General features: G+C 56.4%; 57 protein-coding genes and 3 tRNA genes. 16 read left to right on the top strand and 44 right to left on the bottom strand.

Annotated elements, in window-relative coordinates; translation table 11 throughout:
* Positions 1-393: 393 nt before the first annotated feature.
* The 9 genes from BLW97_RS02955 (at position 394) to BLW97_RS02915 (ending at position 11531) form a co-directional block, all read left to right on the top strand.
* The gene (locus tag BLW97_RS02955) at positions 394-633 is read left to right on the top strand and encodes a helix-turn-helix domain-containing protein (RefSeq protein WP_075322250.1); all 240 of its coding nucleotides are present in this window, start codon (positions 394-396) and stop codon (positions 631-633) included.
* 273 nt (positions 634-906) lie between these two features.
* Positions 907-1488, top strand: a complete 582-nt coding sequence (locus BLW97_RS02950) for a BrxR family transcriptional regulator (RefSeq protein WP_075322248.1) — start codon at positions 907-909, stop codon at positions 1486-1488.
* Complete coding sequence (locus BLW97_RS02945; RefSeq protein ID WP_075322243.1) at positions 1485-3572, top strand: sigma-70 family RNA polymerase sigma factor; 2088 nt, start codon at positions 1485-1487, stop codon at positions 3570-3572. Before BLW97_RS02950 ends, BLW97_RS02945 begins: the two co-directional genes overlap by 4 nt.
* Before the next feature lie 10 nt (positions 3573-3582).
* Positions 3583-3909, top strand: coding sequence for a hypothetical protein (locus BLW97_RS02940; protein ID WP_075322241.1), 327 nt, complete (start codon positions 3583-3585; stop codon positions 3907-3909).
* Between the two features lie 38 nt (positions 3910-3947).
* Entirely contained in the window at positions 3948-5411 is a 1464-nt protein-coding gene (locus BLW97_RS02935) for an ATP-binding protein (RefSeq protein WP_075323543.1), read from the top strand.
* 21 nt (positions 5412-5432) lie between these two features.
* Positions 5433-8297 (top strand): Z1 domain-containing protein, encoded by a 2865-nt coding sequence (locus BLW97_RS02930; RefSeq protein WP_075322240.1) that lies wholly within the window; start codon positions 5433-5435, stop codon positions 8295-8297.
* Positions 8281-9285 carry a PD-(D/E)XK motif protein gene (locus tag BLW97_RS02925; protein WP_075322238.1) on the top strand — a complete coding sequence of 335 codons (1005 nt, stop codon included), beginning with the start codon at positions 8281-8283 and terminating at the stop codon, positions 9283-9285. Before BLW97_RS02930 ends, BLW97_RS02925 begins: the two co-directional genes overlap by 17 nt.
* Positions 9282-11060, top strand: coding sequence for an AIPR family protein (locus BLW97_RS02920; protein ID WP_075322235.1), 1779 nt, complete (start codon positions 9282-9284; stop codon positions 11058-11060). The genes BLW97_RS02925 and BLW97_RS02920 overlap by 4 nt, the downstream gene beginning before the upstream one ends.
* Positions 11061-11069: 9 nt before the next feature.
* Positions 11070-11531 carry a very short patch repair endonuclease gene (locus BLW97_RS02915; protein ID WP_075322234.1) on the top strand — a complete coding sequence of 154 codons (462 nt, stop codon included), beginning with the start codon at positions 11070-11072 and terminating at the stop codon, positions 11529-11531.
* 4 nt (positions 11532-11535) lie between these two features.
* Here the strand turns inward: BLW97_RS02915 and BLW97_RS02910 are convergent, their stop codons facing one another.
* From BLW97_RS02910 to BLW97_RS02865, 10 genes are all read right to left on the bottom strand, one after another.
* Entirely contained in the window at positions 11536-12753 is a 1218-nt protein-coding gene (locus BLW97_RS02910) for a restriction endonuclease (RefSeq protein WP_207650541.1), read from the bottom strand.
* A complete protein-coding gene (locus tag BLW97_RS02905) occupies positions 12690-13691 on the bottom strand; it encodes a DNA cytosine methyltransferase (protein WP_075322232.1) in 1002 nt (333 codons plus the stop codon). The genes BLW97_RS02910 and BLW97_RS02905 overlap by 64 nt, the downstream gene beginning before the upstream one ends.
* A 215-nt stretch (positions 13692-13906) precedes the next feature.
* Positions 13907-14692: an IS21-like element helper ATPase IstB gene (gene istB / locus BLW97_RS02900; protein ID WP_169829322.1), complete on the bottom strand. Its 786-nt coding sequence runs from the start codon at positions 14690-14692 to the stop codon at positions 13907-13909.
* A gap of 11 nt (positions 14693-14703) precedes the next feature.
* Entirely contained in the window at positions 14704-15060 is a 357-nt protein-coding gene (locus BLW97_RS20365; RefSeq protein WP_423230359.1) for a hypothetical protein, read from the bottom strand.
* 154 nt (positions 15061-15214) lie between these two features.
* Positions 15215-15709, bottom strand: coding sequence for a single-stranded DNA-binding protein (ssb, locus tag BLW97_RS02890; RefSeq protein ID WP_075322231.1), 495 nt, complete (start codon positions 15707-15709; stop codon positions 15215-15217).
* Between the two features lie 62 nt (positions 15710-15771).
* Complete coding sequence (locus BLW97_RS02885) at positions 15772-16662, bottom strand: DNA adenine methylase (RefSeq protein WP_075322230.1); 891 nt, start codon at positions 16660-16662, stop codon at positions 15772-15774.
* Positions 16659-17855: a hypothetical protein gene (locus tag BLW97_RS02880; protein WP_075322229.1), complete on the bottom strand. Its 1197-nt coding sequence runs from the start codon at positions 17853-17855 to the stop codon at positions 16659-16661. The genes BLW97_RS02885 and BLW97_RS02880 overlap by 4 nt, the downstream gene beginning before the upstream one ends.
* A complete protein-coding gene (locus BLW97_RS02875) occupies positions 17852-18706 on the bottom strand; it encodes an ATP-binding protein (protein ID WP_075322228.1) in 855 nt (284 codons plus the stop codon). The genes BLW97_RS02880 and BLW97_RS02875 overlap by 4 nt, the downstream gene beginning before the upstream one ends.
* 10 nt (positions 18707-18716) lie before the next feature.
* The gene (locus BLW97_RS02870) at positions 18717-19712 is read right to left on the bottom strand and encodes a YdaU family protein (RefSeq protein ID WP_242947662.1); all 996 of its coding nucleotides are present in this window, start codon (positions 19710-19712) and stop codon (positions 18717-18719) included.
* Between the two features lie 117 nt (positions 19713-19829).
* Positions 19830-20054, bottom strand: coding sequence for a transcriptional regulator (locus BLW97_RS02865; RefSeq protein ID WP_075323541.1), 225 nt, complete (start codon positions 20052-20054; stop codon positions 19830-19832).
* An 81-nt stretch (positions 20055-20135) separates the two neighbouring features.
* On the opposite strand from BLW97_RS02865, the gene BLW97_RS02860 reads away from it, so the two are divergent.
* From BLW97_RS02860 to BLW97_RS02840, 5 genes are all read left to right on the top strand, one after another.
* Complete coding sequence (locus BLW97_RS02860) at positions 20136-20900, top strand: S24 family peptidase (protein WP_075322226.1); 765 nt, start codon at positions 20136-20138, stop codon at positions 20898-20900.
* Between the two features lie 113 nt (positions 20901-21013).
* Entirely contained in the window at positions 21014-21247 is a 234-nt protein-coding gene (locus BLW97_RS02855) for a hypothetical protein (protein WP_075322225.1), read from the top strand.
* Between the two features lie 200 nt (positions 21248-21447).
* Entirely contained in the window at positions 21448-21708 is a 261-nt protein-coding gene (locus BLW97_RS02850; RefSeq protein WP_075323540.1) for a hypothetical protein, read from the top strand.
* A 92-nt stretch (positions 21709-21800) separates the two neighbouring features.
* On the top strand, positions 21801-22040 hold the full coding sequence (locus BLW97_RS20360; RefSeq protein ID WP_075322224.1) for a DUF4224 domain-containing protein: 240 nt from the start codon (positions 21801-21803) through the stop codon (positions 22038-22040).
* Positions 22027-23058 carry a tyrosine-type recombinase/integrase gene (locus tag BLW97_RS02840; RefSeq protein WP_075322223.1) on the top strand — a complete coding sequence of 344 codons (1032 nt, stop codon included), beginning with the start codon at positions 22027-22029 and terminating at the stop codon, positions 23056-23058. Before BLW97_RS20360 ends, BLW97_RS02840 begins: the two co-directional genes overlap by 14 nt.
* A 13-nt stretch (positions 23059-23071) precedes the next feature.
* On the opposite strand, the gene BLW97_RS02835 is transcribed toward BLW97_RS02840, so the two are convergent.
* The 32 genes from BLW97_RS02835 to tldD all read right to left on the bottom strand — a co-directional run bounded on the left by BLW97_RS02835 (position 23072) and on the right by tldD (position 52322).
* A tRNA-Pro gene (locus BLW97_RS02835) sits at positions 23072-23148 on the bottom strand.
* Between the two features lie 36 nt (positions 23149-23184).
* Positions 23185-23637, bottom strand: coding sequence for a MerR family transcriptional regulator (locus tag BLW97_RS02830; RefSeq protein ID WP_010641744.1), 453 nt, complete (start codon positions 23635-23637; stop codon positions 23185-23187).
* A complete protein-coding gene (locus BLW97_RS02825) occupies positions 23612-23911 on the bottom strand; it encodes an integration host factor subunit alpha (RefSeq protein WP_024893611.1) in 300 nt (99 codons plus the stop codon). The genes BLW97_RS02830 and BLW97_RS02825 overlap by 26 nt, the downstream gene beginning before the upstream one ends.
* 12 nt (positions 23912-23923) lie before the next feature.
* Positions 23924-26317, bottom strand: coding sequence for a phenylalanine--tRNA ligase subunit beta (pheT, locus tag BLW97_RS02820; protein ID WP_075322222.1), 2394 nt, complete (start codon positions 26315-26317; stop codon positions 23924-23926).
* A gap of 12 nt (positions 26318-26329) precedes the next feature.
* Complete coding sequence (gene pheS / locus BLW97_RS02815) at positions 26330-27352, bottom strand: phenylalanine--tRNA ligase subunit alpha (protein WP_075322221.1); 1023 nt, start codon at positions 27350-27352, stop codon at positions 26330-26332.
* Between the two features lie 20 nt (positions 27353-27372).
* Positions 27373-27732, bottom strand: coding sequence for a 50S ribosomal protein L20 (rplT, locus tag BLW97_RS02810; protein WP_010641740.1), 360 nt, complete (start codon positions 27730-27732; stop codon positions 27373-27375).
* Between the two features lie 18 nt (positions 27733-27750).
* Complete coding sequence (rpmI, locus tag BLW97_RS02805; protein ID WP_010641739.1) at positions 27751-27948, bottom strand: 50S ribosomal protein L35; 198 nt, start codon at positions 27946-27948, stop codon at positions 27751-27753.
* A gap of 9 nt (positions 27949-27957) precedes the next feature.
* A complete protein-coding gene (gene infC, locus BLW97_RS02800) occupies positions 27958-28476 on the bottom strand; it encodes a translation initiation factor IF-3 (protein ID WP_075323539.1) in 519 nt (172 codons plus the stop codon).
* Positions 28477-28492: 16 nt separating this feature from the next.
* Entirely contained in the window at positions 28493-30427 is a 1935-nt protein-coding gene (thrS, locus tag BLW97_RS02795; protein ID WP_075322220.1) for a threonine--tRNA ligase, read from the bottom strand.
* A gap of 54 nt (positions 30428-30481) precedes the next feature.
* A tRNA-Val gene (locus BLW97_RS02790) sits at positions 30482-30556 on the bottom strand.
* A gap of 35 nt (positions 30557-30591) precedes the next feature.
* Positions 30592-30906 carry a DUF2818 family protein gene (locus tag BLW97_RS02785; protein ID WP_075322219.1) on the bottom strand — a complete coding sequence of 105 codons (315 nt, stop codon included), beginning with the start codon at positions 30904-30906 and terminating at the stop codon, positions 30592-30594.
* Entirely contained in the window at positions 30906-32351 is a 1446-nt protein-coding gene (gene nuoN / locus BLW97_RS02780) for an NADH-quinone oxidoreductase subunit NuoN (protein ID WP_010641735.1), read from the bottom strand. The genes BLW97_RS02785 and nuoN overlap by 1 nt, the downstream gene beginning before the upstream one ends.
* 13 nt (positions 32352-32364) lie before the next feature.
* Positions 32365-33846: an NADH-quinone oxidoreductase subunit M gene (locus BLW97_RS02775; protein WP_010641734.1), complete on the bottom strand. Its 1482-nt coding sequence runs from the start codon at positions 33844-33846 to the stop codon at positions 32365-32367.
* 6 nt (positions 33847-33852) lie between these two features.
* Entirely contained in the window at positions 33853-35835 is a 1983-nt protein-coding gene (gene nuoL, locus BLW97_RS02770) for an NADH-quinone oxidoreductase subunit L (protein WP_075322218.1), read from the bottom strand.
* A gap of 1 nt (position 35836) precedes the next feature.
* Positions 35837-36154 (bottom strand): NADH-quinone oxidoreductase subunit NuoK, encoded by a 318-nt coding sequence (gene nuoK / locus BLW97_RS02765; protein WP_029316355.1) that lies wholly within the window; start codon positions 36152-36154, stop codon positions 35837-35839.
* A complete protein-coding gene (locus BLW97_RS02760) occupies positions 36154-36750 on the bottom strand; it encodes an NADH-quinone oxidoreductase subunit J (RefSeq protein ID WP_024893602.1) in 597 nt (198 codons plus the stop codon). The genes nuoK and BLW97_RS02760 overlap by 1 nt, the downstream gene beginning before the upstream one ends.
* A 16-nt stretch (positions 36751-36766) precedes the next feature.
* Positions 36767-37258, bottom strand: a complete 492-nt coding sequence (gene nuoI / locus BLW97_RS02755) for an NADH-quinone oxidoreductase subunit NuoI (RefSeq protein ID WP_010641710.1) — start codon at positions 37256-37258, stop codon at positions 36767-36769.
* 10 nt (positions 37259-37268) lie between these two features.
* Entirely contained in the window at positions 37269-38294 is a 1026-nt protein-coding gene (nuoH, locus tag BLW97_RS02750) for an NADH-quinone oxidoreductase subunit NuoH (RefSeq protein ID WP_024893600.1), read from the bottom strand.
* Positions 38294-40642, bottom strand: a complete 2349-nt coding sequence (nuoG, locus tag BLW97_RS02745; protein WP_075322217.1) for an NADH-quinone oxidoreductase subunit NuoG — start codon at positions 40640-40642, stop codon at positions 38294-38296. The genes nuoH and nuoG overlap by 1 nt, the downstream gene beginning before the upstream one ends.
* On the bottom strand, positions 40642-41925 hold the full coding sequence (nuoF, locus tag BLW97_RS02740; RefSeq protein ID WP_010641703.1) for an NADH-quinone oxidoreductase subunit NuoF: 1284 nt from the start codon (positions 41923-41925) through the stop codon (positions 40642-40644). The genes nuoG and nuoF overlap by 1 nt, the downstream gene beginning before the upstream one ends.
* Positions 41915-42406, bottom strand: a complete 492-nt coding sequence (gene nuoE, locus BLW97_RS02735) for an NADH-quinone oxidoreductase subunit NuoE (protein WP_075322216.1) — start codon at positions 42404-42406, stop codon at positions 41915-41917. Before nuoE ends, nuoF begins: the two co-directional genes overlap by 11 nt.
* 3 nt (positions 42407-42409) lie before the next feature.
* Positions 42410-43663 (bottom strand): NADH-quinone oxidoreductase subunit D, encoded by a 1254-nt coding sequence (locus BLW97_RS02730; protein ID WP_024893595.1) that lies wholly within the window; start codon positions 43661-43663, stop codon positions 42410-42412.
* Complete coding sequence (locus BLW97_RS02725) at positions 43647-44255, bottom strand: NADH-quinone oxidoreductase subunit C (protein ID WP_024893594.1); 609 nt, start codon at positions 44253-44255, stop codon at positions 43647-43649. The genes BLW97_RS02730 and BLW97_RS02725 overlap by 17 nt, the downstream gene beginning before the upstream one ends.
* A 3-nt stretch (positions 44256-44258) precedes the next feature.
* On the bottom strand, positions 44259-44735 hold the full coding sequence (locus BLW97_RS02720; RefSeq protein ID WP_010641695.1) for a NuoB/complex I 20 kDa subunit family protein: 477 nt from the start codon (positions 44733-44735) through the stop codon (positions 44259-44261).
* Entirely contained in the window at positions 44726-45082 is a 357-nt protein-coding gene (locus BLW97_RS02715) for an NADH-quinone oxidoreductase subunit A (RefSeq protein WP_024893593.1), read from the bottom strand. The genes BLW97_RS02720 and BLW97_RS02715 overlap by 10 nt, the downstream gene beginning before the upstream one ends.
* A gap of 134 nt (positions 45083-45216) precedes the next feature.
* A tRNA-Leu gene (locus tag BLW97_RS02710) sits at positions 45217-45301 on the bottom strand.
* 37 nt (positions 45302-45338) lie between these two features.
* Positions 45339-45776 (bottom strand): preprotein translocase subunit SecG, encoded by a 438-nt coding sequence (secG, locus tag BLW97_RS02705; protein ID WP_010641686.1) that lies wholly within the window; start codon positions 45774-45776, stop codon positions 45339-45341.
* 4 nt (positions 45777-45780) lie between these two features.
* Positions 45781-46554: a triose-phosphate isomerase gene (gene tpiA, locus BLW97_RS02700; RefSeq protein ID WP_010641685.1), complete on the bottom strand. Its 774-nt coding sequence runs from the start codon at positions 46552-46554 to the stop codon at positions 45781-45783.
* A gap of 97 nt (positions 46555-46651) precedes the next feature.
* Positions 46652-47992 (bottom strand): phosphoglucosamine mutase, encoded by a 1341-nt coding sequence (gene glmM / locus BLW97_RS02695; RefSeq protein ID WP_010641679.1) that lies wholly within the window; start codon positions 47990-47992, stop codon positions 46652-46654.
* Entirely contained in the window at positions 47989-48801 is an 813-nt protein-coding gene (folP, locus tag BLW97_RS02690) for a dihydropteroate synthase (protein ID WP_075322215.1), read from the bottom strand. Before folP ends, glmM begins: the two co-directional genes overlap by 4 nt.
* A 53-nt stretch (positions 48802-48854) precedes the next feature.
* Complete coding sequence (gene ftsH / locus BLW97_RS02685) at positions 48855-50780, bottom strand: ATP-dependent zinc metalloprotease FtsH (RefSeq protein WP_010641671.1); 1926 nt, start codon at positions 50778-50780, stop codon at positions 48855-48857.
* Between the two features lie 96 nt (positions 50781-50876).
* Complete coding sequence (gene tldD / locus BLW97_RS02680) at positions 50877-52322, bottom strand: metalloprotease TldD (RefSeq protein WP_010641669.1); 1446 nt, start codon at positions 52320-52322, stop codon at positions 50877-50879.
* A gap of 313 nt (positions 52323-52635) precedes the next feature.
* On the opposite strand from tldD, the gene BLW97_RS02675 reads away from it, so the two are divergent.
* Positions 52636-55488 carry a ribonucleoside-diphosphate reductase subunit alpha gene (locus tag BLW97_RS02675; RefSeq protein ID WP_075322214.1) on the top strand — a complete coding sequence of 951 codons (2853 nt, stop codon included), beginning with the start codon at positions 52636-52638 and terminating at the stop codon, positions 55486-55488.
* Between the two features lie 20 nt (positions 55489-55508).
* Complete coding sequence (locus BLW97_RS02670) at positions 55509-56624, top strand: ribonucleotide-diphosphate reductase subunit beta (RefSeq protein ID WP_075322213.1); 1116 nt, start codon at positions 55509-55511, stop codon at positions 56622-56624.
* Between the two features lie 290 nt (positions 56625-56914).
* Here the strand turns inward: BLW97_RS02670 and BLW97_RS02665 are convergent, their stop codons facing one another.
* Together BLW97_RS02665 and BLW97_RS02660 are read right to left on the bottom strand one after the other, a co-directional pair.
* Positions 56915-57172 (bottom strand): CopG family antitoxin, encoded by a 258-nt coding sequence (locus BLW97_RS02665; RefSeq protein WP_010641624.1) that lies wholly within the window; start codon positions 57170-57172, stop codon positions 56915-56917.
* Positions 57156-57437: a BrnT family toxin gene (locus tag BLW97_RS02660; protein ID WP_024893584.1), complete on the bottom strand. Its 282-nt coding sequence runs from the start codon at positions 57435-57437 to the stop codon at positions 57156-57158. Before BLW97_RS02660 ends, BLW97_RS02665 begins: the two co-directional genes overlap by 17 nt.
* Between the last annotated feature and the right edge of the window lie 234 nt (positions 57438-57671).

Here is a 57671-nt window from a genome sequence, read left to right as displayed (position 1 = left end):
CAAAAGCGGCTGCAAGCGCGAGGCCAAGGGCCAACACCGCGCCACACTGGATGACGCCAGCCGCCGGGGTGGGTCGCAACGGGCGTGCCAGAGCGAAGCGGCAGGCGCGGGCCGTTGCTAAGAGGCTGATATCGAAAGAGATGACAGCACGGCACCCCTTCTTTATCTTGCGTTCCGTTCCCAATGCTACATTACCCGGCCCCCTATCAGCATCCCACTTCACTTTTACCGTGAGCATCCACAGCCACCGTTTCAGACAGACGACCCCCTCGATATCGCTGCTCACAATAAGCGCGAACTCTATGGCAAAGAGGTGCAACTGCAACAGGTGGCACGCGCGAAGGTACTGATCGTCCGTGGACTCAAAGTCGTCTTGCAAGCGACCATCTGAAAATGGTAGGTGAAAAACAAAAAGCTAACAGGTTCGGAGAGGCTGTCCGCAAGGTGCGAACGGCCATCGGCCTGACTCAAGAAGAACTGGCAGACCGTTCCGGCCTTGATCGCAGCTACATTGGCGGCGTCGAGCGCGGCGAGCGCAACCCGACTCTCACTGTTATCGAAAAGATTGCCGAAGGTCTTGGTGTCACTCTGGCCGAACTCTTCTCCTACTCGACCAAAGGACCAAAGGCATAACGTGTTGAGGTTTCCCAATCCCGGTTCCACCATTGAAAATTTCGTAAGCGTTTATGGCGCAGCGTTCAAGCGTCTGAACGGGCGCACCGTTGAACTCGATAACATCGTTGCGGCGGTGGTTGCCGCTAATCTGGCAACATTGCCCGGCTACATGGGCGAGGAAGCGGTGGCGCGCTCAACTCGGGCCGATCGTAGCCGTGACCCTCTTTCGAACGGACACTCTCCGCCCTCTCGCAGGGGTTCGGCGATTGGCTTGGCGGCTCCAAGAGCGGCATGGTGCCCTGCGAGTTTCCCGAACCCATCAACCGTCCCTCCACAGAGATGCTGGCGCAGGTGACACGGGCGATCCGGGCCCGTTCGGTTCTGTCGGTTTCCTATGTATCCCTGAGTGAGGGCGAGTCGAAGAGGAAAATCGTGCCATTCGCGCTGGCCGACAATGGGCTGCGTTGGCACGCGCGGGCATTCGACCGGAAGTCCGGCGAGTTCAGGGATTTCGTGCTGACTCGGATACGCCGGGCCTCTCCGGTCGCTGGCGCGACTCCTGGCCCGGAGGAGCGGCAGGAAAGCGATATCCAGTGGAACCGGATCGTCGAACTCGACCTCGTCCCTCATCCGGATGGCCCTCGGCCCGACGTCTCGGCGCTGGACTACCCCATGGAGGACTGCGTCCTGAGGCTGCGCGTCCGGGCGGCCCTGGCCGGATACGTCCTACGCCGTTGGAGCGATGACCGCTCCTCTGACCACGCACTGCGCGGCCCCGAATACCGGCTTTGGCTGCGCGACCCGCTGGCCCTCTATGGGGTGGAAAGCGCCACCCTGGCTCCGGGCTACGCTCCGCCGGGCGCGGCGAGTTGAACGCCTTGGACCACCTCGCCGTGCGCCCCCTGAACGGCCTCCTGAGGATAGCCGCGCTGGCCGGCGTGGAGACGGCCGTGCGCCTGCATGCGGACAGGGGCGACGATCTCGACGCACGCGATGCCGACGGGATGACGCCGCTCATGCTCGCGGCCTCGCGGAACAAGGCCGGCGTCTGCGCGCTGCTGCTCGCTTCCGGCGCGGACGCATCCCTGACCGACCCTTCGGGAAGAAGTGCGCTGGACATCGCGAAGGCGGCCGGCGCTTCGGAGGCCGTTTCGGTTTTGTCCCTGCCTGCCCCCAAAGCCGAGGAAGCGGCCGTCGCCGAGGCGGAACCGCTCATGGGCGGCGAGGACACCTTCGATCTGTCCGGATGGGAAGCCGAGGAGGACGGCCCCGCGCCCGAAGGGGACGCGACACTGGCGGAGTCAGCCTCGGTTCTGCACAAGGCCATTTCCGGGCACGTACCCATCGATACGGCCGAGGATTGGGAAGACTTCGAGGCGTTCCTGCCGGAAACAGCGGAACCCCTACCGAGGGCCGGCGACAAAAATGGCCGCGGACAGATTCGGAAACTGCTGCTGCGCGCCCTGCGCGAGGGAGGGGTTCCCGAACGGGATGTCGGAGCGGCCTGCGAAAACGAAGACGGTTCGCCGAACCCGGAGGGCGAGGCACTCCTTGTCCGCGTTCTCGGTGAGTTGGGTGCAGAAGTTGATGAGAGGATCGAGCCGGAGGAGATCGGGGACAACGGAGAGGAAAATGATCAGGAAGCGGCCGAACTTTCCGGCGCGATGGCGTTCCTCGACGATCTCGGCTCTGGGCGCGCCGAGCCGCTGAGGCTCTACGTCAAGGAGATGAGTCGGAGAAGACTGCTGACGGCAGCCGAGGAGCCCGCGCTTGCCCGAGAAATCGAGGACAGCGCGTCGTCGGCCCTGGATGCGTTGGCGCAATGGCCGGAAGGCGTTGCCGCCGTACTGGTGTGCCCCGGGCGCGTCATGTCAGGCGTGGAGGATGCCGAAGAGGTTTCGCCCACCTCGTCAGAGCTGCCGGAGGACAGCACCGGGGAATTCGGCGTCGAATCGGATGATGTTTCTCTTGATCAGGCCGACGGGCCCGACTCGCCACCGCTTCCGGTGTCGGCCGGCGAGTTCGCAGGGATTTTAGCTGAGATCGCGAGGTTGGCTTGGCACGCGGGCAAGGGAGGCGAGGGCGAGAAGTCCCTGAGGGAGGCTCTCGCGGCGGCCAACCTGTCCACATCCTTCCTTCTGGTTCTCGCGGACGGAGCAAGCCATGATGCGGACGGACCCGCCGGAAGGTTCGCAGCAGCCTTGCAGCGTCGAGCGGCCGCGCGGGACCGCATGGCCGTCTCGAACCTGCGCCTAGTGCTCTCCATAGCGAAACGCTACCAGGGAAAGGGGCTTCCCCTCGACGACCTCGTGCAGGAGGGCAATATCGGACTCCTCCGGGCCGTCGACCGCTTCGACTGGCGCAGGGGATTCCGGTTTTCCACCTATGCGACCTGGTGGATTCGGCAACAGATCACGCGGTCGCTTGCGGACAAGGGCAGAACAATAAGGAAGCCGGTACATGTCCACGATGTGATGCTACGCATGGCCCGCGAGGCCAACGAGATGGAACGCGAGATCGGGCGCATGCCGACGGTAGTGGCGCTGGCGAACAGGTTGTCGATGTCCCCGAAGAAGGTTGCCGCTCTCCTGGCCCGGTTGGAGGAGCCGGTTCCGCTTGATGAGCCCAGTGCCGACGAAATCGCGCTAGGCGACTGGCTCGTGGACGAATCTGCAAAGGATCCGGCGGTCTCGGCCGAGACGAAGGAACTGACGGCTGCGATGAGGGAGGCCCTGGCTCAACTTGGGCCGAAGGCTGCGGAAATCTTGACGCTCCGTTTCGGGCTCGACGACGGGGAGCCTCGCACACTCGAGCAGATAGGCGGGATTTTCGGCGTGACGCGGGAGCGGATTCGTCAGATCGAATCAAAAAGCCTCAAGACGCTGCGTCATTCCACCCGGTCGGATCAACTACGTAATTTTGTCGACGGTCTGCCTCCGGCAAGGAAGGTCGGATGAGGATGACGCCGTGATCGATGAAGGACAACAGGCCGGCGCGAGACCCGATGACGCGACTTCGCCTTCAACAGGAACGTCGGAATGCGGGGAAGGAGAACCGGTGAAGACCGATGCGAACCACCGCTCCGGAGAACGGAATCGGCCAATCCAAAACGCCACCGATCGCGCCATAGCTATGGCCAGGGAAATCGGCGTGAAAGTCGAGGACGGCCGTGAGCATGGCGGAGATGTCCTGATCAGGCTAAATCGGACGGACGACGCGAAGCGATGCAGGCTGGCGCGCACCCTTGTCGAAACAGGATTCAAGCCGTGGCTGGGAGCGGGGTACAGGAAATGACGGGACGAACCAGGGACGCGCCGCCGAGGGCGGGGGCGATGCTGGAGGCATTGCGGGGCCTCGGATACTCGACGGCGGCCGCTCTCGCCGACATCGTGGACAACAGCGTCTCTGCAGGAGCAACAGAGGTTCGTATCGACTTCGAATGGCGCGGGGCGGACAGCCGCATTTCCGTCCTCGACAACGGTTGCGGCATGGATGACGCGAGGCTGGAGGGGGCGATGCGCCTCGGCGACAGGAGCCCGTTGGAGGAACGGTCTCCGGAGGACCTTGGGCGTTTCGGAATGGGGTTGAAAACGGCCTCGTTTTCGCAGTGCCGGCGGCTCACGGTTGCCTCGATCCGCCGAGGCGTAACGCTCTGCTGCCTGCGCTGGGATCTGGATGAAATTGCTGCGCGTCGCGACGACGCGTGGATACTCTTCGAGGGACCGGCGGCTGGTTCGGAGGAGGTTCTCGATGCGATCTCGGGGCGCCCTTTCGGCACGCTGGTCGTATGGGAGAACCTGGATCGAATCGTCACGGAAGGGTTCGAAGCGGACGACTTCTCCGACGTCATAGACGGGGTGGAGGCGCGGCTCGCCATGGTGTTCCAGCGCATGCTGGAAGGCCCGCGCCCGAAGCTGCGGCTCCTGTTGAACGGAAGGTCCGTCGCGCCTTGGGATCCGTTCATGCGTGGGCATCCTGCCAAGCCATGGGAGTCCCCCGTGGCAAGGGTTCACACCCGTTCGGGTCTGGTGGAGGTCGAATGCCACGTCCTGCCCCATCGCGACCTGCTGTCGCCGGATGAGTTTGAATCGGCCGGCGGGCCGGAGGGATGGATTGCCCAGCAAGGTTTCTACGTCTACAGGAACGGGCGCCTGCTGCTGGCAGGAGGATGGCTTGGACTCGGGCAGGGGCGCGCGTGGAACCGCGAGGAGTTCCACCGGCTGGCCCGGATACGGTTGGACATCCCCAACACGGCCGACGCGGAATGGAATATTGACATCCGCAAGTCCAAGGCCAAACCTCCCGTGTCGATTCGCCAGCGGCTCATTGCTCTTGCCGAGGACACGCGTAACAGGGCACGGAAGGTGTTTGCCTATCGCGGCTCGCCGGCACCCGGCCCTGGAGAGGCTCCCGTGGAACAGGCTTGGCGCGTGGACAGATCTCGAACGGGAATCCGCTACAGGATCGACGAGAAGCACCCTGCCGTGGCCGCCGCGTTGGACGCATCCGGCCCGGCCCTTCCTTTGGTGAAGGCGATGCTCCGGGTGGTCGAGGAAACCGTTCCTGTGCAGCGCGTGTGGCTGGATACGGCTGAGAACGGGGAGACGCCCCGCACGGGATTTGCCGGCGAGCCGCCGGAAAAGGCAGCAGAGGTGCTCGCGATCCTCTATCGCGACATGCGGGGGCGACTGGGCATGTCGGCCGAAGCTGCCAAACGGGCGCTCGTCTCGACGGAGCCCTTCCAGAACTTTCCGGATCTCGTTGCGGCGTTGCCGGACGGGCCAATCGACGAATAAACGCAAAAAAAGGGGAGGCGCATGGCGGACGACGAAGGCAAGATCCTGCAAAGCGTGATCAGCATCGCGCAGACACTGCTTCTGCAGGAGAAGGACAAGGCGCCGATCACGCCGGCGCTCATCGCCGAGAAGGTCGGCGTTGCCGCTGGCTTGGTGCAGGCAGGGCCGGAGCACGGGGATGCGGCGATCGCGGAGTTGGTCAGACGGTTCAGCCTCTGGATCGGACAGGATTCGACCCTGGTCGATGTCGAGGGGCACGTGCCGTGGCTCGTGGCGTCCCGAAAGAAGGACTGGCGCTACTGGCAGAGATATCAGACTTGGCTGGAACGGAAGATGTCGACCACGGCGGTCGATGGGCTGGACAAATCGACCGACAAGATCCTGGGCCTGCTCGAAGATCCGATGCGCGAAGGCTCGTGGGACAGGCGCGGGCTCGTCGTGGGCCACGTGCAATCCGGAAAGACGGGCAACTATTCCGGTTTGGTGTGCAAAGCGGCGGATGCAGGCTACAAGATCATCATTGTGCTCGCCGGCCTGCACAACAACCTGCGCGCGCAGACCCAGATACGCTTTGAGGAGGGGTTTCTCGGCTACGAGACGCCGGTGTCCGGCGACAGCGTCAAACCCATCGGTGTCGGCGAGATCGACAGCGATTCGAAGATACTACCCAACTGCGCGACGAACCGTACCAACACGGGTGACTTCAACACAAAGGTCGCCCAGCACTACTCCATTTCGCCGGAGCAGCGACCTTGGCTGTTCGTGGTGAAGAAGAACAAGACAGTTCTTGAACGGCTCCTGAAATGGATTCGCAACCACGTCGCCGACGCGACCGACAACGCCACCGGGCGCCGTTTCGTTTCCAACCTTCCTCTGCTCCTGATCGATGACGAGGCCGACCATGCCTCGGTGGACACGGGCGAGCAGCTGTTCAACGCGGACGGGACGCCGGATGCCGAACACGAGCCCAAGGCGATCAATAGCCGCATCCGAAAGATCCTGCATGGGTTCGCCAAGTCGGCCTACGTGGGATACACGGCCACGCCGTTCGCCAACATCTTCATTCACCGTCGCGGCGCCACAACCGAAGAGGGGCCGGATCTGTTTCCCCAGGCATTCATCATCAACTTGGCGGCGCCGTCGAACTACGTTGGGCCGGCACGCGTGTTCGGACTCTGGTCGCCAGAAGGCCGCGCTGGCGGTCTTCCGTTGATCCGGGATGTATTGGATCACACGGATCGGGAAGGCGCGGGCGGATGGATGCCGCCGAAGCACAACAAGGAGCATATTCCGCTGCATGAGGGCCGCGACGAGGTACCACCATCGCTCAGGAAGGCTATTTTTTCCTTCATTCTCGCCTGCGCTGCCCGCGAGGCGCGGGGACAGGGTGCGCAGCATTCTTCGATGCTCGTGCACGTCACGCGTCTCAACCTCGTCCAGAGGGAAGTCCACCGACAGGTCGAGGACGTTGTGAAACGCATGCGTCAAAGGATCTCCCGGCGCGTCGACCACGAGGTACTGCTGGCGGAACTTGAGGCGCTCTGGAAGGACGACTTTGAACCGACCTGCGCCGAGATCGCGCGGGAGTTGCCGGACGCGGATGGAGCGCGAATCCCCTTTTGGGACGAAATAGCGGCGGCCCTTCCAGACGTCCTGTCGGACATCGACGTGCGCATGATCAACGGCACGGCCAAGGATGCGCTCGACTACGCCGACCAGCGCGCCAAGGGTCTCAAGGTCATAGCGATCGGTGGCGATAAATTGGCGCGGGGGCTGACGCTCGAAGGTCTGTGCGTGAGTTATTTCGTGAGAACGACGAAGATGTATGACACGCTCATGCAGATGGGACGTTGGTTCGGATATCGTCCCGGCTACATCGATCTGTGCCGCCTCTACACGACTGGGGATCTCGTCGAATGGTTCGGGCACATCGCCGACGCCTCGGAGGAACTGCGCGAGGAGTTCGACGCGATGGCCGAAAGCGGGGCAACACCCAGGGAGTACGGCCTCAAAGTACAGTCCCACCCGGTGCTCCTGGTGACGTCGCGGCTCAAAATGCGCACGGCCAGGAACCTCCAGCTTTCTTTCAGCGGCGAGTCGCTGGAAACGGTCGCGCTGCACCACGATCCGGCGCTGCTCAAACGCAACCTTGACGCGGCCGATCGGCTGATTGCCTCCATGGGGAAGCCTTCCGAGACCGATCCGCAGCGCGTGAGGAACGGTGCCGTCCAAGAATGGAAGGGTTCGTTCCTTTGGAGCGGCATCTCGGCGGACACCGTCGCCGACTTCTTCTCCGCCTACGCCACCCACCCAAAGGCACGCAAGGTCAACAGTGCCCTGCTCAACGAGTTCGTAAGGAAGATGGCCGCCGCTGGCGAACTGACATCGTGGACGGTCGTCCTGCTTGGTGGGGGCGAGGGGGGCGGGCATGTTTTTGGCGGTAACGTGAATCTGTCAAGGATGCCGATGCGTACCCCCGATCCGGAAATCCAGGATCGTTATTCCATAGGAAGACTGCTCTCCCCAAGGGACGAGGCCATCGACCTCGACGAGGCCGCGTGGAAGGCGGCCCTGGATCTGGCGATCAAGACATGGAAGCCAGACCCCGCGCGGCAAAAGGACGGTGTCCAGCCGACGCCTCCGACGGTTCCCTACGGCCTCTCGATTCGGCGCGTGAGGGGCGACGGCGCGGAAGGAGTCCCGTCCGCGAGGGAGCGGGGCCTACTTCTTCTGTATGCCTTGGACTTGAAGTTGAAGGCCGGGGATGGTTCCGACCTTCCTGTCATTGCCTTCGGCGCGAGTTTCCCTACTAGCCACTCGGGTACGGTCGTCGAATATCGAGTCGATCATCTTCTTTGGGAGACCGAATATGGCCCGGCCGATTGACGAGTTCGCAGTGGCGTGGGCGGCTCTGTCCGGAGCGTCCGGCGAAGAGGGTTGGAGGAGCATCGCCATCGCCCCGGCGGGCCCGTGCATCCTTATGGCGGGTAGGCGTTTCCCGGGCAACGAAGAGGCCCTGCTCGCGGGATTCGCCTCGGCCAAGGTTCCGGTAGCCGAGAAACTGCCGGAGGGACGCGGGTTCGAGGTGTCCAGGGCCGACCCGCACGATGATGGCAAGACTTGGCTGGCCCTGACGAGAAAAGAGTCGGGAAGCGTCGAACTTTTCGCCGAGATGGTTGGCGACGTCGCCAGCGCGATGGACGCCGAGGCGGCGGGCGGGGAGGAGAGAATTCTCCGGACGCTGCTTTCCCGAGTGAGGGCGTGGCAGGAGTTCATGCGTAAGGGGCACCAGACGCTATCGCCGGAAGCCGAAATCGGACTTTACGGGGAACTCGCGTTTCTCGGCATGACGATAGAGGCTGGCGTTCCCGCTCCGCTCGCGCTTGACGCCTGGGTCGGGCCCCTGAATGGGGTGCAGGACTTCGAGATCGGCGCAGGGGCGTTGGAGGTCAAGGCGACACTTTCCTCTCACGGCTTCCCGGCGCAGATCAGTTCGTTGGCGCAGTTGGACGACTCGGCGAGGAAGCCGCTTTTCGTTGCCGCAGCGAAGCTGGCCGAACGTGACTCGGGACGAACCCTTCCGGAACTGGTTGCGGCCATCCGACGTGAATTGAACGGCGATCCCGAGGCGGGGCGCGTCTATTCGGACAGGCTTCTCGCGGCTGGATACCACGACTCGCACGCCGACCGTTATCAGAGGCGATTCTCCGTCTTCCAAACGCGGGTGGTCGAGGTCGGGGACGGTTTTCCCCGAATCGTGCGGGGAAACGTTCCCGACGGCATCACGAACGTGGTTTACGAGATCGACCTCGACCGCGCGCCAGGCGGCGATGTCGGCTTGGTCGGCGCATTGAGGAAACTGGGGGCATTATGAGCACGGAGTTGGGGGATTTTCTGAGGGAGACTCAGGCGGAGGTCAGGGAACAGACGGGCGAGGGCTCTCCGTTCGAGGCATTGACCTTTTCCGAGGTGGTCATGCAGCACATGGCTGAAATCGGCATGACGTTCGAACCCGTCGTCTGCCATTTCCAGGGCAAGATCGGCAACGCCAACTTGCGTCTGAGCGGCTACGCGATGTCCGACGAGGCTGATCAACTGGATCTCTTCGTCAGCCTCTATGAGGGCGTGGACGTGCCGACGCCCGTTCCGGACGCCGAGACCAAGACGGCCGTTGAGCAGTGCCTGCGCTTCCTGGCCCTATGTGCCGAGGGAAGGATGGCCGCCAAACTCGATCCATCCAGCGACGCGTACTCGCTGGCCCTGACCATCCGGGAGATTTATGATGGGTTGGAGCAGGTGCGCGTGTTCGTCCTGACCGACAGGGTCGCTAAGGCGAAGAGCTTCAAGACCAGGGAGATCGCCGGCAAGACGGTCCGGCTCGAAGTCATGGACATCGAGCGGCTCCACCGGCACTGGTCGGAAGGGAAGCCGCGCGACGAACTCGTGGTCGATTTCACGGAGGTCTCCGGCTCGCCGCTCCCCTGCGTGTTCGTGCCAGGGAATACCGACGAGTACGACTATGCGTTGACGGCGATGCCGGGCAAGGCACTGCGCTTCCTCTATGAGCGTTTCGGGGCGCGGCTTCTGGAGGCGAACGTGCGCTCCTTCCTAAGCGTCAAGGGCAAGGGCGTGAACGCAGGCATTCAGGCTACGCTCAGAAACGCCCCGGGAAGGTTCATGGCCTACAACAACGGCATAGTGGTGGTGGCCGATGAGATGAGGCTCGACCGGGCGGCGGACGGCTCTCCCGGCATTGCGTGGGTCAAGGGTCTGCAAATCGTGAACGGTGGACAGACGACGGCCTCCATCTTCTTCGCGAAGAGGAAGTTTCCTGATATGGATCTCGCCAAAGTCCGGGTGCCAGCGAAAATCATCATCATGAGGGTGAGGGACGAGGCCAGGGAGGAGGCACTAGTCTCTGACATCTCGCGCTTCGCCAACAGCCAAAACGCGGTGCGCCAATCGGATCTGTCGGCCAACAAGCCCTTTCACGTGGACGTCGAGCGGCTGTCCCTGAGCGTCTACTGTCCGGATGGGACGGGGCGCTGGTTCTACGAGCGCGCGGCCGGCAGTTACAATACCTTACTTTCCAGGGAAGGGACGACTCAGGCGAAACTGAAGGCATTGAAGGAAGCCGTGCCGCCCTCGCGCAAAATCACGAAGACCGATCTGGCGAAATACCTCCTCGCGTGGTCCGCGCAGCCTGATGTCGTCAGCCTCGGCTCGCAGAAGTGTTTTGACCGCTTCATGTCGGGCATGACTGTGCCCGAGGGCGAGGCGCCTCCGCCCGCGCCGGACGTCGCCGCGTACAAGTCCATGGTGGCGGTGGCCATCGTCTTCAAGGCAGTCCAGAAACTTGTCCGCCCGATGTTCCAGGCCTTTCAGGCCAACGTTGCCGCCTACACGGTTTCTCTGCTGGCGGCGCGGCTCGGCTCACGGTTCGATCTGGAGCGCGTTTGGGATAGGCAATGCGTCTCCCCGGAATTGCTGGCGCAATTCGCCCTTTGGGCAGGGGAGGTCAATGAGACGCTGCACCGGACGGCCGGCGGACGCATGGTGTCAGAGTGGGCCAAGAGGCCTGAATGCCGTGAGGCTGTTCTTGGGGCGACCTACTCGGAACCGGCCGAAGGCATTCCGGAGATCGGCTAAGGGATATCGGTGGCGGACATTGTCGACGCCCCGACCCGCAGCCGGATGATGTCCGGCATCCGCGGCAAGAACACCAAGCCCGAATTGGCTGTCCGTAGGGCACTCCACGCCGCAGGATTCCGGTTCAGGCTACACCGGCGCGATCTACCCGGAGCCCCTGACATTGTCATGGCCGGGCGCAGGATAGCCATTTTTGTGCACGGTTGTTTCTGGCATCGTCACAAGGGTTGCGGGCTGGTCAAAGCGCCTGCGACGAACATAGAGTTCTGGCGTGCCAAGTTTGACAGTAACGTCGAGCGAGACCGCAAGACTATCTCGGCATTGCATGCAAAGGGGTGGCGGGTCTTGATCGTGTGGGAATGTGTGACGAGGCGAAGTTCGCTCGAAGGGTTGGCAGCAAGCCTGTGTGAATGGATCGAAGGGAATGAGTCATTAGGCGAAATCCCTGAGAATGTCTGCGACAGGAAATAGTCATTCAGATCTTCTGCAGCCAAATTCTTACGTTGTCCACGCTGCCGAACCTTTCTTTCAGCTTCATGGCAATATCTCCCGATGATATGACCACCACCGGATGACCATCCTGAATCAGTTCCTGATAAGCCTGAGAGTCGAGGAATGAGGTGGTGACCAAAATTCCAAACTGGCGATGCCTGAGACGGGAAATTAATCTGGACAGTGGCTTTATCCCAACGCCATTGGTCATGCCGTAGCATTTTGCTTCCAGTGCGAAATCGACGTCGATCGCACCTGCCCCATGTCCTATTCGATAGGTACCCAAGGCGTCCCGTCCTCCGTCTCTCCAGGGGCGGGTTATCTCCCATTTTTGGATTGCCGGCATGAAGAATCGGGCGAGTTCCATAGCACACCGTTCGAAGGCGTAAGGATCGTCTTTGTAAAACTCATGGACGAGTTTCACGTACGCACTGAGCTCTGGCGTTTCCGGCATCTGTTGTTGTCTGGTCCGCACTGCGTTGACGGGGACAGACTTGAGAGATGTGAATTTCCTGCCGCCGACCCAGTCCAGCCATGGCTTTGGCACATGTGGCGAGGAAATTGCTTTGCCATTCTTGATATCCTCGATCCAGGATCTTCGGACGACCGGAACGTCGAGAACGGTGAACGTTGCCTTGTAATTCTGAAACCGTACGCCATCATTTGTGGTCCGCCACACTGCCACCAGATCGTCGTCTGCCCCCATGCCTGCTGCACCCGGAACGGCCAGCCCGATGAAACGGACATCACGATATGTCCCCGTGTTACCGAACAGGAGGATTGGTGGAAAGGAAACGCTTTGCTGATGTTGGTGCGCCTCGTCGAACAGATTTCTGAGCATCAGGTTACCCTGCCGCGGGGTCTGGTGGAGATCGCCGGGCGCTCGTTTGTCGCCGTAGTAGATGAACGTGCCGCTTTCGCTATCGAGGGCGTCTGGCCAGTTTGTATCTGAAAAGCTGGTTTTCAAGACCAAAAGTTTGAGCGTCTTTACTTCAGGTCTTTGCCCCAGGTGCCGGAATCCCGCTCCGTTATCTACGTCCAGCAACCTGGGCAACGGGTCATCAGAGGCATTGCCGTTTCTTGATCCACCGTAAACTTCGTCCACAGTCAAATCGACAGTATCCAGGCATTTGTCGATCATCGACGCACTGCTGCCTTCTTTAGCTTGCTTGAACTTTTTGCTTGCGTAGCGCCGATCCATTGGAAGATTGCCGTCATAACATCTGAACAGACGCCATTCCCGCAAAGTTTCACCTTCTCACGGCGACTGCCGTGTGGCAGGATATGTTCGTGTCCACCACCCATTGCCTTAAGCAATTCGTTCGGCTGAAGCATTCTCAAGTAAGGCACACCCTTGTGCCACGTAACCAATCCGAACCGGTCAACAGTAGTTACTGTGCGAAGCGGCACGTCCAGAGTCTGCCAGCCGCCGGCATAATCGGAGCCGTAATAAACGATGATGAAAGGAACATTCATTCCCAATGCAGCGATGGCTCGCTCGGCTCGCTCGATGGTCGGTTTTGCCCTACCAGGCTTACGCAGCAGATCGGACTTGTAAGGTGTCTCCCAATCGATAATGTCATTGGTCGTCAATTTGACATTGGCCCCGAAACCCAGTAGCTGCTCGCGATCAACCTTGGAACCCTGGTTGTCGCACACAAGAAACATTCGCTTCCGGGCCTGTGCGGAACCGAAGTCGGCGGAATTGAGGAAGAGATCACTGACCGTGTAGCCCAATCCTTCGATTGTCTCGACGAGTTCGTTGTGACGATTCCATTTCTTCATCCGATTCACGTTTTCTACAATTACCCACCGGGGCTGCATCGCTTTCACCCAAGGGACAATGCTGATTGCGGTCTCGCGGCTTCTTTCAGTTCCCGGTTTGGCACCGCGTGCAATGGAGTGCGACGTGCACTCTGGAGAGGTCAGCAGCACATCTGGCTTATAAAGCCGACCAAGAGCCTTCGTGTCAACATTTTCGATGAAATCAGTAATGACATCCGATTTTGGAAAGTTGGCCTTGTATGTCTTCGTGGCCAATTCCCACGCGTCCAATCCCAGCAAAGGAGTGCCCCCTCCGCGCACGGCACCACGGGCTCCGAGTCCCCCTCCGCAAAATAGATCGACAAAAGTAGCCATTTATTCCTTGTTTCGTGCAACGATGGGGCTTTGAAAGATTAATTAGAGAAAAAACCACCCCCCGATAATTGCTAGGCTACCAGGTTTATTTCTATTTCGCCAGGCCCATTGAATAACCAGGGCTTCCGCCTTGTCACTGACCGGCAATATGGCGCCACCGAAGGGCGGCGTAATGGCGCCATTTCAAAGTGCCTGAAATGGGGTCTCGCACGGTGTTATGAATGGGTGTTTTTGGCTCCTTTCGCAATGGTGTTTTTCGGGGATTCCGGGAGCGGCCTGGGGGCGCGAAAACTATCGCCTTCCAGGATCAGTCGATAGGCGCCGTGGCGTAGCCGATCCAGGGTGGCCACTCCGAGCATGCGGTTGGCCGGGAAGACGTCCCCCCACTCGGCGAAGTGGAGATTGCTGGTCAGCATGGTGGAGACTCGCTCATAGCGTTCGGCGATGAGATCGTGGAAGTCCTCGTCATGGGGCGGGCGCATGGGTTTGAGGCCGAAGTCGTCGATGATCAGTAGCGTCACTTTGGCGAGTTGGCGGAAGCGCCGGCCAAAGCCACCGGTGGCCCGCGCTGCATGCAGGGAGCCCACCAGATCACCTTGGGTGATAAAGAGCACGTCCACCCCCTGGCGGATGGCACAATGCCCCAGCGCCTGGGCGAGATGGCTCTTGCCGGTGCCACAGGGCCCGACGATCAGGACAAGTGCCTGCTCCTGCAGGTAGCGACCCGTAGCCAGATCATGCACCAGAGAGCGGTTCAGGTTCTGTAACCGGTCAAAGGCGAAGTCTTCCAGGGTTTTGTGATTCCGGAAGTGGGCCTGACGCAGGAGTGTGTCGAATTTCCGTTGGTCCCGGCGGGCCACTTCATCCTGCAGGAGCATGGCGAGGAACTCGGTATAGGCCATTTGACCATCCACCGCTTGGCGATTACGAGCTTCCAGGGAATCCAGGATACCGGACAGGCGCAGGGCGCGAAGATGACTGCTCAACTCTTGGGTTTGCATCAGAATTCCTTTCAATGAAATAGCGTAGCGCTGTCGCGCAGGAAGCGACCGCCACTGGTATAGGTACTTCCGGATTCGGGAGTTACGGGCGACAACGGCTCTTGATCCAAGCCTTTCTTGAGGATCTGAGCGATCGCCCCATAACGCGGATTACTGAAGCGCAAAGCCCGTGCGCAGGCCGCCTCCAGCCGTTGAGGGGTGTGCTTGTCCCGGAGTCGCAGGATGTTCTGTACGGTGCGCAGATTGACCAGCACGCGATCGGCAAAGAGCTGGTGAACGACGCCGTAACAGTGCGGTCCGATAGCCTCCGCCATCCGCAGGCACCACTGGATATCCTGGCCCTGCCAGGCCTGTGCTTCTGGCGGCATGTGGTCGGCCACGGTGGAGGCGGTGCCGTGCTGGAACAGCCGGGGATGGGTGGGGACTAATTCATGGGAAATGGTCTTCCTGGAAGAACGCCAGATCAGGGGGTGACGCAGGCGGGACCACCTGGATGCTGGAGTCTGATCAAGTTCCGCCCCCTCAGAACCGCACTCGCGGAAGCCGCCAGCGTGGTTGACAGATGGTTTCCGCCTTGGTGATGAAGGGAATATCGTCGTCAAATTCATCCATCGGTGCAGCACCCATGTCCCCGCCACCCCCACCACCATGCTGTGGCGCTGGATTGCCACCATCGGCCCCGTCACGGCGCCCACCGATCAACTGGAGCCGGTCGCCCACGATCTCCGTGGAATACCGCTCCTGACCGTCCTTATCGGTCCATTTTCTGGTGCGGATACGCCCTTCGATGTACGCCTGGCTTCCCTTGCGAAGATATTCCCCAGCGACTTCCGCCGTCCTCGCATAGAGTGCGATACGATGCCACTCTGTACGCTCCTGGCGGTTGCCGTCCCGATCCTTGTAGGACTCCGACGTGGCGATGGTCATATTGGCGACCGCCGTCCCATCTGGCATGTACCGCATCTCCGGGTCTCGCCCCAGATGGCCCAACAAGATCACTTTATTCACTCCAGCCATGACTTTCTCCTTGAGATATGACGAACCGTTCTTTTTTCGGTTCGGTATAGATCGGGAGTGGGTCACACTGCACACAGATCCAACAGGGAGCACTGGCGCGGGGCGTGCCGCTCATACCACTGCGTAAGGCGCGGATTCATCCAGATCCTTTCTGTCCGATCTCGATCGATATCTTCACCGGCTTGCCCTGACCGGTTCGCGTGACAGGAGTGGGCAAAATCCACAAAGGACCATCCTTGCCCGGACTCCAAATGGTCAGAATATAAATCACTGGGATAGCCGGAAATCGCGACATAGGCGTCACAGGCACAGAGCACCCGAAGCAGGTTCTCATGGTCCTGGTCACTCATCTCATCGGCATACTGCCCGTCTCTGCGGGTAGCCTGGAGATAAGGCGGATCACAGTAGATGACGGCGGATGGGCTATCGAATCTCCGGACCACCGCAATGGCATCATCGTTCTCGATCAGCGCATACCGCAGCCGATCCCGAACCAATCGCAATTCCGAATCGATGACGGCGGCCATGGACCGAGCCTTATTGTCAAAAACCTTGGCAAAGGCCCACGCCGGATTTTTGCGGGTGGATTCGGCGGCGAACGCGGATCTGGCGATATAGAAAAACCGGGCGGCGCGTTCGAGGTCCGGCAGGATTGCCGGGTCCGGAATGGCCCGCCACTCATAAAACAGTTGGCGCGAATAGGGGGTATTCTGCAGATACCGGATCAGTTCGTCTGTGCGGTCTCGGAGCACACGAAAGAAGGTCACGATCTCGCCATTGGCGTCATTGATGACCTCGATGCCCGAGGGACGACGGGCAAAGAATACCGCTCCGCCACCAAAGAAGGGTTCCACATAGGTCAGCTCCCGCGACGGCTCGGGAAGCCGGGCAAGAATCTGGTCAGCCAGTTTCCCCTTGCCACCCAGCCAGGGGAATGGCGGATGTACGCTCATACGGAAGCCACCTGCAGTGCAGCCAGCACCTCACATTCACCATTCTCCCCACGAAGGTATGCCTTGCACGACTCGAAAAGGGAGGCCGCTTCACGGCTGTCGGCCCGGCCAATGCGCAGGACCTTCTTTCGAATATCGGCCAGGTTTCGATTGCCCAGCAGATCACGCAGCGATGCTGCTTCAAGGCTGATTTCGTCGGTCTTCTTCAGTATTCGGAGAAGACCGAGAACGGCGCGGTATTCCCTGGCCTCGGCCAGGTAAGGGATGAGCTGCCGTGCAGCGATTTGCTGCTTGCCCACCTGAATCAGAAGGTCCAGAAACTCCCGCTGGCCGGCGGGCATCTCATAACTGTCGTCTTCCTCTTCCAGGTCGATACCCCCGACCGCGATGGACACCTGGTCCTCCAGCGAAAGTCGCTCGCTACCGCCTCGTGCCTCATGGTCTCCCCTTTCTTCCAGCGCATATTCCAGGCGAACCTCTGTTCGCGCTCCATGCAGCGTGGCTTCCATTCTTTCCAGCTCCCGCATTTTCTTCTGCCGTTTTTCTCCGGAGAGATGCTTGAGTTCCGACCGCCTCTGCCGAATGACTCTTTCCAGCGATGCTTTTGAGAACGTCGGCTCGTGGGGCAACAGGGATTCCGCATCGAGCCGTTTTCGATAAATGAAATCTTCCATGGCATCACGGGAGGCAAACCGGGTATGCACATCAACGAATGTCGCAATATTGGGGTGCGGCATCGTTGCCAGGTCGTGCTTCTCTGCAAAATGTTGCAATGCCTTGGTGGCCGCCGTGACGGCAAGATCGTGATGATCGTCGCGATGATCTGGTATAGACCATTCAGCCGTCCTGATTTTGGATTCGATGATCGCGGCTCCACGCCGAATGGCCTCAGAGATGATCTCGTTCATCACGTGATTTTGGCGGGGGGTCAACTGGATGCTTTGCGACCAGCGCATGAGGCGGATGGCCACCTGTGCGCTGCAATCGTATCCCTTCGGCGCAAAGTCACTCGCGCGCAGGTCTTCCAGGAACTGCTTTGGCTCTGAAAAGAATGGGCCGAGGTCGATCAGGTAGGATGCCATGTTCCTGGTCGCGCTTCGGGCGCAAGCGGAGCGGACGGGATGCGTGTTCAGCATCGGGTGGCCTTCTGAGAGGGGCTCTATCAGCAATTGCTGCTCATGATTTCTGTTCATGACTCACCCCGCAGACAGAGAGCCGTGTCGGATGTGCACCCCCTCCCCCGGCGATGGCTCTGCCAGTCAAAGAGCAGCAGCCCGCCGTTTTGGCACAGCCGGTCGAAGGCGGCCGGACCCAGGTATTTCTCCACGCCCTCCATATTCTCGTTGGACAGGATGAGGGTCGGCTTCAGGTCGCGGTATCGGTGATCGATCACCTCGAAGAGATGCACCCGCTCTCCATCGCTGCCGAAGGTTTTCCCGACCTCGTCGATGATGAGCAGGCCCACTTCCGCAAACCCGCGGATGACCTCCAGCTCCGTGCTGTTGCCGATTCCCCGTTGCCAGGTCTGGCGGATCCGGGCAATGATGTCGTAGGCGGTGACCTGGAGCACGCTGTACCCTTTGGCCAGCACCACGTGGGCGATGGCAGACGCCAGGTGGTTCTTGCCCGTGCCGGGATTCCCGCAGAGGATGAGGCAGGATCCCTTTTGGGCGCGCTCTTCGAAATGCTCGGCGTAGTCCCGGCAGACATCGAGGGCCGTCTGCTGTCCCGGGATCTCGACCACGTAGTTGTCGAAGCCGCAGTCGATGTAGCGACTGGGGATGGCCGCGCTCTCCATGAGTCGGCGGGAGGCATGCTCCGCCGCACACACCGGACAAACAGGGGACAGGTAGCGGATGACGTCCCGCTCATCCACCATGGAGATCGGATAGCGGCCGTGGCGCGCGCACTCGCGGTACTGGGGATGACGGTCCGGCAGGATCGCCTCATTGCTAGGGTCGAATCCCCATCGGGCAAGGAGATCCCTGGCAGCATCGCCCGCATGGACGGATGGCTGATGGTGGATATCGGACTTCTTTTCCATGGCGGCTCTCCTACAGTCTGACATAATGAGATTCGGCAACAGCGACGGGCGGCAGGAGAGAGCGGTTGGGCGGCCCCGCTGCCGGCTTGTTCTTTCCTCCTTTCCCTGAAGATTTCCCAGCGTCTTTCAGCATCGCGGCGATGTAGCCGACGTGGATACCGCTGCCTTTTTTCTCCAGCGCGATTTCCGCTGCGGCCAGGATGTGTTCGTCGGAATGGCGTGCGCACATCTCCTGCACAACAACCATGTGAGGGGCCGCACGGACGCCAAGCCCCCGTAGTTTCTTGCACAACGTGCCTTCGCGGGTTGCAGTCGGCAGTGGAGAGGGCTCTGTGGGTGGCGTTTCCTGAAACGTTTCACCCGCCGTTTCGGAAACGTTATCCACGTTTCTTCTCTCTCTCTTTTCTCCCTCTCCTTCTTTTCTATGAAACGTTTCAGCCGTTTCAGGAAACGTTTCAGTGAAACGGCCTTGAAACGTTTCAATCGTTTCATCGGCTTGGGTAGAGTGTGCTTCCTCAGTTCTGTTAGACTGAGCGTTTTCCTGCCTGGCCCTCTGTGCTGCCCGCCAGCGACGAAGGCGCTCGCGATCCTTGGCGCGCGGGTCCGAGGGGCTTGATGTCGGCTGCTGGGTCTTGTTGCCCCAGGCATCCAGTACCATTTCCGAAAGCACGGGATGGTACAGGCGGCCATCGGAGCAAAGGGAGAAGCCATGCAGTGCAATAGTCTTGACTTTCATCCACCGCCGGGGAGAACCTCGATATCCAGCGAGGCACGCCAGGATCTTGTCATCGTTGGGAAGACTGCCAGCAGGTACCTGCCGCATGGATTCGGTCCACAGCTTTACCGCTGCGCCGAACTCCTCATTGCTGGCCAGGTGGATGAAGTCGCTGGAATGGAGTCGGCTCAGGTCCAGCTTCATCCAGCAATAGGAACGCAGATCAATGTCGGCTGATACAGGTGGGGGCGGAAGCGCTGAACAATCCAGTTTTTGTGCATCACTCGGCATGGTCTCTTCCAGCCTTCCCAGCCGTGCGAATAGGCGCCAGGCATGATCGCGCGACTGGAAACGCAATCCGGGTGCCCCCGTTTCCTGGCATGGAAGTCGTAGTAGTCGATTGGTGTCTCATGTGGCTCCCCGGTCTCTGATCTCATCCAAGGGGCCGAAAATGTCGGGCCGGAGCTCGGCACGGGTGACGGCGCCGGCGGTGGCGCGCTCGATGGCGATGGCGCGGTCGAGGGGAACTCCTCGACGCCGCCAGTGGCTAACGGCCATTGGGCAAACTCCTAGCGTGCGCGCGAGCGATGACTGGGAGCCAAAATGTGACACTGCACGGTCAAGTCCATTCATGAGGCAAAGTATAACCACAATGGTGACACTGTCAACACAGCGGTGCTTCCCTGCTTGTGAGCTAAGGGGAACAATCAACGCATGAAAAACCGAAAACCTACAGGATCTACAATTGCTATTGCCATGCTGGAATCGGACAGGCAGAAACGCGGCTTATCCAAGCGCCGCTATGCGCTAGATGTTCTCCAGCTCAAAGATGCACAGAACTATCAACACTGGGAGGAACGCGGGGTTCCCAGAAAGGAGCTGGTCAGGTTATCCAATATACTGGGAGTTCCTGCTGAGACCCTTGATGCACTTGGAGGACAGGGCATTCACAGCCAGTTGGAAAAGTCTGGTGTGACTGAAAGTGTGGATGTCAGTGCGTGGTATCCAGGCGAGGAACCAGTGCCGGATGGTTATGCCGCCATAGAGGCAGTGTTACTGGAAGTTGGAGCGGGTAATCGGCTAGTTGTCACTGATGCACCAGAAAAGAAGTTGAGACTATACGACGCTGATTTCTTTGTGACTAGACGTTGTGTGCCGAACGCGTGCAAGGCGTACCGGGTGCGAGGGGAAAGCATGAGCCCCTTCATTTTTGACAATGACTGGATTGTTGTAGACACCCGTCGGCGCGTTCCGCCCGGACCGGGCGTGACAGATCCACGATTGTGTACTTTTGTCCTGCGCGTAGACGCTGAAGTAATGGTTAAAATGGTTCACCGGCTCCCGGACGGATCATTGCGGGTTAGCTCCATCAACCAGGACCCGATATACGCTCCTTTTTCAGTCCCTGAGAATCGCTTAGATTCCGTGGAGATCTGGGGAGGCTACTTGGAGCGTAGTGGCGGCAGACCAATGAGGTAATGGATTAGGTACTTGCCGTTGTTATAACCATTATGTTGACATAATAACCTTTGCGGTTATAATTTCTTCATCGAAGCCGCCCATCCCGCGCGGCATCATGGAGGCCAACAGCCATGCAAAGAACCACACTCAATGGTGAACCAATCAGGCAGGGGTTTCACCCCAATGCGAACGAGGTTGTCCCACAGCACCTAATCCCTCTCAAATTCTCTCAAAAACACGCACCGGTTTCCGTCGCCTACCGCGACGGCGCTGTACTGACTTTCCTCTTCGATCGCTCCACACCCATTGTCGACCTCATGGCCATGATCTCACGCGCCGGCACGGTGCAGAAGGTGGTGCTCTGATGCAGCGCACCCGCCTGTTCATAGTCACAAGGAAGGGCCCAAAGCAACGGAGCCGTTTGGAGTTGCTGCTTAGCCGGATACTCCTGTGTGCACCGAGAGGGTCATTTCTGTTTCGGGTGCCAGGCCGCGTCGGGATAGACGCGCATGGTGCCCCCCCCTCACGGTGGTGCTCTGTTTCTACTCTGGAACGAGGTGGCATCATGATCCAGATCGCAAAGGACGCCTCACGTCTTGGCATGCTCATCCCGCCCAACGGCACCCGGCTACCCATAACAGGGCTTCAATCCGAAGGGACAACTTCAGTAACAGGTATTTACTTGGGGTTCGAGACGGCCACTGGTGCCACCATCGCTTTCGGATACTCTCCGGAAGATTCTACGCCAACACCTTCCGAAGTCTGGAAAAACACTGCGGTAAGGTATCAGGCACAGGCCCCGCTGGCAGTCCATTTTGGGAGCTGATCCATGAGCAACTTACTCCTAAAAGAGCCCTCTCACCGAATCACGCGCAATAACGGCGGGAACTTCCGCGTGGCAGACTGGATTTTGGAATCATGGCTACTTTTCTAACGCCGGAAGATCTATATAGCCTCACAGGATTGAAGACCAAGCCTGGGCAGGTCAGATGGCTATGTGACCATGGTTACAGGCATGAAGTGGCGGCAACCGGGCGACCAGTGGTACTTTGGGTAGAGGTCGAACGTCATCTCGTTGGATCAGGGGCAATGCCCAGACGTAATGAGCCGAGACTGGATATTCTGAAGCAGGAGACACAACGACATGGGACGGCATAGATCGTCACACCATAACCTACCGCCAAGGATGCACCAGAAAGGCAAGGTTTACTATTACGTCACGCTCGTCGCCGGAAAGCGCCAGTGGACCAGGCTCGCAGACAATTATCCTGAAGCTGTCGCCAAGTGGGCCGAGATGGAAGGACATAATGCCTCCGGCTCCACAATGGGGCAGGCCATAGATCGCTATATCGGTACGGAGTTATCCAAGCTCGCAGAGTCCACCAAAAGGGAATACATCCGTCAATCCGCGCGGCTGCGCTCCGTGTTTGGGCACATGCAGATCGTCGAGGTGAGAGGTATGGATATCGCCGCATATCTTGATCAGCATCCATCACCTGTTGCAGCCAATCGCGAGATGGCCCTTCTTTCAACGGTCTTCTCCTTTGCCATTCGATGGGGCTGGTGTGAACACAATCCAACCAAGGGTGTCAGGCGAAACAAGGAAAAACCACGGGACCGCTACATCACTGACCAGGAGCTCGACCTTATCAGGTCACATGCAGATAGCCAGTGGCAGTGCATCATTGATATCGCCTACCTCACCGCCATGCGACGCGGCGATATCATGAGGCTTCGACTTTCGGATATCAACGGTGACTCTTTACTTATCAGTCAGGGCAAGACCGGGAAAAAGATGGCCTTCATCATTACCAATGCATTGGACGAGGTGATTGCACGTTCCAGGAGTTTGCGCCGCAGGGTAGGGTCGCTCTACTTCTTCTGCACACGAGATGGGCAACCCTATAGTGTGAGCGGTTGGAACAGTGCCTGGCGACGTATTGTGGCCAAATCTGGTGTGGAGGATATTCACTTTCATGACATACGAGCCAAGGCGCTTACTGACGCCAAGCGGGTCGCTGGAAGAGACTACGCGCAAGCCCTGGCCGGCCATGCCAGCGGCGATATGACTGAGGCATATATCAGAGCCAGAGAAGCTGAGCGGATCACCCCACTGAGCAGGATTGTAGAAAAAGGCGGTGATTGTAGAAAAAGAAATCAGGAAGATGCATCCTAACTCTTTGATTTATTGGTCGGGGCGAGAGGATTTGAACCTCCGACCACCTGAACCCCATTCAGGTGCGCTACCAGGCTGCGCTACGCCCCGCAAGAGCCGCTACTCTAATGCTTCGCTGGCGTCGGGTCAATGCTTGCCGGCACATATTTTTATCAATTCGGACAACTCAGTCCGCAGGTAGGTCAGACGGTTGCCCGTGCCCCTGTTCAGGCCGGAGGCATTATCCTCCATTTCGAATTCCAGTTGTGCTGCTGAGACCGGATGCCCGTGACTGGATTCGTTGCGCAGCCCCTGAAGTCGTTCACGAGCGCCGTGGATGGTGTAACCTTCTCCATATAGAAGCTCACGAATCTGTCGCGCCAATAGTAAGTCGTGGCGCTGGTAATAACGGCGATTACCTTTTCTTTTCAGCGGACTGAGTAGCGGGAATTCCTGCTCCCAATAGCGCAGTACATGGGCCTTTACCCCACAAAGCAGAGACGCCTCGCTAATGGAGAAATACCGTTTTTCAGGAATTTCTGGTAGCGCGACGAGCTCTTTGCCAGCTTTACCCTTAGCCGTTATCTGGTTCGCTACCATTGACGTAGGCTTTGAGCTTCTGGCTCGGATGGAAAGTCACAACCCGCCGTGCGGTGATGGTAATTTCCACGCCGGTTTTGGGATTACGTCCTGGGCGGGGGTTTTTATCGCGCAGGGTGAAATTACCAAAGCCGGAGAGTTTCACTTCTTCGCCCTGGGCCAGGTTTTCGCGAATATGATCAAACATGGCTTCCACAACGCCTTTGGCTTCACGCTTGTTCAAGCCCATGGTTTCAAACAACATATCAACAATTTCTGCTTTCGTGACGGCCACTTTCTTGTCTCCCTATGCCCTGAGTTCTATGGAGCCGATTTGCTTCACTGCTGTGAGCATTCGCTCCAATTCCATTTGTACATCAGCCTCAGTCAGCGTACGCTCACGATCCTGCAAAATGAGCGCAAATGCCAAACTGTAGGTCCCTGCTGGCAGGGATTCCCCCTGATAGCGATCAAAAATACGAATTTCCTGCACCACCGCACTGGCAGCTTGCTGCATTGCGGCCAGAACAGCTCCTGCCTCAATGTTATCGGGTATGACCAACGCCATATCCCGGCGCAAGGCAGGATAGGGTGACAACGCCGTAAAATGTCGCCCTTTCTGCAGATGTTCCAGCATCTCTATGTCTAGATAGAAGAAAAAGGCCGATTTGTCTAGGTCATAGCGCGCTGCAAGGGTCGGATGCAGAGCCCCGAGCATCCCGATTCTGCAGCCTTCAACCAGAATTTCTGCGGCCTGTCCGGGATGCAGCGCATGCTCAGTGGACAAAGTCTGGAACTCAAAATGGGTTTGTGGCCATAACGCCAGAATGGCGGCTACATCCCCTTTAAGATCAAAAAAATCCACATCCCTGGCCGTTTGCGCCCAGTTTTCCCGATCTGCGGCGCCCCATATACAACCTGCCAGGATCATGCTCTGCCGATCTGCCGAAAATATCCGCCCCATTTCAAAAAGACGAATACGATCCTGCTGACGCTTCGCATTAAATTGCAAGGTCTGCAGCAAACCCGGCCAGAGGCTGGCACGCATCACCGCCAGGTCTGCTGACAAGGGGTTCAGCAAGGCGGGTGCATCCGCATTCGGCTGGAAATCATTCTGAGATTCCTGACTGATAAAACTGTAGGTAATGACTTCGTGATAATCGCGGGCCTGCAAAATATGGCGCAACTGCTGAGATGATGATTGATTATCGGGCACCGCCTGCAAGAGGCCACGAGGGCGATGGGCTGGCAGATGGTCATAACCGTAAATTCTTCCCACCTCTTCAATCAGATCTGCCTCAATCCGCAGATCAAAACGGTGGCTGGGGGCAGTAGCCTGCCAACCATCCTGCACCGGACGGATCTGCAGACCCAAACGCGTCAGCAACTGCTCAACAACGGCCGCCGCGTAGGGCATTCCCATCACCCGCTCAAGACGTTTCTGCCGCAATGAAATTTCGGCGGAAGCTGGCAACTGGCCCTTCAGGGTAAATGAATGGGAGGCTCGCAACTGCACGGTGGCCAGTTCCATCATTTGCGCGAGCACGCCTCTGGCTACCTGCGGAGCCAGATTAAAATCCACACCCCGCTCATAGCGCATGGCAGCATCGGTTTGCAAACCCAGTCGACGTGCGCGGCCCTGAATGGCCTTGGGTTGGAAAAACGCCGCTTCCAGAATAATGGAACGGGTTTGCGCGGTCACACTGCTACGGCGTCCGCCAATAATACCCGCGAGTGCCACTGGTCCCTGCGCGTCGGCAATGACCAACATATCCGGCTCCAGGTTCAGATCGCGGCCATCCAGCGCATCAAGGACTTCTCCGGTCCTGGCCCAGCGTACACACAGTCCACCCTGAATCGTATCAGCATCAAAAGCGTGCAAAGGCTGACCGGCATCAAACATCCAGAGGTTCAGCAAATCCACCATCGGGTGGATGCTGCGCTGGCCGGCCCGGCGCAAACGCTCGCGCAAAAAATCCGGTAAGCGATTTGGTACGCCGTCAATCCACAATGCGGTATAACTGGGACAAGCCGTTCTGGCTTCAGCCTCTATTGAGACAGAGTAATCACCCTGCACGGGTTCTTGGGTGGAGTCCTGCTGAGACCATTCGTGGTCTTGTGTGACAGCCCGGGGGTCATGCAGTTGCTGCGCCCCAAGGGCATACAGATCGCGTGCAACGCCCTTTATAGACAAGGCATCACCGCGATTAGGGGTAATACCCAAAGTCAGAATTTCATCATCCAAATGCAGGTAGGTCCGCAGATCCGCACCTACGGGAGCCTCTGCATCCAGAATCAACAATCCGCTACTGCCATCTTCCAGACCCAGCTCACCAGCCGCACAAAGCATGCCCTCCGAACGCACTCCGCGCAGTTCCGAAATGGCTATTTTTTTATTACCCGGCAACTCCGCCCCCGGCAAGGCCAGGGGTACCCGCTGCCCTTCAGCCAGATTTGCAGCCCCACAGACAATCGTCCGCAGGGTGCCGTCACCAACATCTACCTGAGCGATTCGCAGCTTGTCGGCTTCCGGATGCGCTGCCACGCTTTGTACTGCCGCAACGACCACAGAATGGAAAGGCGGAGCAGCGGGCTCCATCGCTTCTACTTCAATACCGCCCATGGTCAGGCGACGGGCGATTTCTTCCGTATTCCAGGAGAAATCCAACCAATCACGAAGCCACTGAATACTGATACGCATAACCTTCGCTCCTCAGGAAAACTGCTTGAGGAAGCGCAGATCGTTCTCAAAAAAGAGACGCAAATCATTGACCCCATAACGCAGCATGGTCAGTCTTTCGATGCCCATGCCAAAAGCAAAGCCGCCGAATATTTCGCCATCTACTCCGGCACCAGTCAGTACTGCCGGATGCACCATGCCGCAGCCCAGCACTTCCAGCCAGCCGGTTTGCTTGCAAACCCGACAACCTGAACCACCGCAGATGACACAGCCTACATCCACTTCTGCAGAAGGCTCCGTAAAGGGGAAATAGGAAGGACGAAAGCGCACCGGCAAATCCGGTTTGGCAAAAAAATTCTGAAGAAAATCTTCCAGCAGGCCACGCAAATCAGCAAAACTGGCTTCTTCATCAAGAAGTAGCCCTTCCACCTGATGAAACATCGGGGTATGGGTAATATCAGAATCCCGCCGATATACGCGTCCCGTTGCAATCATCCGCAAAGGCGGCTGATGGTTTTCGAGAAAGCGGATTTGTACCGGAGAGGTATGCGTACGCAACACCCGATTCTGGTCAAAGTAGAACGTATCGTGCATGGCCCGCGCTGGATGATCTTCGGGAATATTCAGCGCTTCAAAATTATGATAATTGTCTTCTATTTCGGGACCATCACTAATTTCAAAACCCAAACCGGAAAAATATTGCTCTATCCATTCGAGGGTCTGACGGATGGGATGACTACTCCCCAACGCAACGCGCCTTCCGGGTAGAGTAACATCTATCCGCTCAGCCTCCAGGCGGGCTTGAATCCGTGCAGCTTCCAGTACGGTCCGGCGGGATTGCAGCAGATTCTGCACTTCCTCCTTGCGCACATTCAGTAATTGTCCGGCTTCACGACGCGCTTCTGGAGATAATTGTCCGAGTTGCTGCATGGCCTGGGTCAACAGACCCTTTTTACCCAACCAGTGCAGACGGATTTGTTCCAGCGCGGCAAGATCCGCAGCGGCCGCAATATCACGCGCGGCCTCTGCAAGGGAAGCTATGGAAGATAGCGACATATCCACAGCCTCCGTCACAATTAAGCGGCCAACTGGCCCTTAGCCACCTCAACCAGACGGGTAAACGCCGGCTTGTCGCGCACCGCAATATCCGCAAGGACCTTGCGGTCCAGCTGAATACCCGCACGCAGCAAACCATTCATGAAACGGCTGTAGCTCAAACCTTCTGAACGTGCTGCGGCATTGATGCGCACAATCCAGAGGCTGCGGAAGTCCCGCTTCTTGGTACGACGATCGCGGTATTCATAAGTCAGGGCCTTCATCACCGCCTGATGGGCGATGCGGAAGTTGCTTTTGCGTTGACCACGGAAGCCCTTGGCGCGCGCCAGGACTTTTTTATGACGGGCGTGGGCGGTTACGCCACGTTTTACTCTAGGCATGGTACGATTCCTCTGTCATCAAGCGTAGGGAAGCATGCGCCGCAAGGCAGCCTGATCGCTTCCCGAAGTCACCAAGGTATGGCGCAGATGACGCTTCCGCTTGGTCGTTTTTTTGGTCAGGATGTGGTTCAAAAACGCCTGACGATGCTTAAACTTGCCGGATCCGGTGCGCTTGAAACGCTTGGCCGCTCCGCGATTGCTCTTCATTTTTGGCACGATGCTCTCCTATTTTTTCCTTGGGGCGACAATCATCACCATTTGCCGTCCTTCCATGCGTGGCCGTTGTTCAACCACCCCGACTTCTGCTAAATCCTTTTCTACCCGGTTGAGCAGTTCCATGCCCAGTTCCGGGTGAGACATCTCACGACCACGAAAGCGCAGGGTGATTTTTGCCCGGTCTCCATCATCAATAAAACGCATGATATTACGGAGCTTAATCTGGTAATCGGCATCATCCGTACGCGGACGGAATTTGATTTCCTTTACCTGGGTCTGCTTTTGCCGACGCTTCGCTTCATGCTGACGTTTGCTTTCCTGAAAGCGAAACTTGCCGTAATCCATGATCCTGCAAACCGGTGGTTCGGCCTGTGGGGCAATTTCCACCAGATCCAGGTCGGCTTCTTCAGCGGCCGACAAAGCTTCCATAAAGGAAACCACACCCATTTGTTCACCTTCCACCCCTATCAGCCGGACCCGCGCTGCGGTAATTTCCCGGTTGATATTGACCTCTTTCTCCGTCGCGATCGCCTTATCCTCCTCGCTAGCCTTGCCACTCCAGGGTATTCTGTCGCTCCTGATGCATTTTCTGCAGAGCGGTGCCCAGCGCAGCAATGCTATGGGAACCCAAGTCCTGACCGTTCCGATCCCTGAGCGCCACGGTTCCCGCTTCCTGCTCGCGTTCTCCGACGACCAGCATATAGGGCACCCGGCGCAGGGTGTGGGCGCGTATCTTATAACCTATCTTCTCGTTTCTCAAGTCCGTTTCGACACGGAGGCCGATTTTGCTCAATGCTGCCGTGACAGATTCCGCATATTCGACAAAATGCTCACTGATCGGAAGTACCGCAACCTGCACGGGTGACAGCCACAATGGGAATTTTCCTTCGTAATGTTCGATGAGCACGCCAAAAAAGCGCTCCACAGAACCAAATATGGCGCGATGCACCATAATGGGCACCTGCCGCGAACCATCTTCGGCCACATACTCCATCCCGAAACGTTCGGGCAAGTTGAAATCGAGCTGGATGGTGCTGCACTGCCATTTACGGCCAATGGCATCCTGAATTTTCAGATCGATTTTCGGGCCGTAAAAAGCTCCGCCCCCTTCATCCACCTGATATTCCAGGCCCGCACGATCCAAAGCGGTCCGCAAAGCCTCGGTAGCTGTTTCCCAGATGGCATCACTACCCACGGAGTGCTCTGGCCGGGTGGAAAGGTTGATTTCGTAGCGGTCAAAACCAAAGGTACCGAGAATTTTCTGAACCAGCGTCAGCACTTCGCCAATTTCCACCGCAATCTGATCAGGGCGGCAGAACACATGGGCGTCATCCTGGGTAAAGCCGCGCACCCGCATCAAACCATGTAGTGCTCCAGACATTTCATGACGGTATACCGTCCCCAGTTCCGCCCAACGCAGGGGCAAATCCCGATAGGAACGCAACTTGTCTTTATAAATCAGAATATGAAAAGGACAGTTCATGGGCTTGAGCTGATACGGCTGGCCCTCGTCCTGCATGGGATCAAACATGGATTCCGCGTAGAAATCCTTGTGTCCAGAAGTGTGCCACAACTGTTCATGGGCAATATGCGGGGTAAACAGTAATTCATAGCCCCCATCTACGTGGGCACTGCGCCAGAAGTCCTCAATGACCCGCCGGATCCGGGCACCCATGGGATGCCAGAAAACCAATCCACCCCCGGCATCTTCCTGAATGGAGAACAAATCCAGTTCGGTGCCAATACGGCGATGATCGCGCTTTTCAGCTTCAGCCAGCTGCTGCAAATAGGCGTCCAGATCTTTCTGGCTCGCCCAGGCCGTTCCATAAATACGCTGCAACATGGGGTTGCGGGAGTCTCCACGCCAGTAGGCTCCGGCCACCCGCTGCAACTTGAAGGCACCCAGTGATCCGGTAAAAGGCACATGAGGACCCCGGCAGAGATCTACGAAATCACCCTGGCGGTACAAACTCAATGCTTCACTGGCCGGAATATCACGGATAATCTGGACCTTGTAGTCTTCACCCATGCTCTCGAAGAGATCAATGGCGGCATCACGAGACAATACTTCGCGCTGGACGGCAAGATTCTGCTTCACCAGTTCGCGCATCCGCTTTTCAATGGCGGCAAGATCTTCCACCGTAAAGCTGCGCGCACTGGCAAAATCATAATAAAAGCCGTTTTCAATCACCGGGCCGATAGTCACCTGAACACCCGGAAACAGCGATTGAACCGCCTGCGCCATCAAATGCGCAGTCGAGTGGCGAATCACTTCCAGACCTTCGGGACTGTCCTTGGTGATAATGGCTACAGCCACATTCTCATCCAGCACCGTGGAAAGATCCTTGAGGGTACCATCGACGCGCATGGCTACTGCTGCCTTGGCGAGTCCGCTGCCGATAGTGCGCGCCAGTTCCAGCCCGGTGAGGGGTTCAGGGAACTGTCGATGACTACCGTCTGGCAACTGAATGTCTGGCATATGCCCCCTCCAAAGAAAAAGCACCAGAGAGATTCCTCCCTCTGGTGCGGGATTTGGTAGGCACGGGCGGTTTCGAACCGCCGACCTCTACCGTGTCAAGGTAGCGCTCTCCCCCTGAGCTACGCGCCTGCAGCCCGCAAATGTACCCATTACGCGGGCTCCGGTCAAGATCTACGCAACATGGGCAGCACGTTAAAGCGCCAGATGAAACCCGGTATGGCAAAAACGGCAAACATGCACAGGGCAATCACATAAAATTCCCACCCCTGGGCATGAAGGCTACCATCCAGACTGTTTTCAACAGCCATGCCGATCAGCCCCACAATGAAGTACATCACCAACCACTCCAGCAGGTACCACTGCAAGGCCTTGCCTCCCGCAACCGGGCGTATAAAAAACAGGCGATTACTCAGCCAGGGCAAATTGGCTACCACAAAAGCCAGTAATATATAAAGTAATACCCAATTATGCATATCCATCAAATCACTCCCTGCATGGCATAAAAACAGAAGGCCATCAGCGGTCCGGGGACAATCCCCAGAACCAGTAAGGCCAGACTGTTGATACTGAGGGTAGCACTGGCAAGATCATCGCGCACGATCGGCCCGCTTTCCGGTTCAGGGGCATCAAAATACATGACTTTAACGACCCGCAAATAATAGAAGGCGCCAATTACTGCCAGCAATACACCGATCACCGCCAACCACACATAACCCGCTGCAATGACGGCCTGGAACACCGCCAGCTTGGCATAAAAGCCCACCGTCGGTGGAACACCCGCCATGGAAAACATGATGATGAGCATCAAAAAGGCATACCAGGGTTTGCGCTGCGATAATCCCTTGAAATCATCAATGCGATCCGCCTCAAAACCCGCCCGGGTGAGGAGCAGAATCATCCCGAAACCGGCCAGAGACATCAGCACATAAACAATGGTGTAGAAAAATGCACTGGCAAAGCCAGCTTCTGTCCCCGCAACTATGCCCAGGGAAAGAAAACCCACATGCCCTACGGTTGAGTAGGCCAGCATCCGTTTCAGATTCTGTTGGGCAATGGCAATCAGGTTGCCTACCAGCAGAGACACCAATGTCAGGGCAATAAATATCTGCTGCCAGGATTCCAGCATGCCGTACCCACCATCTACCAACAGGCGAATAATCAGGGCAAAGGCGCCGATTTTAGGCGCTGAAGCCAGAAAGGTCGTTACCACCGTGGGTGCACCCTGATAGACATCCGGCAACCACATGTGAAAGGGGGCTGCACCGAGCTTGAAAGCAATACCCGCCACGATAAAGACCAGGGCAAATACCAGAATCAGATTACTGCTGGTGACATTCACCAGTGCTGCAGCAATATGGCGAACCTCCAGGGTTCCTGTCAGTCCGTAGAGCAGCGACATACCGTAAAGCAGCAAACCTGAAGCCAGGGCACCCAGAACAAAATATTTCAGCCCTGCTTCGGTTGCGACCAGACTGTCGCGATTGAAGGCAACCAGCGCATATTGACTCAGCGCTAAAAGCTCCAGCCCCAGATAGATGCTCAACAGGTTGGCGCCCGAGACCATCACCATGACACCCAGGAGGGCAAAAAGCAGCAACACATAGATTTCGCCCCGGTATATGCCACGATCCATCAGATAGCGTCGCGAATAGAGCACCACCATCAATACGGCCAGATAGCTGAACAATTCGGCCACATTGGTAAACGGATCCAGCACCAGCAAACCGGCGAAAGTCGTACCACTTTGTCCCAATTCAAAAAAGGTCAGCACTGCTGCACCCAGCAGCGTCAGGACGGTCAGCACCGGAGCCACGTCCCGCAGTCGTTCGCCCAGGTATAAATCCGCCAGCAACACCACGCAGGCCATGATCAACACCCAGATTTCCGGTATCGCAAAAGTCCAATGCAGCAGAAAAGCATTCATAGGCAGTGTCCTTCTACGCCGGAATTTTCGAAACAGCTATCTGCGCCACCAGATGCTGTACCGAGGTATGTACGATATCAAGGAAAGGTGCGGGCCATACGCCCAAGAGCAGGGTGAACGCCGCCAGAGTCCCAAGCACCAGCATTTCGCGGGCATCGAGATCTTTCAGGGCTGCCACCTCGGGGTGCACAATTCCACCAAAAATAGCGCGTTTGAAAAGCCACAAAGTGTAGCTGGCTCCGGTAATCAGACCGGTAGCGGCAAGAATCGCGTACCACGGATTCACCTGATACGTGCCGAGTACCACCATGAACTCTCCCACAAAACCGGAAGTCCCCGGCAACCCCACATTGCCCATGGCGAATAACATCATCAACGCCGCAAATATCGGCATGACGTTGGCGACCCCTCCATAGGCTTTGATATTTCGGGTGTGCATACGGTCATAGAGCACGCCGATGCAGAGGAACATGGCGGCACTGATAAAGCCGTGAGAGAGCATCTGAATAATACTGCCTTCAATGGCCACACTATCAAACACAAAAAAGCCCAGCGTCACAAAGCCCATGTGGGCAATGGAGGAGTACGCCACCAGTTTTTTCATGTCTTCCTGAACAATAGCCACCAGCGCCACATAAATAATGGCGATCAGGGAAAGCAGAATCATCAGCCAAGCGAGTTTGTGGCTGGCATCCGGAACAATGGGCAGACTCAGGCGCAGAAAACCGTAAGCCCCCATCTTCAGCATGATAGCTGCAAGTACAACCGATCCGGCGGTAGGCGCCTCCACGTGGGCATCCGGTAACCAGGTATGTACTGGCCACATCGGAATTTTTACCGCAAACGCCACAAAAAAAGCAATAAATATGAGAATCTGCGCTGTCATTCCCAGGGGGGTATGCTGATAAACCAGCAAGTCGAAACTGTTGCCGCTGTGAAAATACAGGTACAACAAAGCCACCAGCATCAACACGGAACCCAGGAAGGTATACAGAAAAAACTTGATGGTGGCATACACCCGTCGTGGTCCACCCCAGACGCCGATAATCAGGAACATCGGAATCAGCATGGCTTCCCAGAATACATAAAAGAGAATGGCATCAAGGGCGCAGAACACGCCGATCATCATGCCTTCCATAATCAGGAAAGCCGCCATGAATTGGGCAACCCGGGTCTGGACATTACGCCAGGAGCTGATGACCACCAGTACGGTCAAAAAGCTGGTCAGCAATATAAACCACAGGGATATACCATCCACACCGAGGTGATAATAAATATTCAGGGAAGGAATCCACGCAACCCGCTCACTGAATTGCATGGCCGCAGTGTGCGTATCAAAACCCGTATAGAGGGGGATGGTAACGGCAAAGGCCAGCAAGGACACGATCAGGGCCAACCAACGCGCCAGCGCCGCACGGTGATCTCCAACGGCTAAAACCAGCAGGCCGCCGACGATGGGTATCCAGATAGAATAGCTGAGGAGCGAAGCGTTCATCAGTGCCTACCCCTTCCAGATCACAAAATATGTCATGAATAAAATCAACCCGATAATCATGGCGAAAGCATAATGATAAATGTATCCCGTTTGCACTTTACGCCAGGACAACGCCAACTTGCCGATGCCGAAAGCGGTGCCATTGACCATCAGGCCGTCAATCAGTTTTTCGTCACCAACATGCCAGAACAACCGTCCAAACTGAATCACTCCGCGTACCAGAACCGTATTATTAAAAGCATCAAAACCGTATTTGCTTTCCAGCAGCCACACTGCCGGACTGAGGATGCGGCTGAGCCATTCGGGTAAACCCGTATTCCAGGCATAAAAGTAGGCAGCACAGACAATACCCGCCACGGCCAACCAAAAGGGCCAGGCTTCCAGACCATGCAAAAGAAACACAGCAGCGCCCTGCCAATGCGCGGCAATTTCACCGATGGTGTTGAACTGCGGAGCAATAACCAGCGAAGAATCGAGAAAATGCCCCAAGCCTACCGGACCGATGTACGCCCAACCGGCATATACCGCAGGAATAGCCAAGGCAATGAGTGGCACCGTAATCACCAAGGGTGACTCATGCAGATGGTCCCGGGTGTAGGGGTCCATGCGGGGTGTACCGTGGAACACCATGAAAAACATACGGAAAGTATAAAGAGCTGTGACGAAGGCCCCCGCAACCAGCATGAACTCGGCCCAGCCAGCTCCCGGCAGGGTGGAGAGGCCCACGGCTTCGATAATCAGATCCTTGCTGAAAAACCCGGCAAAGGGCGGGATACCTGACAGCGCGAGGCCGCCTATCAGAAAGGTGATGTAAGTGATGGGCATGGCCTTGCGCAAGCCGCCCATTTTGCGGATGTCCTGCTCATTGGCCATGGCATGAATCACCGAGCCCGCCGCCAGGAACAGCAACGCTTTGAAAAAAGCATGGGTCATGAGGTGAAAAATAGCCGCTGAAAAGGCCGAAGCCCCCAGTGCAGCCGTCATGTATCCCAACTGGGAAAGGGTCGAGTAGGCAATAATGCGCTTGATGTCATTTTGCACCAGGCCGATCAGCCCCATGAACAAGGCGGTAATAGAGCCAATCAACAAAATGACGGTCAACGCCGTGGCCGACTGTTCATAAATGGGCGACATCCGGGCCACCATGAAAATCCCGGCAGTGACCATGGTCGCGGCGTGAATCAGCGCCGAAATGGGAGTTGGACCTTCCATGGATTCCGGGAGCCAGACATGCAGCGGTACCTGGGCTGATTTGCCCATGGCACCAATAAACAGCAGCAAGGCAATCCAGGTCAGTACATTCCAGGGATGCCCGGGAATAATTACTACGGTCTGGCCGACCAGATGGGGCACCATGGCAAATACCGTGCGGTAATCAAGACTGCCGCAGTAATGATAAATAGCCGCAATACCAATCAGAAAACCGAAATCGCCGACCCGATTGACAATAAATGCCTTCAGGGCGGCGACATTGGCGCTTTCGCGCTGGAACCAGAAACCGATGAGCAGATAGGAAACCAGACCCACCGCTTCCCAACCAAAAAACAACTGCAGAAAATTGTTGCTCATCACCAGCATGATCATGCTGAAAGTGAACAGAGAAATATAACTGAAAAAGCGGGCATAACCAGGGTCACCATGCATGTAGCCTATGGTGTATAAATGCACACAAAGCGACACGAAGGTAACCACCACCAGCATCAGCGCGGTCAGGCTGTCCACATCAAACCCGATGGGGACTTGCAGATGGCCGAGCACAGCCCATGTATAGATATTGCCGTAAAAATCGACACCATGCAGGGTCTGAAACAGTACCGCCAGGGCCAGATAAAAAGAGACCGCGACCCCCGCTAAGGGCGCCCAGTGCGCTTGTTCCTGCAGCTTCCAGCCGCCAAAACCGGCCACCAGAGAGCCAGCCAGTGGTGCCAACGGAATAATCAGGTACACAAGAAGAGGCGGAAAGGCATTCAACCAGTCAAAAACCCACATATCAGCCTCTCAACTCGTCAATATCTTCTACGTTGATACTCCGGCGGTTCCGGAAGTAAACCACCAGAATGGCCAGACCAATGGCCGCTTCAGCAGCAGCTACCGTCAGGATGAAAAACACAAAAACCTGCCCTTCGAGATTCCCCAGATAGCGGGAAAATGCCACCAGATTGATATTTACTGCCAGCAGCAGTAATTCAATGGCCATCAGCAAAATAATCACGTTTTTGCGGTTCAGGAAAATCCCCACCACACCGATGGAAAACAGGATAGCCCCGAGTATCAGATAAGCGGCGAGCGTTGGTTGTCCACCCATCATCATTGTTCCGGCCCCCGCAAATTCACCAGGCTGATGCGGTCTTTGGCACGTACTGCCATTTGCGCATCAATACTCTGGGTTTTAGTGCCCTGGCGGCGCCGCAAGGTCAGGGCAATAGCCGCAATAATCGCAACCAGCAAAATCACCGCCGCAATTTCAAAGGGATATAAATAATGAGTGTAAAGCAATACGCCCAGGGCGCGGGTATTATCTGCATTGGCAGGAATAGGGCCGGGAGCAGGAATATGGCCCAACGGCGAAGTCCAGAAAACCACGGCCAGTTCCAGCACGCCCAGAATGGCAATGGCCAGCCCCAGCGGCAGGTAACTCAAAAACCCTTCCTTGAGACGGGTCAAATTAATATCCAGCATCATCACCACAAACAGGAAAAGCACCATGACCGCGCCCACATAAACCAGAATCAGGATCAGACCCAAAAATTCTGCGCCCAGCAAAATGAACAGGGCGGCGGCATTGAAAAACGCCAGGACCAGAAACAAAGACGCATAGACCGGATTTCTTGCCGTGATGACCGCTGTCGCAGAACCCAGCAATATCGCCGAAAAAAGGTAAAAAAGGATGGTGGTTATGATCATAATAATTATTTTCCTGTCAACGATATGCGCGGTCTGCTTCGCGATCCGCTGCCAATTCTGCTTCCAGGCGATCACCATTGGCGAGGAGCATATCCTTGGTATAAATCAGATCCCCACGAATTTCGCCGTGATAGGACAACACCCGACTTTCGACAATGGAATCCACCGGACAGGATTCTTCACAAAGACCACAAAAAATGCACTTGCTCAGATCAATGTCATAACGAGTGGTGCGTCGGGTTCCATCATTACGTTGTTCACTTTCAATGGTGATAGCCAATGCCGGACACACGGCTTCACATAATTTACAGGCGATACAGCGTTCTTCACCGTTCTCATAACGGCGCAGGGCATGCAGCCCCCGAAAACGCGGAGACTGGGGCGTTTGTTCTTCGGGATACTGCACGGTGATTTTGCGGGCAAAAAAATACCGACCGGTCAGCTGCATACCGCGCAGCATTTCCGTCAGGAAAAAAGTCTTGAACCACTGCTTCGGGCGAATTTGCATATTGTTCTCCTCAGCGCAGAATGGCACGCATGGGTGTTTCCAGGGCAATACCCACCACCACAATCCAGGCAATGGTTACCGGAATGAACACTTTCCAGCCCAGGCGCATGATCTGGTCATAGCGATAGCGTGGGAATGTTGCCCGAATCCACAAAAACACATACAGCAGAAAAGCGGTTTTGAGCAGCAACCAGACCAGGCCGGGTATCCAGGTCAATAACGGGGTGTTGATGGGTGCATACCAACCGCCCAGAAACAGGACCGTCGTCAACAACGACACAAAAATCATGTTGGCATATTCCGCCAGGAAAAACAGGGCGAAAGCCATTCCAGAATATTCCACATGGAAACCGGCGACAATTTCCGACTCGCCTTCCGCTACGTCAAAAGGTGCGCGGTTGGTTTCCGCCACACCGGAAATAAAATACACCAGAAAAAACGGGAAAAGGGGCAACCAGTACCAGGACCAGAATCCGCCACCGGCCTGGGCCTCGACAATTTTGCTCAGATTCAGGGTCTGGGCCAACATCAACACTCCGACCAGGGCAAAACCCATGGCGATTTCGTAAGCAACCAGCTGTGCGGCGGCACGCATGGCGCCCAGAAACGCATACTTGGAATTGGAAGCCCAGCCTGCCACGATAATGCCGTACACGCCCAACCCGGCAATCGCAAGCACATACAGCAAACCGGCGTTCATGTTGGAGATAGCCACATCCGGCCCGAAGGGTACCGCCGCCCAGACCAGCAGCGCAGGGACAAAAGCCAGCACCGGCGCTGCCAGAAACAGAAAGCGGTTGGCACTGGTGGGAATGATGACTTCCTTGAACATCAACTTCAGCGCATCGGCAATAGGCTGCAGCGAACCTCTGAAACCCACCCGGTTGGGTCCCAGACGGACCTGCATGTAACCAATGACCTTGCGTTCTGCCAGGGTCAGGTAAGCCACACCCAGCAATAACGGCACCACCACAATGACAATTTTGATAATCGACCAGATGACTGCCCACCAGCCGGTTTGATAAAAATCATGCATTATGATGCCCTCTGGGTTTCCGGCAGTAATGCTGCCATCGCTACGGAACAGGGCAGATAAGGCGCAGCAAGTCCTGAAGTTTCCGGGTAGCCCAGAGGAATCCAGATGCAACCCAGAGGAATATGCGTATCCAGATCCAGGGCCAGAGTGACTTTTCCTGATGCGGAACTGACTTCCACGGCCTCACCCTGAATTCCCGACTGACGGGCCTGATCGGGATGCATTCTGGCAACCAGGGGGGTACTCAGCGGCTTGGCCCGGCGTACCAGAGGATCCCCCTGATATATGGGCCAGTCGCCAAGGCGCAACAACGCGCCTGCTGGTATGGGTTGCACTGCTTCCAGTGCTGGGAAGGCGTGGAAAGGCGGAATATCCATACCATAGTCGCCTACGGCATGATGCCAGGCGGCGCTCACTTCGCTCAGTTCATTGTACTGAAAGTCCGGCAGCTTCAGACCATCACCCAATACCCGCAATATTTTCCAGCCGGGCCGGGCTTCACCGGGTAATTTCACTGCCGCGCGGAAGGACTGGCAGCGTCCTTCATTATTCACATAAGAACCTGAACCCTCGGCAAACGCGGCCATGGGTAATATCACATCCGCATACTGCCGGGCCTCATTCCCAAAATGACTGATGCTTAAAACAAACTCGGCATCGCGCAGGCGCTGGACGGCTTGTGCTCCTGCAAGACTATCCACACCCGGCTCTACGCCGAAAAGAATAAAGCCCTGCATTTCGGCATTCCAGCAGGCACCTGCAGGCAAACCGGGCTCTGCCAGCAGGTGACCGCCAGGAGCGCGCTGGGGTACACAGCCACTCAACCAGGCTCCGGCACTGTTGCTTTCATCTGCCAGCCAGCCAATCCGCCCACCCGCCAGCTCGGCAATGCTTTCCACCTGCGCCAGCAGATCAGCAGCCTGGGGATGATGCAGCAGGGCACTGCCAATCAAAATGAGCGGATTATCTGCTGCCGCCATTTCCCGGGCCAAATCTACCAGACCATCGCTCTGTTTTTCTTCATGAACATGGGCAAAATGCCCCGCCAGTTGCTGGTACAAGGCCAGATCTTCACCCGCCCCGGCAACGATCTGAGTGACCGGAAAGTTGAAATCCTGACGCATGCTGTCAATGCTCACTACCTTGCCGCCGTTCAGTACCGCCTTATGCAGGCGATGGTTGGTCAGCGGCTGCTGGTGTCGGGTGAAGCCATGACAGAGCACAATCAGTGGCTCTCTTTCCAGTTCTTCCAGACTCATATTCAGCGCCGGATAAAGAGGCATGGCCGCATCCGCACGGAAATCCTGCTGATGCAGACGATGATCCACATGCGGGCTACCCAGTCCGCGCAACAAGGCCTGGAACAAAAACAGTTCTTCATTGCTTGACTGTCCGGAAATCAGTCCGGCCAGCTTGTCTGCACCGTGACGGGCCAGCACTTTTTCCAGTCCGGCGAGCGTCGCTTCCAGGGCTTCGGCCCAGGAGACTTCCGTCCACTTACCCTGTGAATCGCGCAACAAAGGCTTGGTCACCCGATCAGGCGCATTCAATCCGGTGTAGGCATAGCGCCCCTTGTCACAAATCCACTGTTCATTGACGGCTTCATTATTGCGCGGCAAAACCCGCAGCACTTCCTTGCCCAGACTTTGGACATCGGTATTGCAGCCCGTGGAACAATGCGGACAAATGCCGGGGGTGTGCTTCAGTTCCCAGGAGCGGGCCTTGTAGCGGAAGGGTTTGCTGGTCAGCGCGCCCACCGGACATAAATCAATCATGTTTCCGGATAATTCCGATTTCACAGCCTTGGCTACATAAGTGCCAATGGCCATGTGTTCACCGCGTCCGGTAGCCCCAAGCTCCTTGATGCCACCGATTTCCTGCCCGAAACGCACACAGCGGGTACACTGAATGCAGCGGGTCATTTCCGTAGTGATCAGCGGACCGATATCCTTGTCTTCGACAACCCGTTTTTCCTCATCGTAATGACTGTGGGGATTGGCAAAGCCCATGGTGATATCCTGCAAGGGACATTCGCCGCCCTGATCACAAATCGGACAATCCAGAGGATGGTTGATCAGCAAAAATTCCAGAACACCCTGCTGGGCCATTTTCGCCTTGCGCGAAGCCGTGGCTATTTTCATTCCGTCGGACACCGGGGTGGCGCAGGCAGGCAAGGGTTTTGGCGCTTTTTCCACATCCACCAGACACATCCGGCAATTGGCGGCAACAGAAAGTTTGGGGTGATAGCAGAAAAACGGAATGTAAATCCCTAGAGATTCAGCGGCCTCCATGATCGTGGTCCCTGCTGCCACTTCGACTTGCTGTCCGTCTATTTCAATATGCAGCATCAGTGTTCTCCCATACTGATCATGCAGCTTTTGTGTTCAATATGGTATTCATATTCCTCACGAAACAGTTTGATGGAACTCACCACTGGGGCCACACCACCATCTGCCAGGGCGCAGATGGTCCGCCCCTCAATCCGCGAACCCACATCCAGAAGCAGTTGCAGGTCTTCTTCCCGACCCTGACCGTTTTCGAGGCGATGCATGACCCGCCACAACCAACCCATGCCTTCGCGGCAGGGTGTACATTGACCACAAGACTCATGCATATAAAAACGGGCAATGCGCTCCACCGTGCGGACCATGCACACACTGTCATCCATGACAATCACGGAACCCGCACCCAAAGCCGAACCCGCCTTGGAAATGGAGTCGTAATCCATGGTGACATCCATCATCACCTCCCCAGCCACCATCGCCGTGCTGGTTCCACCGGGAATCACCGCTTTCAGCCGGCGACCAGGACGCAAGCCCCCGGCCATCTCCAGCAATTCCCGGAACGGAAGCCCCATGGGGACTTCGTAATTTCCGGGTTTCTGGACCTGACCAGTGACGGAGAAAATCTTGGTGCCCCCATTATTGGGTTTACCCAGATTCAAAAACCACTCGCCGCCCCTGGTGATAATGTCCGGCACCGAGGCGAACGTTTCGACGTTGTTGATGGTGGTGGGGCGCCCATAAAGTCCGTAGCTGGCGGGAAAAGGTGGCTTAAAGCGCGGCTGACCCTTTTTGCCTTCCAGGGCTTCCATGAGCGCGGTTTCTTCCCCACAAATGTAGGCCCCGGCACCCCGATATACATACAAATCGAAGGAAAAACCGGTACCCAGAATATTCTGGCCGAGATACCCCGCTGCATAGGCTTCAGCCAGCGCATCCTCGACAATATGGATGGGTTCAATGAACTCGCCACGAATAAAAATGTAGCCTGCCGTGGCACCCATGGCATAGGCACCAATAATCATCCCCTCAATCAGGCGATGCGGTTCATAGCGCATAATATCCCGATCCTTGCAGGTACCGGGCTCGCCCTCATCGGCATTGCAGAGCAGGTATTTCGTGCCGCTGACCCCTTTGGGCATGAAACTCCACTTCAGTCCGGTCGGAAAGCCGGCACCACCGCGTCCACGCAGAGCGGATTTTTTCATTTCGGCAATAATCTGCTCAGGCGCCATCGGTTCCTGGAGGACCTTGCGCAAAGCTTCATAACCACCGGTTCCGGCATACACGGACAGACGATGGGAGTCGGGAATACCACGATTCTGCAGCGTAACGCCATTAACGTACATCTTCAGATCCTCCCCGCAATTGGGCAATCAGGGCATCCAGACTTTCTGGAGTCAGATTTTCGTAGTAGCGATCTCCCAGCTGCATCATCGGCGCATCTTTACAGGCACCCAGGCATTCCACTTCCTGCAGGGTGAACAAGCCATCAGCCGTCGTTTCACCCAGACCGATTCCCAAGGTTTTACTCAGATGAGCAATGATTCTGTCTGATCCGTTCAGAAAGCAGGACACGCTGCCACAGACGCAGAGCTTGTGGCGACCCACGGGCTTGAGGTCATACATGGTGTAAAAAGTCGCTACCTCAAAAGCCTGAATGGCTGGCAAACCCAGAATTTCTGCCACATATTCAATCAGTTCATCACGCAGATAACCCTGTTCTTCCTGGGCAATACGCAGTGCCGCCAGCAACGCAGAACGCGCCTCTTCCTGCGGATACTTGCTGCGCTCAAAGGCAATAGCTTTCAGGGACTTTTCCGATAACATGCTCTACCTGTCAATCTCGCCGAAAACAATATCCATGGTGGACAGTATCGCCACCACATCTGCAATCATGTGTCCCTTGGCCATTTCATCCATCGCTGCCAGATGAGAAAAACCGGGGGCACGAATTTTCATCCGGTAGGGCTTGTTGGCACCATCAGAAATCATGTAGATACCGAATTCGCCCTTGGGAGCCTCAACGGCTGTGTACACTTCTCCTGCCGGAACGGACATGCCTTCCGAAAACAGTTTGAAGTGATGGATGAGGGCTTCCATGCTGCCCTTCATTTCTTCACGCGGGGGTGCTGCCACCTTGAAATCATCCGTAATGACCGGCCCCGGATTCTGCCGCAGCCAATTCACGCACTGGGCAATGATGTGGTTGCTTTGCCGCATTTCCGCCACCCGTACCAGATAGCGGTCATAACAATCCCCGGTACTACCGACGGGAATCTCAAAATCCAGATCCGCATAGGCCGCGTAAGGCTGGGTCCGCCGTAAATCCCAGGCTACCCCGGAAGCCCGCAACATGGGACCGGTAAAGCCCAGCTGCACCGCCCGCTCGGAACCTACCACACCAATCCCCACTGTTCTTTGTTTCCAGATGCGGTTATCGGTCAGTAATGTTTCATATTCGTCGACATAACCGGGAAAACGCCGGGTAAAATCTTCAATGAAATCGAGCACCGTTCCCTGGCGATTGGCATTGAGTTCATCCAGGCGCCTGGCATCCCGATAAGGCGAGGCCACATACTGGGGCATCTGCGCCGGGAGATCACGATACACTCCACCAGGCCGATAATAAGCTGCATGCATCCGCGCACCGGAAACCGCCTCATACACGTCCATAAGGTCTTCTCGCTCGCGAAAGCAGTACAGGAAGACACTCATGGCACCCACATCCAGCGCATAGGCACCCAGCCAGAGCAGATGGTTGAGAACCCGGGTAATTTCGTCGAAAAGCGTACGAATATACTGGGCACGCCTTGGCACTTCCAGACCCAGCAGCTTTTCCACGGCCAGGCAGTACGCATGCTCGTTACACATCATCGACACGTAGTCGAGACGGTCCATATAGGGCAAATTCTGCAAATAGGTTTTATTTTCGGCCAGCTTTTCCGTAGCTCGATGGAGCAAACCAATATGCGGATCAGCACGCTCGATGACTTCCCCGTCCAGCTCCAGCACCAGACGCAATACCCCGTGTGCCGAAGGATGCTGCGGCCCGAAGTTCATCGTAAAATTATTGATTTCTGGCATTGTAGCGCCCCTCCTCCTCGGACCGGATGATGCGCGGGACAACTACCCGTTCTTCGGTGCGCGTGGGTTCGTAAATGACGCGCCCCTGATCGGCGTCGTAACGCATTTCTACGGTTCCCACCAGCGGAAAATCCTTACGGAATGGATAACCCACAAAACCATAATCGGTAAGAATACGGCGCAGGTCGGGATGACCATCAAACAAAATCCCGTAAAGATCAAAAGTCTCCCGCTCAAACCAGTTAGCGGCCGCCCAGACATCCACTACGGAGGGGACAATCGGCAATTCGGTATCTGCAAATATCCGCAAACGGATGCGCTGCCGGTGTGGCAGGGAAAGTAAATGGTACACCACCGCAAAACGCGGCCCTTTCCAGGTGCCGTCGCCATATTCGGAGTAATCGACACCGCATACATCTATCAGCATGTCGAAGCGGCAGGCCGGATCGTCGCGCAACCAGAGACAAGCTGCGTGGAATCCTTCCAGCGTTATTTCCACCGTCAATTCTTCACGATCAATACGGGCAGCGTGCAGATTATCTCCCAGCTTTGCGCTCAGTATCTGGCGCAGATTTTCGAGTGCGTCAGTCATGGCTTACCTGGCTATCGTATTGGTTCGACGAATTTTTTTCTGCAATTGGATCAGACCGTAAAGTAGCGCCTCGGCAGTGGGCGGACAACCGGGAACATAAATATCCACCGGCACGATGCGATCACAACCACGCACTATGCTGTACGAGTAGTGATAATAGCCACCACCATTGGCACAGGAACCCATGGAAACTACCCAACGCGGTTCCGGCATCTGGTCATAGACCTTACGTAATGCCGGGGCCATTTTATTGACCAGAGTCCCTGCCACAATCATCACGTCCGACTGACGCGGACTGGGACGAAACACGATACCAAAACGATCCAGATCATAACGGGCTGCTCCGGCATGCATCATCTCGACGGCACAGCATGCCAGCCCAAATGTCATGGGCCACAAGGAGCCGGTCCGACTCCAGTTGACTACGGTATCGATGCTGGTAGTCACAAAACCTTTTTCGAGGATGCCTTCTATTCCCATTCCAAGGCTCCTTTTTTCCACTCATAAATGAAACCCACCACGAGAATGGCGAGAAAAATCATCATGGCCAGAAAACCCATCATGCCGATCTGATCAAAGACCACGGCCCAGGGGAACAGGAAGGCAATTTCCAGATCGAAGAGAATGAACAGAATGGCCACCAGATAATAGCGCACATCAAATTTGACGCGTGCGTCTTCAAAAGCCTCAAAGCCACATTCATAGGGCGAGAGCTTTTCGCTATCCGGTTTGTGCGGTCCCAGCGAGGCTCCCATCAGCAATGGGACCACACCGACCACCAGTGCCACCACAATAAAGATGAGCACGGGTAAATAATGGTTCAACATCCCCAACACTCCTCCACCCAAATATGGACCTGAAAATACCACCTTCAAAATCCGCTATAAATTAATTTTCTTATATATAAATCAATGCTCTGGTATACTCCAGAGACAAAAAAACAGCCCTATAGGCTGCAATTTGGTGCCGAAGACCGGATTCGAACCGGTACAGCTTGCGCCGCCGCCCCCTCAAGACGGTGTGTCTACCAATTTCACCACTTCGGCCGAAGTCTTAAAACTTTCTCATGACCCGCTTGCTACGTCAAGGCTTCACAGGTGTTTTTGCTGTAGAAACTGGCGCTGCCGGCACACTGCTTGCTGCAGATGTGCTTACGGCTGCTGCCGCAGAACCCGTAGCCGCTGCCGCAGGATGAACGACCGTGGGTTTCGCGGTAGCAGGTTTCTCCGGTAGCGTGCTGGTAACCGGTGCCTTGCTTGGCAAAGTAATCCCGGAAACCGCACTGCTTGCAGCATGATCAGAAAGATACGCCAGACCAAGACTGTTCAGAAAAAATATGGCACCAATAACTGCCGTAGTATGGCTGAGGAAGTTTCCCGCTCCCTGGGCGCCAAATACGGTTTGCGATCCACCGCCGCCAAATGCTGCGCCCATATCCGCCCCCTGACCTTTCTGAATCAGAACCAGCCCTACCAGGACGACACAAATAATCACCTGAAACACCAATAACAAGGTGTACATCAAATCAACCTCCTCGTCCTGCCAATTCGGCAGCACGACAAATTTGGATAAATTCTCCCGCGCTCAGGGATGCTCCGCCCACCAGAGCGCCATCGATGTCTTCCTGATCAAACAGCGCTGCTGCATTGTTGCCTTTGACGCTGCCTCCGTACAACAGAATCAGGCGCTTGGCCAACTGACTGGAATGCCCTGCCACCAGCTTACGAATAAAAGCATGTACGGCCTGGGCCTGTTCCGGACTGGCACTTTGTCCGGTGCCAATGGCCCAGATGGGTTCGTAGGCAATGATGAGGTTAGGCTGGTTGGACTCCAGATTCAACAAAGGCAATATCGCCTCCACCTGACGCTGCAGAACCTGTTCGGTAGCGCCCTGGGCACGCTCAGTTTCGCTCTCACCCACACAGACTACGGGTATCAGGCCCGATGACAGCGCCGCTTTGACCTTACGGGCCACCAGTTCGTCCGTTTCCGCAAAAATCTGCCGTCTTTCCGAATGTCCTACCAAAACATAGCGACAACCCATGTCGCGGAGCATGGCACCCGAAATTTCTCCGGTATACGCCCCACTGGCTTCCCAGAACAAGTTCTGCCCCCCCCAGCGCAAAGCAGTTCCCTTTGCTTCCTGAGTCACTGCATGCAAAAGGGTATACGGCGGGAACAGCACCACTTCAGGACGCATCTGCTCCAGATCGGCGCTGAGAATGGCTTGGGTAAGATGCACGGCATCGGCGCTGAGGCCATTCATCTTCCAGTTTCCTGCAACCATGGTGGGACGCAAATCAAATCTTCCTTGTTCAGCTATATGTCATGATCGTCTAATGTGCGACCGAGTGTAAAGACTCCACTCGAAGCGGTCAATTTTGCATTTTCTGATTTTATCCGGGCGCCAGATCACTGAGTTCTTTGGCAAGCTTTTCGGCGACCCGCGCAGCCAGGTCTGCTGACACGGCCTCGACCATGACCCGCAACAATGGTTCTGTACCTGATGGCCGCACCAGTAGCCGCCCTTTATCCGCCAGTTCTTGTTCTGCGGCCGCAACCCGTTCTTGCGCTGCGGGATGATCCAGAAAATGTCGTGCATCTGCCAGACGTACGCCAATGAGCACCTGCGGATAGGGCTGATAGCCTTCCCGAAGTGCCTTCAAGCTTTTGCCGGATTTGCGCATAATGGCCAGCACGCGCAAGGCGGCCAGAATTGCATCCCCCGTGGTATTGGCTGGCGTAATAATATGCCCCGATGATTCGCCACCCAGAGGGAAGGCGTGCTGCTGCATGGCTTCCAGAACATAGCGATCACCGACGGCGCTACGCACAAAGGGCACTCCCAAATCAGCAAGGCCCTGCTCAAGGGCCAGATTACTCATGACCGTACCGACCACGCCAGACAAAATACCCTGCTGCTGCATGTCGCGGGCCAAAAGCCAGATGAGTTCGTCGCCATCCAGCAGCGCGCCCTGCCCATCCACCAAAATCAGTCGATCACCATCACCATCAAAAGCAATACCCAAGTCAGCCTGAGTGCTGCGCACCTGCTCCTGCAGGCTTTCCGGACAGGTCGAACCAACTCCGGCATTGATATTGATACCATTGGGCTCCACACCCAGCAAAGTCAATTGTGCACCCAACTCCCGGAACACCATGGGGCCCACTTTGTAATTGGCGCCGTGAGCACAATCCACAACCAGATGCAGGCCACGCAAGTCCAGGTTGGCGGGAAAAGTGGTTTTGCAAAACTCTACATACCGACCTGCTGCATCCTCTACACGGCGCGCCTTACCAAGCTGTTCGGAATCACAAACCAGCATTGGCCGATCCATCCAGGCCTCAATAGCTTCTTCCTGGGCATCGGGCAATTTATAGCCATCGCCCGAGAAAAACTTGATCCCATTGTCCTGATAGGGGTTATGCGAAGCGCTGATGACAATTCCGGCGTCCGCACGCAGGGTACGCGTCAAATAGGCAATGGCTGGTGTTGGCAGTGGACCGACCAACAACACATCCACACCAGCACTGGCCAGACCGGATTCCAGTGCGGATTCCAGTAAATAACCGGAAAGCCGTGTGTCCTTGCCAATGACTACCCGGGGACGCTCTGTGGCGCCGGCGGTCAGCACATGTCCCGCCGCCCATCCCAACTTCAGTACCCATTCCGGGTGAATGACAGAATCTCCGACCCGCCCTCTGACACCATCGGTGCCAAACCATTTTCTGCTCATGGTACTTCCCTCAACGGCTTTTCAGCCCCTTGTTCCTGAATACCTGTCCAGACTTTGATGGCCTGCACCGTTTCTGCCACATCGTGGACACGAAGCACCTGCGCACCATGGGCCACAGCCCAGAGTGCGGCGGCAATGCTACCGGCCAGCCGCTGAGCGGCAAGGGCGACACCGGACAACTCGCCGATCATGCTTTTTCGGGAAGCCCCGACCACAATCGGCAATCCTAGACTTTGAATTGCGTCCAACTCCCGCAAAAGCCGGCAGTTTCCCTGCAGATCTTTGGCAAAACCCAATCCGGGGTCCAGCAATAACTGTTCACGGCGGATTCCTGCGGTTGCGCATGCAGCCATACGTTCCCTGAAAAAACCGATTACCTCGCCAAGCACATCGTCATAGCGGGTGTTGGTCTGCATATTCCTTGGCGTACCCCGCATATGCATCAGGCAAACCGGAATGTCCAACTCTGCAGCCATGGCCAGCGATTGCGGGTCGCCTTGCAGTGCCGTGACATCATTCATCAACCCTGCCCCCAGGGACCAGGCTTCGCGCATGACCTTGGCTTTGTAAGTATCTATGGACACCGGCAAAGGCACCGCTGCCAGCACCGCTTCCACAACGGGCAGCAGACGATCCATTTCTTCGGACTCGGAAACAGCGGGGGCACCTGGACGGGTTGATTCCGCACCAATATCAATAATGTCGCCGCCACTCTCCCAGATTTGGCGTGCCCGCATAACCGCCAACTCCGGACGGATATAAGTTCCGCCATCGGAGAAAGAGTCGGGGGTGACATTCAAAATCCCCATAACACAAGGGCGCCCCAAGTACAGCGGGCGCCCATTGCAATTCAGCGTTACGGTCAAACGGGATGTTCTCCGGGATTGAGGCCCGGCAGGGTCTGACCACCGGTCTTATCCGAACTGGCAGCATTACCATCCGTGGGCATGGTCGGATAACTACCCGCGCCATCTACCGGCGGACGTGGATCACGCCCGGCCATGATGTCACTCACCTGATTGGAATCCAGAGTTTCGTACTTCAACAAAGCCTTAGCCATAGCTTCGACCTTGTCACGATTTCCTTCGATCAACTTGCGCGCCACATCATAACGTTCACGAATGATGCCCCGGATTTCTCCGTCCACGGTCATGGCTGTCTGTTCGGAAATGTTACTATGCTTAGTCATTTCCCGACCGATGAACACTTCTTCTTCCTTCTCACCAATCACCATGGGGCCAATACTGGACATACCCCACTGGGTCACCATTTTCCGGGCCAGATCCGTGGCGCGTTCAATATCATTACCCGCACCCGTGGTCATTTGATTCAGAAAGACCTCTTCGGCAATACGCCCACCCATGAGGATGGAAATGTTACAGAGAATTTCCTCACGCTCGTAGTTGAAGCGGTCTTCAGTGGGCAATTGCATGGTGACACCCAAGGCACGGCCACGAGGAATGATGGTCACCTTATGCACCGGGTCCGTGCCGGGCAACAACTTGGCAACCACCGCATGACCCGATTCATGATATGCCGTAGTTTCCCGCTGCTTGTCACTCATCACTACCGATTTGCGTTCGGCACCCATCATGACCTTGTCTTTGGCGTTTTCAAAGTCATGCATGTCGACCAGACGTTTGCTCTTGCGCGCTGCCATCAAGGCTGCTTCGTTGACCAGATTGGCCAGGTCCGCCCCGGAAAAACCAGGGGTACCCCGGGCAATGACTTTGGGATCCACGTCGGGCGTAATAGGCACCTTGCGCATGTGAACCTGCAGAATCTGTTCACGACCACGAATATCGGGCAGGGGCACAGTGACCTGACGATCAAAACGACCAGGACGCAACAGGGCAGGATCCAGCACATCCGGACGGTTAGTGGCAGCCACCACAATAATCCCTTCCGTACCTTCAAAACCATCCATCTCTACCAGCAACTGGTTGAGGGTCTGTTCGCGCTCATCATTACCACCACCAAGACCCGCGCCACGCTGGCGTCCAACTGCATCAATTTCGTCAATGAAAATGATGCAGGGTGCATGTTTTTTCGCCTGCTCGAACATGTCGCGAACCCGCGAGGCGCCGACGCCCACGAACATTTCCACAAAATCAGAGCCGGAAATGGAGAAGAACGGTACCCGGGCTTCACCGGCAATGGCGCGTGCCAACAAGGTTTTACCGGCACCCGGTGAACCCATCAACAGCACGCCCTTGGGAATACGACCACCGAGACGCTGGAATTTTTGGGGATCGCGCAGGAAGTCGACAATTTCCGCCAGCTCTTCCTTGGCCTCTTCAACGCCCGCCACATCAGCGAAGGTGACCTTGTTGTTTTCTTCAGTCAGCATCCGGGCCTTGCTGCGCCCGAAAGTCATGGCACCACGACCACCCGCGCCACCGCCACCCATCTGGCGCATGAAGAAAATCCAGACGCCAATCAGCAGCAACATGGGGAACCAGGAAATCAGGATAGACAGCAAAATGGATTGTCCTGCCGGGGGTTTCACATTGATTTTCACGCCTGCGGCAAGCAACTGGGGCACCAGCTGGGTATCATTGGTCGGCGTGTAAACGCTGAACTTTTGCCCGGAACTGAGACTACCCGTTACATGATTGGCATCAATATTTACATCGGCTACTTGCCCTTGCTTGATGCTATTCACAAACGTCGAAAAGTCCATAGCCTGAGCGGGTGTCGAACTACTCGTATTGAGGTTCTGAAACACCAGCATCAGGATGACGCCTATGGCCACCCATAACAAAACGTTTTTTAAGACATTATTCATAAGTTACCCCCCGCAAGGGAGAATTTGATCCAGATTCAAGGCTGACAGATGCTTTGATGTTAGCCCTCTGAAAAGCCACTGACAATAAGATTTTTTTCAACCCTGTGTTCCTCCCACCGTCAGATCGCGTATTTTGAGAGTAGGCTGACCGACGCCCACCGGCACACTCTGACCATCTTTGCCACAAGTACCCACACCCGTATCTAATTGGAGGTCATTACCGATCATTTCAACCCTGGTCAGCACATCCGGACCATTACCAATCAGCGTCGCCCCTTTTATCGGCCGGGTTATTTTACCATTTTCAATGAGATAGGCTTCAGAAGCAGAAAACACGAACTTACCGTTGGTAATATCCACCTGCCCTCCGCCAAAATTCACCGCATAAAGACCACGCCGGACACTGGCAATAATTTCCTGAGGATCCCGATCCCCCGCACGCATGTAGGTATTGGTCATCCGGGGCATGGGAAGGTGCGCATAGGACTCGCGCCGACCATTGCCGGTAGAACGGGTGCCGGTCAGGCGGGCGTTGAGTGTGTCCTGCAAATAGCCCTTGAGGATTCCGTCTTCGATGAGGGTGGTACACTGGGTTTCCGTGCCTTCGTCATCGACATTCAGGCTGCCCCGGCGATTTTCGAGGGTACCGTCGTCCACCACGGTCACCCCAGGAGCCGCAACCCGCTCACCGACCCGACCACTAAATGCACTGGTACCCTTACGATTGAAATCACCTTCCAGGCCATGGCCGATGGCTTCATGCAGTAAAATGCCCGGCCAGCCCGGCCCCAGCACCACATCCATACTCCCTGCCGGGGCCGCTTCAGCTTCCAGATTAATCAGTGCCTGACGCGCGGCTTCGCGGGCAAAATCATCGGCCATCTGGCCCTTCAGGAAGGTCTGGTAATCATAACGACCACCACCACCGGCGCTCCCCTGCTCGCGCCGTCCGCCCTGCTCGGCAATGGCCGAAACATGGAGACGCACCAAAGGACGGACGTCTGCCGCCATGGTGCCATCCAGCCGTGCCACCAGCACCGCCTCAAATTTGGCACTCAGACTGGCCATTACCTGAACAATGCGGGGGTCTACCGACCGCGCCACCTGCTCCACCCGCTCCAGCAGGGCGATTTTTTCTTCGTTGGGAATAGAGGCCAATGGATCGGTTGGCTGATACAAGGACAGCCCATTGCGCCGCTGCCAGACCAGGCCCCGATTTTCACCCGGCTGATGGACAATGGCGCGCGCGGCATCGGCCGCCGTCAGCAGCGCCTCGACGCCAATTTCATCGGAGTAGGCCAAGCCCTGCCGCTCACCCTGAATGGCGCGCACCCCTACCCCCTGTTCAATGGAATGACTCCCGTTTTTCACAACCCCTTCTTCGAGACTGAAGCCTTCGCTGCGACTGTACTGAAAGTACAGGTCGGCATCGTCCAGCGCCCGATGAGACAGTCGGCCAAACACTTTTTCCAGCTCCCCTTCACTGATACCGCCGGGAGTAAACAAGGTGGCACGCGCTATATCGAGGGTTGAAGCAGTCATATCATCCTTCCTTGAGAGTCTATGCCGTCAGTATGCGCCCAAGAGACCAATTAGAACAAGTCCAAATTTTAATTTCTTTAGACATGATCGGTAATTCCCACAAAACCTTCGCAAAATGATTGCACTGGCTACCTTATCCACAACTTGCAAGCCATTTATCCACCCTTTCATCCACAATATGTAGTTGACAACAGCACCAGCAAGACTATATTTGGTGTGTGAGGTGTCTGGCAGGCAATTTGTTTTCCGGGTGCCCATTGCGTGACATAACCGCTTTTTCCAGGCCCTTTACGCCCAGCTTCGGAGTCTCAACATGCCCAATCCCGCCGCTCAAACTGTTGTCAGCAATCCTGCATACGATCCATCAGAAGCCAGTCATTACAAGGTCATCCGTCGCAACAATGCGATGGTTACCTTTGACGCCAGCAAAATTCATATTGCCATGACCAAAGCCTTTCTGGCCGTGGAAGGTGGCAGCGGTGCCGCCAGCGCCCGGGTGCGCGACCTCGTCACGCGTCTGACCGGGCAGGTCATTGAGGCGCTGCAAAGACGCCAGCCGGGTGGTGGCACCTTTCATATAGAAGACATTCAGGATCAGGTGGAGCTGGCCTTGATGCGGGCGGGCGAACACGAGGTCGCACGTGCCTACGTGCTTTACCGCGAAGAGCGCGCCCGCGAACGCCGTCAACAGAGCATTTCAGCCCCGCAGGCGGACATACCGCAAATTCAGGTGAAATATCCGGATGGTACGCAGCGGACTCTTGACCTGAAGCGTTTGCGAGCCGTCATTGAGGAAGCCTGCAGTGGCCTTGGCGAGGCTGTTTCCGTTGATACCCTGATGAGCAACACCAGCAAAAATCTGTACGATGGCATCAGTGAAGATGAACTGTTTCAGGCTCCCATTTTGGCCAGCCGGGTCATGATCGAGCGCGACCCCGCCTATGCTTATGTTTCTGCCCGCCTGTTGCTGGACCGGGTACGCTGGGAAGTGTTGGGAGAAGCCGCCACCCAGACCGAAATGGCCGCCCGCTATCCCGAATACTTCCGGGATTACCTGCAGACCGGCATTGCCCACGAACTGATTGATCCGCGCCTTGGTCAATATGATCTGGACCGTATTACGGCGGCCATCAAACCCGAGCGCGATCTCAATTTCCAGTATCTGGGCCTGCAGATTCTTTATGATCGTTACTTCCTGCATGTCCGCGAACGCCACATTGAACTGCCTCAGTCTTTCTGGATGCGGGTGGCCATGGGTCTGGCTGTCAATGAAGTGGACCGTGAAGAACAGGCCATCGCCTTTTATGAAGTGCTGTCCAGCTTCGACTTTGTCAGTTCGACCCCCACTCTTTTCAACTCAGGAACCTTGCGGCCGCAATTGTCGAGCTGCTTCCTGACCACCGTGGGCGACGATCTGGACGATATTTACGAGGCCATCAAGGAAAACGCCCTGCTCTCCAAATTCAGCGGCGGCCTGGGGAACGACTGGACCCCCGTACGGGCGCTGGGTTCTTTCATCAAGGGCACCAATGGTAAATCCCAGGGAGTCGTGCCCTTCCTCAAGGTGGTCAATGACACCGCTGTTGCCGTCAACCAGGGCGGCAAGCGCAAGGGTGCAGTCTGCGCCTACCTCGAAACCTGGCACATGGACATCGAGGAATTTCTGGAACTGCGCAAAAACACCGGCGATGACCGCCGCCGCACTCATGACATGAACACTGCCAACTGGATTCCTGACCTGTTTATGGAGCGGGTGGAAAGTGGTACTGCCTGGACGCTGTTCAGCCCGAATGAAACGGCAGATCTGCATGATCTGACCGGCTCGTCTTTCCGGGAACGCTACGAACATTACGAGCGTATGGCCGATGCGGGTGAAATCGAACTGTACAAAAAAGTTCCGGCTCTGCAGCTGTGGCGCAAAATGCTGACCATGCTGTTTGAAACCGGCCACCCCTGGATTACTTTCAAGGATCCCTGCAATCTGCGCAGCCCGCAGCAGCACGTGGGTGTCGTACATAGTTCCAATCTCTGCACGGAAATCACCCTCAACACCAACGACAAGGAAATTGCCGTTTGTAATCTGGGCTCCGTGAACCTGATTGCGCACCTGAAAAATACCTCAAGCACCGATCAATCCGCCCTGCGCACCGACAGCACGCCCGAAGATCTGCTGGAACTGCTGGACACCGACAAGCTCGGCCGGACCATCCGCACCGCCATGCGCATGCTCGACAATGTCATCGACATGAACTACTACGCCGTGGCCAAAGCGCGCAACAGCAATATGCGCCATCGTCCTGTGGGTCTGGGTCTGATGGGCTTTTCGGATGCCCTGCTGGAAATGCGGATACCCTATGCTTCGCCAGCGGCCGTCGCCTTTGCCGACATCAGTCAGGAAGTGATTTCCTACTACGCCATTGAGGCTTCTGCCGATCTGGCGCAGGAGCGAGGCAGTTATCCGAGCTTCCAGGGTTCACTCTGGAGTCAGGGGGTATTGCCCATCGACAGCATCGAACTGCTGGCCGCCAGCCGCGAACACGGCGTTGACGTAGACCGCAGCATGCGCCTCGACTGGAACGGGCTGCGGGACAAGGTTCGCAAAGGCATCCGTAACAGCAATTGTCTGGCTATCGCCCCCACGGCGACCATTTCCAACATTGTTGGCGTCAGCCAGGGGATTGAGCCCATTTATCAAAACCTTTACGTCAAATCCAACCTGTCCGGCGAATTTACGGTGGTAAACAGCTATCTGGTGCATGACCTCAAACGTCAGGGACTCTGGGACGAAGTCATGGTCAATGACCTCAAATACTTCGACGGATCAGTCTTGCCTGTGGACCGCATTCCTGCCGCCCTCAAGCCGCTTTATGCCAATGCCTTCGAAACCGATCCGGAATGGCTGGTCGAAGCCGCTGCCCGTCGTCAGAAATGGCTGGATCAGGCGCAGAGTCTGAATCTGTATTTTGGCCAGCCGTCCGGCAAGAAAATTGATGAGACCTACCGTCTGGCCTGGAAACGCGGGCTCAAAACCACCTATTACCTGCGTTCGCTGGGAGCCACAGCAGCGGAAAAATCTACTGTACAAACAGGCACTCTCAATGCCGTGTCCGGCCACCAGCCCAAGGCCTGTGCCATTGATGATCCCACCTGTGAAGCCTGCCAATAAGCAGAGGAGAAATTGCCGTTATGTTGAATTTTGAAAACAGCCTGCGTCCCGAAGCACTGCGCAGCAGCAGCCTGAATGATTTGCCGGAGTCTGTGCCGGAAGAGGAAAGTATACGTTTCGCCCGGGTACGGGCCGAAGACAAACGCATCATCAACGGTCGTGCGGATGTCAATCAACTGGTTCCTTTCAAGTACCAGTGGGCCTGGGACAAGTATCTGGCCGCCTGCGCCAACCACTGGATGCCCCAGGAAATCCAGATGTCCCGTGATATTGCCCTCTGGAAAGACCCCAAAGGCCTCACGGAAGATGAGCGCCGTATCGTCAAGCGTAATCTTGGTTTTTTTGTGACCGCCGACAGCCTCGCTGCCAATAACATTGTACTGGGCACCTATCGGCATATTACCGCGCCGGAATGCCGCCAATACATGTTACGGCAAGCCTTTGAGGAAGCCATTCACACCCACGCCTACCAGTATATCGTCGAATCCATTGGCCTGGATGAAGGTGAAATATTCAACATGTACCACGAAGTACCGTCGGTGCGGGATAAAGACCAGTTTCTGATGCCCTTCATCGACATCCTGGCCGACCCCAACTTCAAGACGGGCACCCTGGAAAATGACCAGAAACTGCTGCGCTCGCTGATTGTTTTTGCGGCCATTATGGAAGGGACTTTTTTCTATGTCGGGTTCAGCCAGATTCTGGCCATGGGCCGACAGAACAAGATGGTAGGCGCCGCCGAACAATACCAGTACATTCTGCGCGATGAATCCATGCACTGTAATTTTGGTATTGATTTAGCCAATCAGATCAAGGTCGAAAACCCACAGCTTTGGACAGAAACCTTCCAGCAGGAAATTATTGATCTGATCCGTCGTGGCGTGGAACTGGAATGCGCCTATGCCGACGACACCATGCCCCGTGGGGTTCTGGGTCTGAATGCCCCGATATTCAAGGACTACGTCAAATTCATCGGAAACCGGCGCCTGGTACAACTGGGCCTGCCCCAGCAATATCCGGGCGTACAAAACCCATTCCCGTGGATGAGCGAAATGATGGATCTCAAAAAGGAAAAGAATTTTTTTGAAACCCGCGTGACGGAATATCAGACTGGCGGGGCGCTGAGTTGGGATTGATGTTTGGGGTGATCGTTGGCCGCCACATAACGTGAGACTGACGCGACACATAAGGAGATTCCGTGTCAAATAAAGCAACTATACCATTTTAGTCTGTGGACGCATTTATATACTTCGTCATGCCTCGATCATATATAAGCGCTTGGTCTTCCGAGCTGGTATCTAGAGTTTCATCATTTGTGGATGCTTACGTACTATTCGATAAGGTTGTTCTACCTGCAATACGCGACCGGCGGGAGTGGGTCGGAAGCTGTCCATTGCTTACGTTGGAGAGTGGGTACAATACTCGGCTACTGCTGATGACGTGGTCGAGCTACATCGGCTTCCAGAAGCATGCGCACGTAGCGGGTGTAGGGCACACCTTTGGCTTTGGCTTTGGCCTTCACGGCTTCCAGCAATGCTTCGGGTAACCGCATGTTCAGGGCGGCGTCTTTCGGCGCGATTTCGAAGCGCATTGGCTGGAACTGCCGGAAGTCGAGGTCGGACAGGTCCTGCTCTAGGAACGCTTCGGCCTCTGCATCAGTCTTGAACTTAGGTACCTGCTTCATAATTCGTAATCTCCTTCTCGTGCATGTAACGGGCACTGATCGGGCGAATGAGATCATCCCTGATGGCAAACGCCACGAACATTGGCCTGCCATCGACCCGGCCCACCGCAATATGCCGACCTTCTGTCGGGAGGGAGTGCTTCGGGTCGGGAGCAACCATCACCTTTCCTTCGAGAAACAATCGCTCTATCACTTGGCGGGAAACGCCATGCTTTCCGCACTTCGGCCAGTTGCCGCTATCCCAATCGAAGCCCACTATCTCCATGAGAGAAGTGTAGGCGTGCGTCTACACAAACGCAACTCATCCATTTGCCCAGGTATCTGACCACCAATGGGCGGTTTCCAGTCTAAACCTGAAGTTCGCTCCGCATAATACTACCCCAGTGGTCTGGAGATCATAATCTGAAATAGCAGTCCATTTTCTTAACAAGTTGGTTTACTGATCTCCTGTGCCCGTACTATATCCTGTCGATAAGGGCTTTAGCCTTTCTCTTGTCAA

Source organism: Acidithiobacillus albertensis, from assembly GCF_001931655.1.
In the GTDB taxonomy this organism is placed as follows: Bacteria; Pseudomonadota; Gammaproteobacteria; order Acidithiobacillales; family Acidithiobacillaceae; genus Acidithiobacillus; species Acidithiobacillus thiooxidans.
Note: the sequence above shows the minus strand (reverse complement) of the source record. Positions and strands in the feature narration are given on the sequence as shown.

What these genes read in the sequence shown, in the direction of transcription:
- BLW97_RS02955 (WP_075322250.1), top strand. Translation starts at nt 394, where the DNA reads ATGGTAGGTGAAAAACAAAAAGCTAACAGGTTCGGAGAGGCTGTCCGC.
- BLW97_RS02950 (WP_075322248.1), top strand. Translation starts at nt 907, where the DNA reads ATGGTGCCCTGCGAGTTTCCCGAACCCATCAACCGTCCCTCCACAGAG.
- BLW97_RS02935 (WP_075323543.1), top strand. Translation starts at nt 3,948, where the DNA reads ATGCTGGAGGCATTGCGGGGCCTCGGATACTCGACGGCGGCCGCTCTC.
- BLW97_RS02930 (WP_075322240.1), top strand. Translation starts at nt 5,433, where the DNA reads ATGGCGGACGACGAAGGCAAGATCCTGCAAAGCGTGATCAGCATCGCG.
- BLW97_RS02925 (WP_075322238.1), top strand. Translation starts at nt 8,281, where the DNA reads ATGGCCCGGCCGATTGACGAGTTCGCAGTGGCGTGGGCGGCTCTGTCC.
- BLW97_RS02920 (WP_075322235.1), top strand. Translation starts at nt 9,282, where the DNA reads ATGAGCACGGAGTTGGGGGATTTTCTGAGGGAGACTCAGGCGGAGGTC.
- BLW97_RS02910 (WP_207650541.1), bottom strand. Translation starts at nt 12,753, where the DNA reads ATGGATCGGCGCTACGCAAGCAAAAAGTTCAAGCAAGCTAAAGAAGGC.
- BLW97_RS02905 (WP_075322232.1), bottom strand. Translation starts at nt 13,691, where the DNA reads ATGGCTACTTTTGTCGATCTATTTTGCGGAGGGGGACTCGGAGCCCGT.
- istB (WP_169829322.1), bottom strand. Translation starts at nt 14,692, where the DNA reads ATGCAAACCCAAGAGTTGAGCAGTCATCTTCGCGCCCTGCGCCTGTCC.
- BLW97_RS20365 (WP_423230359.1), bottom strand. Translation starts at nt 15,060, where the DNA reads ATGCCGCCAGAAGCACAGGCCTGGCAGGGCCAGGATATCCAGTGGTGC.
- ssb (WP_075322231.1), bottom strand. Translation starts at nt 15,709, where the DNA reads ATGGCTGGAGTGAATAAAGTGATCTTGTTGGGCCATCTGGGGCGAGAC.
- BLW97_RS02885 (WP_075322230.1), bottom strand. Translation starts at nt 16,662, where the DNA reads ATGAGCGTACATCCGCCATTCCCCTGGCTGGGTGGCAAGGGGAAACTG.
- BLW97_RS02880 (WP_075322229.1), bottom strand. Translation starts at nt 17,855, where the DNA reads ATGAACAGAAATCATGAGCAGCAATTGCTGATAGAGCCCCTCTCAGAA.
- BLW97_RS02875 (WP_075322228.1), bottom strand. Translation starts at nt 18,706, where the DNA reads ATGGAAAAGAAGTCCGATATCCACCATCAGCCATCCGTCCATGCGGGC.
- BLW97_RS02870 (WP_242947662.1), bottom strand. Translation starts at nt 19,712, where the DNA reads ATGCCGAGTGATGCACAAAAACTGGATTGTTCAGCGCTTCCGCCCCCA.
- BLW97_RS02865 (WP_075323541.1), bottom strand. Translation starts at nt 20,054, where the DNA reads ATGAATGGACTTGACCGTGCAGTGTCACATTTTGGCTCCCAGTCATCG.
- BLW97_RS02860 (WP_075322226.1), top strand. Translation starts at nt 20,136, where the DNA reads ATGAAAAACCGAAAACCTACAGGATCTACAATTGCTATTGCCATGCTG.
- BLW97_RS02855 (WP_075322225.1), top strand. Translation starts at nt 21,014, where the DNA reads ATGCAAAGAACCACACTCAATGGTGAACCAATCAGGCAGGGGTTTCAC.
- BLW97_RS02850 (WP_075323540.1), top strand. Translation starts at nt 21,448, where the DNA reads ATGATCCAGATCGCAAAGGACGCCTCACGTCTTGGCATGCTCATCCCG.
- BLW97_RS20360 (WP_075322224.1), top strand. Translation starts at nt 21,801, where the DNA reads ATGGCTACTTTTCTAACGCCGGAAGATCTATATAGCCTCACAGGATTG.
- BLW97_RS02840 (WP_075322223.1), top strand. Translation starts at nt 22,027, where the DNA reads ATGGGACGGCATAGATCGTCACACCATAACCTACCGCCAAGGATGCAC.
- BLW97_RS02830 (WP_010641744.1), bottom strand. Translation starts at nt 23,637, where the DNA reads ATGGTAGCGAACCAGATAACGGCTAAGGGTAAAGCTGGCAAAGAGCTC.
- pheT (WP_075322222.1), bottom strand. Translation starts at nt 26,317, where the DNA reads ATGCGTATCAGTATTCAGTGGCTTCGTGATTGGTTGGATTTCTCCTGG.
- pheS (WP_075322221.1), bottom strand. Translation starts at nt 27,352, where the DNA reads ATGTCGCTATCTTCCATAGCTTCCCTTGCAGAGGCCGCGCGTGATATT.
- rplT (WP_010641740.1), bottom strand. Translation starts at nt 27,732, where the DNA reads ATGCCTAGAGTAAAACGTGGCGTAACCGCCCACGCCCGTCATAAAAAA.
- thrS (WP_075322220.1), bottom strand. Translation starts at nt 30,427, where the DNA reads ATGCCAGACATTCAGTTGCCAGACGGTAGTCATCGACAGTTCCCTGAA.
- BLW97_RS02785 (WP_075322219.1), bottom strand. Translation starts at nt 30,906, where the DNA reads ATGGATATGCATAATTGGGTATTACTTTATATATTACTGGCTTTTGTG.
- nuoN (WP_010641735.1), bottom strand. Translation starts at nt 32,351, where the DNA reads ATGAATGCTTTTCTGCTGCATTGGACTTTTGCGATACCGGAAATCTGG.
- BLW97_RS02775 (WP_010641734.1), bottom strand. Translation starts at nt 33,846, where the DNA reads ATGAACGCTTCGCTCCTCAGCTATTCTATCTGGATACCCATCGTCGGC.
- nuoL (WP_075322218.1), bottom strand. Translation starts at nt 35,835, where the DNA reads ATGTGGGTTTTTGACTGGTTGAATGCCTTTCCGCCTCTTCTTGTGTAC.
- nuoK (WP_029316355.1), bottom strand. Translation starts at nt 36,154, where the DNA reads ATGATGGGTGGACAACCAACGCTCGCCGCTTATCTGATACTCGGGGCT.
- BLW97_RS02760 (WP_024893602.1), bottom strand. Translation starts at nt 36,750, where the DNA reads ATGATCATAACCACCATCCTTTTTTACCTTTTTTCGGCGATATTGCTG.
- nuoI (WP_010641710.1), bottom strand. Translation starts at nt 37,258, where the DNA reads ATGCAAATTCGCCCGAAGCAGTGGTTCAAGACTTTTTTCCTGACGGAA.
- nuoH (WP_024893600.1), bottom strand. Translation starts at nt 38,294, where the DNA reads ATGCATGATTTTTATCAAACCGGCTGGTGGGCAGTCATCTGGTCGATT.
- nuoG (WP_075322217.1), bottom strand. Translation starts at nt 40,642, where the DNA reads ATGCTGCATATTGAAATAGACGGACAGCAAGTCGAAGTGGCAGCAGGG.
- nuoF (WP_010641703.1), bottom strand. Translation starts at nt 41,925, where the DNA reads ATGTACGTTAATGGCGTTACGCTGCAGAATCGTGGTATTCCCGACTCC.
- nuoE (WP_075322216.1), bottom strand. Translation starts at nt 42,406, where the DNA reads ATGTTATCGGAAAAGTCCCTGAAAGCTATTGCCTTTGAGCGCAGCAAG.
- BLW97_RS02730 (WP_024893595.1), bottom strand. Translation starts at nt 43,663, where the DNA reads ATGCCAGAAATCAATAATTTTACGATGAACTTCGGGCCGCAGCATCCT.
- BLW97_RS02725 (WP_024893594.1), bottom strand. Translation starts at nt 44,255, where the DNA reads ATGACTGACGCACTCGAAAATCTGCGCCAGATACTGAGCGCAAAGCTG.
- BLW97_RS02720 (WP_010641695.1), bottom strand. Translation starts at nt 44,735, where the DNA reads ATGGGAATAGAAGGCATCCTCGAAAAAGGTTTTGTGACTACCAGCATC.
- BLW97_RS02715 (WP_024893593.1), bottom strand. Translation starts at nt 45,082, where the DNA reads ATGTTGAACCATTATTTACCCGTGCTCATCTTTATTGTGGTGGCACTG.
- secG (WP_010641686.1), bottom strand. Translation starts at nt 45,776, where the DNA reads ATGTACACCTTGTTATTGGTGTTTCAGGTGATTATTTGTGTCGTCCTG.
- glmM (WP_010641679.1), bottom strand. Translation starts at nt 47,992, where the DNA reads ATGAGCAGAAAATGGTTTGGCACCGATGGTGTCAGAGGGCGGGTCGGA.
- folP (WP_075322215.1), bottom strand. Translation starts at nt 48,801, where the DNA reads ATGGGGATTTTGAATGTCACCCCCGACTCTTTCTCCGATGGCGGAACT.
- ftsH (WP_010641671.1), bottom strand. Translation starts at nt 50,780, where the DNA reads ATGAATAATGTCTTAAAAAACGTTTTGTTATGGGTGGCCATAGGCGTC.
- tldD (WP_010641669.1), bottom strand. Translation starts at nt 52,322, where the DNA reads ATGACTGCTTCAACCCTCGATATAGCGCGTGCCACCTTGTTTACTCCC.
- BLW97_RS02675 (WP_075322214.1), top strand. Translation starts at nt 52,636, where the DNA reads ATGCCCAATCCCGCCGCTCAAACTGTTGTCAGCAATCCTGCATACGAT.
- BLW97_RS02670 (WP_075322213.1), top strand. Translation starts at nt 55,509, where the DNA reads ATGTTGAATTTTGAAAACAGCCTGCGTCCCGAAGCACTGCGCAGCAGC.
- BLW97_RS02665 (WP_010641624.1), bottom strand. Translation starts at nt 57,172, where the DNA reads ATGAAGCAGGTACCTAAGTTCAAGACTGATGCAGAGGCCGAAGCGTTC.
- BLW97_RS02660 (WP_024893584.1), bottom strand. Translation starts at nt 57,437, where the DNA reads ATGGAGATAGTGGGCTTCGATTGGGATAGCGGCAACTGGCCGAAGTGC.